37 protein-coding genes and 1 pseudogene are annotated in these 40959 nt (G+C 68.5%); 6 read left to right on the top strand and 32 right to left on the bottom strand.

Annotated features, from left to right (window positions below; genetic code table 11):
* Positions 1-128: 128 nt before the first annotated feature.
* On the bottom strand, positions 129-995 hold the full coding sequence (locus ACFYP3_RS32580) for an alpha/beta fold hydrolase (protein ID WP_388840544.1): 867 nt from the start codon (positions 993-995) through the stop codon (positions 129-131).
* Positions 996-1079: 84 nt separating this feature from the next.
* Between ACFYP3_RS32580 and ACFYP3_RS32575 the strand changes: the two genes are divergently transcribed.
* Positions 1080-1691: a TetR/AcrR family transcriptional regulator gene (locus ACFYP3_RS32575; RefSeq protein WP_388840541.1), complete on the top strand. Its 612-nt coding sequence runs from the start codon at positions 1080-1082 to the stop codon at positions 1689-1691.
* A gap of 439 nt (positions 1692-2130) precedes the next feature.
* Here the strand turns inward: ACFYP3_RS32575 and ACFYP3_RS32570 are convergent, their stop codons facing one another.
* The 6 genes from ACFYP3_RS32570 to ACFYP3_RS32545 form a co-directional block, all read right to left on the bottom strand.
* Complete coding sequence (locus ACFYP3_RS32570; protein WP_388840538.1) at positions 2131-2403, bottom strand: hypothetical protein; 273 nt, start codon at positions 2401-2403, stop codon at positions 2131-2133.
* Positions 2404-2520: 117 nt separating this feature from the next.
* On the bottom strand, positions 2521-3465 hold the full coding sequence (locus tag ACFYP3_RS32565) for an endonuclease/exonuclease/phosphatase family protein (protein WP_388840535.1): 945 nt from the start codon (positions 3463-3465) through the stop codon (positions 2521-2523).
* Positions 3466-4006: 541 nt separating this feature from the next.
* On the bottom strand, positions 4007-4768 hold the full coding sequence (locus tag ACFYP3_RS32560) for a hypothetical protein (protein WP_388840532.1): 762 nt from the start codon (positions 4766-4768) through the stop codon (positions 4007-4009).
* A gap of 570 nt (positions 4769-5338) precedes the next feature.
* Complete coding sequence (locus tag ACFYP3_RS32555) at positions 5339-5887, bottom strand: 2'-5' RNA ligase family protein (RefSeq protein ID WP_388840529.1); 549 nt, start codon at positions 5885-5887, stop codon at positions 5339-5341.
* 228 nt (positions 5888-6115) lie between these two features.
* Complete coding sequence (locus ACFYP3_RS32550) at positions 6116-6547, bottom strand: GNAT family N-acetyltransferase (protein ID WP_388840526.1); 432 nt, start codon at positions 6545-6547, stop codon at positions 6116-6118.
* 490 nt (positions 6548-7037) lie between these two features.
* Positions 7038-7901, bottom strand: coding sequence for a PhzF family phenazine biosynthesis protein (locus ACFYP3_RS32545; protein ID WP_388840523.1), 864 nt, complete (start codon positions 7899-7901; stop codon positions 7038-7040).
* A 72-nt stretch (positions 7902-7973) separates the two neighbouring features.
* Here ACFYP3_RS32545 and ACFYP3_RS32540 point away from each other — a divergent pair, with 72 nt between their 5' ends.
* Positions 7974-8816 carry a LysR family transcriptional regulator gene (locus tag ACFYP3_RS32540; RefSeq protein ID WP_388840520.1) on the top strand — a complete coding sequence of 281 codons (843 nt, stop codon included), beginning with the start codon at positions 7974-7976 and terminating at the stop codon, positions 8814-8816.
* 28 nt (positions 8817-8844) lie between these two features.
* Here the strand turns inward: ACFYP3_RS32540 and ACFYP3_RS32535 are convergent, their stop codons facing one another.
* The 15 genes from ACFYP3_RS32535 to pdhA form a co-directional block, all read right to left on the bottom strand.
* Complete coding sequence (locus ACFYP3_RS32535) at positions 8845-9750, bottom strand: LysR substrate-binding domain-containing protein (protein ID WP_388840518.1); 906 nt, start codon at positions 9748-9750, stop codon at positions 8845-8847.
* A 341-nt stretch (positions 9751-10091) separates the two neighbouring features.
* A complete protein-coding gene (locus ACFYP3_RS32530) occupies positions 10092-11555 on the bottom strand; it encodes an amino acid permease (RefSeq protein WP_388840516.1) in 1464 nt (487 codons plus the stop codon).
* 294 nt (positions 11556-11849) lie between these two features.
* Positions 11850-12986: a 1,2-phenylacetyl-CoA epoxidase subunit PaaE gene (gene paaE / locus ACFYP3_RS32525; protein WP_388840513.1), complete on the bottom strand. Its 1137-nt coding sequence runs from the start codon at positions 12984-12986 to the stop codon at positions 11850-11852.
* Positions 12986-13522 carry a 1,2-phenylacetyl-CoA epoxidase subunit PaaD gene (gene paaD / locus ACFYP3_RS32520; protein ID WP_388840510.1) on the bottom strand — a complete coding sequence of 179 codons (537 nt, stop codon included), beginning with the start codon at positions 13520-13522 and terminating at the stop codon, positions 12986-12988. Before paaD ends, paaE begins: the two co-directional genes overlap by 1 nt.
* Positions 13516-14382 carry a 1,2-phenylacetyl-CoA epoxidase subunit PaaC gene (gene paaC, locus ACFYP3_RS32515; RefSeq protein ID WP_388840507.1) on the bottom strand — a complete coding sequence of 289 codons (867 nt, stop codon included), beginning with the start codon at positions 14380-14382 and terminating at the stop codon, positions 13516-13518. Before paaC ends, paaD begins: the two co-directional genes overlap by 7 nt.
* 12 nt (positions 14383-14394) lie before the next feature.
* Positions 14395-14721, bottom strand: a complete 327-nt coding sequence (paaB, locus tag ACFYP3_RS32510; RefSeq protein WP_030830736.1) for a 1,2-phenylacetyl-CoA epoxidase subunit PaaB — start codon at positions 14719-14721, stop codon at positions 14395-14397.
* Positions 14718-15692 (bottom strand): 1,2-phenylacetyl-CoA epoxidase subunit PaaA, encoded by a 975-nt coding sequence (gene paaA / locus ACFYP3_RS32505; protein WP_388840503.1) that lies wholly within the window; start codon positions 15690-15692, stop codon positions 14718-14720. The genes paaB and paaA overlap by 4 nt, the downstream gene beginning before the upstream one ends.
* 35 nt (positions 15693-15727) lie before the next feature.
* Positions 15728-16573, bottom strand: coding sequence for an enoyl-CoA hydratase/isomerase family protein (locus tag ACFYP3_RS32500; protein WP_388840500.1), 846 nt, complete (start codon positions 16571-16573; stop codon positions 15728-15730).
* Entirely contained in the window at positions 16564-17430 is an 867-nt protein-coding gene (locus ACFYP3_RS32495; RefSeq protein WP_388840497.1) for a 3-hydroxyacyl-CoA dehydrogenase family protein, read from the bottom strand. Before ACFYP3_RS32495 ends, ACFYP3_RS32500 begins: the two co-directional genes overlap by 10 nt.
* Complete coding sequence (locus ACFYP3_RS32490; RefSeq protein ID WP_388840495.1) at positions 17427-18197, bottom strand: enoyl-CoA hydratase/isomerase family protein; 771 nt, start codon at positions 18195-18197, stop codon at positions 17427-17429. The genes ACFYP3_RS32495 and ACFYP3_RS32490 overlap by 4 nt, the downstream gene beginning before the upstream one ends.
* Entirely contained in the window at positions 18194-19378 is a 1185-nt protein-coding gene (locus tag ACFYP3_RS32485; protein ID WP_388840493.1) for a thiolase family protein, read from the bottom strand. The genes ACFYP3_RS32490 and ACFYP3_RS32485 overlap by 4 nt, the downstream gene beginning before the upstream one ends.
* Positions 19371-21077 carry a phenylacetic acid degradation protein PaaN gene (gene paaN, locus ACFYP3_RS32480; protein ID WP_388840490.1) on the bottom strand — a complete coding sequence of 569 codons (1707 nt, stop codon included), beginning with the start codon at positions 21075-21077 and terminating at the stop codon, positions 19371-19373. The genes ACFYP3_RS32485 and paaN overlap by 8 nt, the downstream gene beginning before the upstream one ends.
* A 77-nt stretch (positions 21078-21154) precedes the next feature.
* Positions 21155-22564 (bottom strand): dihydrolipoamide acetyltransferase family protein, encoded by a 1410-nt coding sequence (locus ACFYP3_RS32475; protein WP_388840487.1) that lies wholly within the window; start codon positions 22562-22564, stop codon positions 21155-21157.
* Positions 22561-23580, bottom strand: a complete 1020-nt coding sequence (locus ACFYP3_RS32470; protein ID WP_388840484.1) for an alpha-ketoacid dehydrogenase subunit beta — start codon at positions 23578-23580, stop codon at positions 22561-22563. Before ACFYP3_RS32470 ends, ACFYP3_RS32475 begins: the two co-directional genes overlap by 4 nt.
* A 5-nt stretch (positions 23581-23585) precedes the next feature.
* Positions 23586-24722: a pyruvate dehydrogenase (acetyl-transferring) E1 component subunit alpha gene (gene pdhA, locus ACFYP3_RS32465; RefSeq protein ID WP_388840481.1), complete on the bottom strand. Its 1137-nt coding sequence runs from the start codon at positions 24720-24722 to the stop codon at positions 23586-23588.
* A 150-nt stretch (positions 24723-24872) separates the two neighbouring features.
* Here pdhA and ACFYP3_RS32460 point away from each other — a divergent pair, with 150 nt between their 5' ends.
* Complete coding sequence (locus ACFYP3_RS32460; protein WP_030302939.1) at positions 24873-25343, top strand: Lrp/AsnC family transcriptional regulator; 471 nt, start codon at positions 24873-24875, stop codon at positions 25341-25343.
* Between the two features lie 12 nt (positions 25344-25355).
* Here the strand turns inward: ACFYP3_RS32460 and ACFYP3_RS32455 are convergent, their stop codons facing one another.
* From ACFYP3_RS32455 to ACFYP3_RS32430, 6 genes are all read right to left on the bottom strand, one after another.
* Positions 25356-27137, bottom strand: a complete 1782-nt coding sequence (locus ACFYP3_RS32455) for an aldehyde dehydrogenase family protein (RefSeq protein ID WP_388840550.1) — start codon at positions 27135-27137, stop codon at positions 25356-25358.
* Positions 27125-28171 (bottom strand): histidinol-phosphate transaminase, encoded by a 1047-nt coding sequence (locus ACFYP3_RS32450; RefSeq protein WP_388840478.1) that lies wholly within the window; start codon positions 28169-28171, stop codon positions 27125-27127. Before ACFYP3_RS32450 ends, ACFYP3_RS32455 begins: the two co-directional genes overlap by 13 nt.
* A 1036-nt stretch (positions 28172-29207) precedes the next feature.
* Complete coding sequence (locus ACFYP3_RS32445) at positions 29208-29585, bottom strand: hypothetical protein (protein ID WP_388840475.1); 378 nt, start codon at positions 29583-29585, stop codon at positions 29208-29210.
* A gap of 381 nt (positions 29586-29966) precedes the next feature.
* Positions 29967-30377 (bottom strand): acyl-CoA thioesterase, encoded by a 411-nt coding sequence (locus ACFYP3_RS32440; protein WP_388840472.1) that lies wholly within the window; start codon positions 30375-30377, stop codon positions 29967-29969.
* 859 nt (positions 30378-31236) lie between these two features.
* The gene (locus tag ACFYP3_RS32435) at positions 31237-31791 is read right to left on the bottom strand and encodes a hypothetical protein (protein ID WP_388840470.1); all 555 of its coding nucleotides are present in this window, start codon (positions 31789-31791) and stop codon (positions 31237-31239) included.
* Positions 31792-32076: 285 nt separating this feature from the next.
* Positions 32077-32979 carry a LysR family transcriptional regulator gene (locus tag ACFYP3_RS32430; protein WP_388840547.1) on the bottom strand — a complete coding sequence of 301 codons (903 nt, stop codon included), beginning with the start codon at positions 32977-32979 and terminating at the stop codon, positions 32077-32079.
* A gap of 278 nt (positions 32980-33257) precedes the next feature.
* Here ACFYP3_RS32430 and ACFYP3_RS32425 point away from each other — a divergent pair, with 278 nt between their 5' ends.
* Positions 33258-33989, top strand: a complete 732-nt coding sequence (locus ACFYP3_RS32425) for a gamma-glutamyl-gamma-aminobutyrate hydrolase family protein (RefSeq protein ID WP_388840468.1) — start codon at positions 33258-33260, stop codon at positions 33987-33989.
* 92 nt (positions 33990-34081) lie between these two features.
* On the opposite strand, the gene ACFYP3_RS32420 is transcribed toward ACFYP3_RS32425, so the two are convergent.
* Positions 34082-35062 carry an IS630 family transposase gene (locus ACFYP3_RS32420; protein ID WP_388840466.1) on the bottom strand — a complete coding sequence of 327 codons (981 nt, stop codon included), beginning with the start codon at positions 35060-35062 and terminating at the stop codon, positions 34082-34084.
* Between the two features lie 155 nt (positions 35063-35217).
* Between ACFYP3_RS32420 and ACFYP3_RS32415 the strand changes: the two genes are divergently transcribed.
* Positions 35218-35550, top strand: coding sequence for a hypothetical protein (locus ACFYP3_RS32415; RefSeq protein WP_388840463.1), 333 nt, complete (start codon positions 35218-35220; stop codon positions 35548-35550).
* A 1229-nt stretch (positions 35551-36779) separates the two neighbouring features.
* Here ACFYP3_RS32415 and ACFYP3_RS32410 read toward each other — a convergent pair.
* Both ACFYP3_RS32410 and ACFYP3_RS32405 read right to left on the bottom strand, forming a co-directional pair.
* A pseudogene (locus ACFYP3_RS32410) lies at positions 36780-36963 on the bottom strand (hypothetical protein); the annotation flags it as partial.
* Between the two features lie 37 nt (positions 36964-37000).
* Positions 37001-38350, bottom strand: coding sequence for a DUF2254 domain-containing protein (locus ACFYP3_RS32405; protein ID WP_388840461.1), 1350 nt, complete (start codon positions 38348-38350; stop codon positions 37001-37003).
* Positions 38351-38454: 104 nt separating this feature from the next.
* On the opposite strand from ACFYP3_RS32405, the gene ACFYP3_RS32400 reads away from it, so the two are divergent.
* Entirely contained in the window at positions 38455-40314 is a 1860-nt protein-coding gene (locus ACFYP3_RS32400) for a glycoside hydrolase family 15 protein (RefSeq protein WP_388840458.1), read from the top strand.
* Positions 40315-40375: 61 nt separating this feature from the next.
* Here ACFYP3_RS32400 and ACFYP3_RS32395 read toward each other — a convergent pair whose 3' ends face one another.
* Positions 40376-40741, bottom strand: coding sequence for a peptidase inhibitor family I36 protein (locus tag ACFYP3_RS32395; RefSeq protein ID WP_388840455.1), 366 nt, complete (start codon positions 40739-40741; stop codon positions 40376-40378).
* Positions 40742-40959 lie beyond the last annotated feature (218 nt).

Raw genomic sequence — 40959 nt, 5'->3', positions numbered from 1 at the left:
CCGAACCCGCACCGCCGCCAGCTCCCCAGCCCTCATACAGCCAGCGAACTACCGAACACCCGACGTGACAAGACCGGCTAACAAAGCACTACTAGGGCGCGTCACGGTAACTGGGTCCTGGACCGGGATCAGGCGGGAGTGGCGTCCGCCGGCGTGGCGCCGGTGGGGGTGTTGCGGATGAACTCACTGATGAGCAGGGCTGTCAGGTCGGGTTGGTCGCGCATCACCCAGGTGCGGCTGTCGGGAATGGTCTCCAGCTGGGCGCCGGGCACGATCGCGGCCAGTCGCTCGCCGTGCGCGTAGGGGAAGAGCCGGTCCTCGCGGGCGAAGGCGAGCAGGGTGGGCCGGTCGAAGGAGGCGAGCCGCCTTGCCGGTTCGACCAGGGCTGTGGGGACGATCCCACGGGTGACCTTGACGCAGTCGCGCCGGACGCCGGGGTCGGCGAAGAAGGCCCGCAGCCAGTCGTCGATCAGATCGTGGGGCAGTGCGCCCCTGGTCAGCAGGCCGAACCCAAAGGGCATGCGACGAACGGCACGCAGCCGAAGGGCCTGGAAAACCAGGGTGAGCAGACCGGGCACCCGGGAGGCGGGGCCAAGTGATCTGAACCAGGGTGACGGGCAGTTGTCGAAGCACTCGCCGTTGGTGAGGACGAGACGCCCGATCCGCTCGGGATGACGGACGGCGACGAGCTGGGCGACGGCGGTGCCGAGATCGTTGGCGACCAGGGTCACCCGGGGCAAATCAAGGGCGACGATCAGATCCGCGACCAGCCGGGCGATCCCCGGGAGGCTGAGGTCCGTGCCGGGGTTCATCGGGGTGCGGTGGGCACCGAGGGGCAGGTCGGGGGTGATGCACCGGAAGTCCGGGGCGAGCCGGGCGACGACCGGTTCCCAGAGCCTGCTGTCCATGAGGTACCCGTGCAGAAGCAGCACAGGCTCGCCTTCTCCGGTGTCCCGGTAGTGGACGGTTCCCTGGTCGAGCGTGAGCTGTGGCATGGCGGGAACCCTTCGCGGCAAATTACATACAGACTGTATGCATGTAGAGTGCCATACAGGCTGTACGGAACTCAAGGGGGCAGGATGGAATTGACCGGCACCAAGCACACCCAGCGTTCCCGGGCGACCCGGGCGGCTCTCATCGCCGCCGCCCGGTCGCTGTTCGCCGAGCGCGGCTACGCGGGGGTGGGGACCGAGGAGATCGTCCGGGCCGCCGGCGTGACCCGGGGGGCGCTCTACCACCAGTTCCGGGACAAGAACGATCTGTTCGACGCCACGGTGCAGACGGTCGAGGCGGAGCTGACCGAGCGGATCGCCGGGCAGGTCATGACAACCGCCACGGATCCGGTGCAGGCGCTGAAGGTGGGGGCGCGCGCATTTCTCGACGCCTTCGCCGAGCCGGACGTGGAACGCGTTCTGCTGCTGGACGCCCCAGGGGTGCTGGGCTGGCGGCGGTGGCGGGAGATCGGCCAGGAGCACGGCCTCGGAGTGATCACGGCGGCCCTGGAGGCGGCGATGGCGGCCGGAGCGCTGGCCCCTCGGCCCGTACCGCCGCTGGCCCACATCCTTCTCGGCGCGCTGGACGAGGCGGCGCTGATGGTCGCGCACGCGGACGATCCCGGGGCCACCCGCACGGAGATGGCGGAGGCGCTGGAGCACCTGGTGGACGGGCTGCTGGTGCGGAACGGGAACTGAGCGGGTGCCGTCCGCCGATCCTGTGCGCGGTTGCCCGATCCACCAGGTACCAGGCGACCTCGCGCTTCTCCGGCGGGCCGTACACCTTCGCCGTCGCACTGAAGGACAAGGGCGTCCCCGTCCCGGACATCGCGAAGAAGCTCACCATTAAGACTGGGAAGAACGCAGGCAAGTCCCCATCCGTCGCCTCCCTCTACCGAGCACTCGCAGAAGCGGAACAGGCCGCCGCAGACCACGGCCTGCCGCTTCGGCCCAAGCCCGTCCGCATCCGCCGCCCCGGGGAGCCGCTTACCCCCGAAGAGATCGACCTCCGCGGTCGGCTCCAGGCCCAGCCCCACCCAAACGCCGGAGCCACTCCTCTTGGATGACCTGGCGACCGGCGACCCCGGCGAACGCCTTCCCGCCGGGGTCCTGCTCTCGCAAGATCAAGTGCTTAGCGTTAAGGGCTGTTCTGATGGTCCCCTTGGCCGATCTCCGTCTCCAGCGCCCGCCACATCGCGCCCGCATCCAGATCCGCGCCGCTCTCGGCAACCAGGTCCTGCTGCTCGCTCCACAGCCGGAACACCCCATCGAGCATCCGTGACGCCTTCGCCACTCGGCCCCGGGCCGCCGCCCAGTCCCGGTCCGGCGTGCGGCGCGCGGCGCTGATCAGCCTTACCTGCATCAGCAGCACGAACAGATCCAGCGCGTCGTCGGTCGCCGCGGTCTCCAATGGCCAGCTTTGGGGCTTACGTCGGCGATACCCGTGGACGTGATCTTGCGGGCATGGTGCCGAGCGCGGCCGGCCCACGGCAGGCGCCGGTCCCGGTTTGGTCGTAAGGTGGGCGCTTCAGTCGTCGATCGTTTCGGATGCTACAGCTGGCGCGGCTTGCCTCCGGGGCCGGTAGGTGAGGTCGTCGGTCAGGCGGTCGGCGTCAAGGGTCAGACGGACGATGTGGTGGTCTGATATACCCGGTTCGACCTCGATCACGTCGACATCCCTCACCGCTCCGAGCAGGGCGGGGGTGGCGTAGATCCTGTCGATCCGCGTGTCCGGGCCGTGCGTCGGACTGGCGTTCATCGTGCGGGACGCGGCTGCCTTGTCGCCATCGCGGGTGTTCGCCCGATAGCGGGCCACGTCCTCCAGGCCGGCGGTGCGCAGAGCCTCGTCAGGGCAGGTGTCCAACAGACGCTGCCCATCGGGGCCGATGTGGGAGCGGTGGAGCCGGTGCGGCCGGTCGGCGATCTGTTCCAAATCCGAGAGGGGGAGGTCCCCTTCCAGACCGGGCACCGGGTAGGAGTTGTTGTCACCGCCCATGAGGGCGGGCATCAGCGTCCGCTCGCCGTCCGGCATCGTCCACTTGCGGTCGGCCCACTTCGTCAGCCGCTCCACCTCGGCCTGGCGGGTTGTGGCCGAGGCGTGGTTCAGGTGATAAGAAGCCACAACAAAGGGCAGGGACTGGCTGCCGCCTGGTGTGAAGCGGAAGACCGCAACCGTCGGTGGATGAACCCAAACAGGGCCGACGTCCTCACACTCCCTCAGCGGCTGGAACAGCGTCGGGTTCGCGAAGACGGCCGTGCAGGCTCGGGGGCCGAGCCAGCCACGCAAGCCAAGGACAGCCTCAACCTCGTACATGATCCGGTTGCCGTCCGCCGCAGCACCATCCATCTCTTGGCGGAGGACGAGGTGAGGGTCGAGGGATGCCGGCAGCTCGTGGGCACGCCGCCGCTTGGTGGTGTCACCAGCACCGTTGCGTTTGAGGTTCCAGCACAGGACTGTCACATGCTGGCTCATGCGTTCACCTTTGAAGAGAGAAGAGAGTCGTCTTCGCGTCGCCCGTAGCCTCATCCCCGAATTGGACGATTTGGGTACCGTCAACAACAGTGTTCCACAAGCAGCTCGCCGTCCAAGGCCAGGCGCCAGAGCCCCGCCCGAGCTTTGTGTGCTTGCCTACCCATCAGATGTCGTTCTTCCCAGGTCGGCCCTGCGGTCCCTGTACGACCTGCTGGTCGTGCGACAACGCCAGCGGGGGACGCTCTGGCGCCGACTTCCAACGAGCCGACAAGTTGATCGACTCGGAGCTACTGTGCCGATCGGCCAGCACTTTTTCTAGCGCAAGTTTCCGATCATTCATCGTCGAGAGAATCGAACGTTAGCCTCAAGTCAGGTTCAGGCGCTGACGGTTCCCGTGAGCGGCCCGTCGCGACCGTCACGTTACTCACGTTGATCCACGGCTTCGAAGAGTTCCACGGATGCCACGGAGGTGGGCGCGACGCGGGTTGTCACCCGGTGACGCCACCGATCGTGAGGAGTGGGTCCGCCACCTTGTCGCCCTTCAACCAGCTCGGCCGCGCCCGGCCTCCAGCACCATGCGGCAGCACGCCGTGCCCACCCGCCCGCTGTGGGAAGGACAGCCCTTACGTGGTGGCCCCCAACCTGTGAAAGGGAAGCTCCCGATCGTGGCGAGGCTTGATCTGCAGCGCGAACGCGGCCGGCCCGGCGTTCCTGGCGCTTCAGCCGTGACCACCTCCAGCCCCTTGACAACACGACGGGGCACCCCGCGGGGAAGCAGCCGATGCCCGAGCCCGCGCCGGATCGTCAATGCACGCTGCCACGGTGAGAGCCAGCTTCGGCCCCGGCCTGCGGGCTGGTGTATCCCATTGATGCGGCTGCCGTGATACCTCGGTGGTGGGCGGTGCCAGGCCCAGGCAAGTGTGTCGACGCGCGCCGGGTCGTTGATCGGAGGCCCGAAATACAGCGTGCCGTTGATTTGCGTGACGGCGACGAAGGTGAGCGCGGCCATGGCGAGATGGCCGTAGGTGGCGAGTCGCAGGCAAGTCTGGTTCGCGGGCGACAGCCCGCCCCGCTTCAGCCAGAGAAAGGCCAACGAGCCCAGTACCGGGACAGCCACGATGGCACAGTAGAAGACCGGGTTGGTGACCGAATGGTACAGGTCCCACAAAGACTGGGCTTCCGCAGCATGTGCGCCCATCATCATGTTCGGGACATCGACGATCTCCTCATAGAGGAAACCGAAGAAGAACCACGCGTGGCACAGAACCGCTGTGCCTACAGTGGGGCCTATACGGGCATGCAAGAGGTACGTGGAAGAATAGAGCCGACCCTCATCAACTAGTCAAACTCTTTACATATCAACTTGCTTGACGACTCGCGCGTAGGGAGGGGGGTCGACCTCCCTCGCCTGCTGACGGGGGGGGAACTGACCGACCTCAGCAAGGCGATCGACTTGATGGGCAGTGCTGCGGCAAGCCGGATCAGTATCAGCCAGATACATACACCTAATTTACTTGGAACGCTGGGGCCATCAGGTGGCCTCCCCGATGGAGGCTCGGGGGTATGCGCGTCGCGAAATGGATGCAACGACAGACGCAGGGTGCTGCTGCCCGGCGTCTCGGTGCTGGCCAGGCAGGTGTCGGAGGCCCGCACGGGGGCCGAGTGGCGTCTGTACGAGGCGGTGGCCCGCCGCGCGCCGGGCCGATGATGCGCTCGCGCCGGCGCCCGCCCTGCGGCCGCACCTTTGACGGTGGGATCAGCGGCTCCGCGAGCTCCCACAGCCCGTCAGGAGCAATCCAACTCCAAGTACCCCTTCTGGCGGATTGCGACCTTCGGTACGGCAACCCCACCAGCCGCGACGACCTCATCGACATCATTCACCTCGGCCGCGCAGGGGAAAGGCCGCCTGTTCATGCCAGGACGCGCCGTCGCAAACCAAAAGCTGAACCGCCGAAACGCGAGCGGTGACCGGCAGACGGCCGGTGAGGGCGGCCTCGGCCTCGTCGAATACGCTCCACTCCTGACCATGGGCCACCGTCAGGTGCGGGACGACCTCGACGAACCGGCCCCCATAGGGCGGGATCTCCGGCCATCGTTCGCAGACGGCTTGAGTAAGAGCCCGCAGCGGACCCTCCGGCGTCGGCACCAGGAAAAGCACATCGGGGAATCGCCCAAGGCCTTCGAACCGAACGTCGAAGGGGCAGTGCGCACCAACGACCAACTCGAGCGCGCCGAGCACGTCGGCATCGATGCGGCCATGGTCCAGAAATGGATAGAGTACCGTCACATGCGCCGGAAGCCTGGCTCCGGCCGAGGAGTCGAACCGCTGGCGCCATTGGCCGACGAGCGGCTCGGCTTCGGGCACCTTGACCAACAGCACCGTTTCGCCTGCCTGATACAGGCCTGACTGGTCTTCCGGCATGCCTCTCCCTGATCCCGTCCGTTCTGAAAAGACCACACGTCGAAGAGCGTCGCAGCGTGTTGGGACGAGTCGACGGAGCGGTGTTCCGAATCCGTCGAACCGCAACCACGGCGAGGCGCGCGGCTTCCCCGCGCACCGCATTGCGGCAGCTCGTACCGCCTGCCTTGGTCCGGTCTCGCGTTCCCCGTATCGCGGCTGGAGGCCCGTTTCGCCGAGGTGCTCGGGGGCTCACTGCTCCCCTAGAGTCATCCACTTCTCCGGTTTCTCCAGTGATGCGAAGCCCACCTTGGCGTAGACCGCGTGGGCGTCCGCCGTGGCCAGCAGGATTCGACGCAGGCCGTAAGGAGAAAGATGGTCCCGGATCGCAGTGGCCAGAGCGGTTCCCAGGCCCTTGCCACGTGCGTCGCGTGCGATGTAGACGTCACACAACCAGGCGAAGGTGGCCGAGTCAGTGACGACACGGGCATAACCGACCTGGGCGCCTGAGACGCTGTCGTAGACGCCGAAGTTGAGGGAACAGCCGATCGCCATGTCCTGCTTTTCCCTGGATCGACCAACGGCCCAGTAGGAGTCCTGTGACAGCCACTGGTGGATCAGCGCAGGATCGAGGCGGGCGGGGTCTGCGGATATCTCATATCCGGTGGGAAGTTCAGCGTTCATGAGTGTATTGATCCATTCTGTGCAACTGACCAACCGGCGCGAAATTCGGAATCCGAGTCCGACCCATCTTGTCCTGATCTTACGGACGTCGAATCGGCTTCGGCGGCTAGGAAACTGAGCATGGGACTTCCCCCGACAAGAGCGGCTTACGTTTGCTGTGCCAGTGCCACTGGCTGGGGGAACTCTCGGCGCGACCGCCTCCTATGGTGGCAGGCCGGCTTGAGCGCTTGGCTGCCGAGGGTGTCGGCCGAGACGCCGAGGGAAACCGTAGCGCTGGGCGGGCAACCCGGCTCTGCCTCAGCCGCGAAGCGACAGTCGTCTTCCGAACCTTGGCAGGCGTGATGACGTCGTGGCCGCGGGCGACATCAGGAGATGCAGTGACGGGGCATCCTTTACGTGACATCGCCGAATCTCTACCGGCCGAGCCGTCAGAGACGGACGACAGCGACCAGACGGCGACTGTCGGACCGGAAGTATTCCAGCAAGCCGCTCATGCTGGCAGCTCCTCCAAACGTCCGTTCGCCACGAACGAGACTTCGCCGCCGACCTGTACCGAGCGGACGTCCCCTCTTGGGCCCTGCGCGCTGATCGTCATCTGGCTGGGACGGCCAATGAACCGGCCCTGTCTGAGGACCACCTTTTCCCCGTCGCGGATGCGGCCGTGGCGGCGCAGATAGGCGGCGGCACATCCTGCTCCGCTTCCGGTCGCCACGTCCTCGCCGATGCCGTCGTTGTTCCAGTGCCGTGACTCCAAGGTGTCGGCATCGAGGAGATAGGCGAACTGTGCGCCGAGACTGGAAAGCGGCGTCTCGAGATCGAAAGCGATCCGGGCCCGTTCGAGTGCGCCGCTGCGTACCGGCAGCACCAGGTAGCGCAGACCGGTGGAGACCACCTCGGGCGGGAGATCCACATCCAGGTCTTCTTCATTCAGCGAAAACCAAGACGCCAGGTCCTTGCGGTCCGGCTGGCCGAGGAAGGAGGGAGCACCCTGATCCAGCACGCTCGCGTACCGCCCAGGACCACGCCGATGTGTGGTGATCTCCACCATGCGGGATTTCAATTTCATCTTCCACGTCTCACTGTCGCCACTGCCGTGCAGCGCGTGCAGGACACAGGCGGCTCCGATGACAGGGTGGCCGGCGAAGTCGAGTTCCTCGACGAGGTCGAAGACGCGCGCCCGCCAAGCTCCGTCTCCCGCGTCCTCACCTGTCAGGAAGATCGATTCGAAGTGGCGCATTTCCCGCGTGATGGCCACCATCTGGCCGCTGCTGAGCTGGGCGGCATAGGGGAAAACAGTAAGGCTGTTGCCGCTGAAGGGCCGAGAGCTGAACACATCGACGTGGAAGTAGTGCATGGGACTGACGCTAATGATTCGCTCCTTCAGATGGAACTACCCAATGAACAGGGGGCCGTATAACGTGCGGTTATGGCCTTCGACCGCGATCTAGAGACGTCGTTACTGCGGATGTTCGTCAGCTGCGCCCGCCTCGGCAGTATCAGTCGCGCCGCAGCCGCGCTCGGGTACAGCCAGCCGGCCCTCAGCCAGCAGCTGCGGAAGCTCGAACGCTCCGTCGGACAGCCACTGCTGCACCGTACGGCCACCGGAGTGAGCCCGACCAAGGCTGGCGAGGCATTGCTGCCCTATGCCGAGCGGATCTTGGCCCTGTCTGCCCAGGCTCTCACCGAAACCAGGCGAACGGTGACGGGGCACTGCGGGGTGGGACTGATCGAAGACCTCGCCGCTGCACCGTTCCCCCAGGCCCTTGCCGATTTTGCCCGCCTTAATCCCGAAGCGACGCTGGAAGTGATCAGCGCTCCTGGGCCGTACATGAGGGAGGCTTTTTCCTCCGGACGCATCCATATCGCCCTGTGTGATCCGTCCTACCTGCCCGGCCTACCGCGCTGGACGACCCGGTTGCCGCTGAGGTGGGCCGTCGGGCCCGGACTGGATCCAGACGCTGCCCCCCTCCCTCTCGTGCTGTTCTCCCTGCCGTGTCGCTGGCGCACGCCGGTGCTGGATGCGTTGGAAGCCAACGGACGTACATGGCGTGTTGTTTTCGAAAGCACCAGCCTGGCCGCCGTGCAAGCCGCCGTCCGGGCCGGCCTCGGCGCTGCAGCTCTACTGCCCGCCTGCGTGGAACCCGGCACCGCCGCGTATGGCGTCCTGCCAGAACTCCCTGACGTCGAACTGGGTCTCATAAGGAGGACAGGCACGGAAGGCGATCCGCTCATCGACGCGGTCGAAGACGTGCTCAGGCGTCTGGCCTGACAAGAGCAGGGCCCCGCGGCTCATGCGGTCACAGAACCAACTGCTCAGCAGCCCCGAGCAGTGCCTGCCGGGCGGCTTTGATGGTCGGGTGCTGGCCGCCTCCGCGACGCACGGCGGTGAGCAGTCTGCGCCTGTGATGAGCCCGTGGCAGTGGCTGTATGGGGACGGTCGGGGGACGGCCGTGCCACGCCAAACCCGGAAGCAGCGCGGCCGCATGACCCTGTTCGGCGAGCCGCAGATGCAGGAAGTGATCGGTGGACTCGTACCGGATGTCCGGTTCGAAGCCTGCTTCGCGGCACAGTGCCATCGACCAGCGGCGAGCGACAGTTCCCTCGGGCTCCATGATCCACGGCTGTCCTGCCAGACTGAGGAGCGCCTCCATGGGGTCGGCCACGCCCCCAATGGCCAAATGAGCCAGATGCAGGGTGTCCTCACACAACTCCTCCTGCTCCACCTCCGCGGGCCGAGGACCGGGAATACCGGGGTACTCCACGTCGATGATCAGATCGAAGTCACGCGCTAGCAGAGCAGAAACGGCACTTTCCCGCTCCATCTGAGTGAGATGGACACGCAGCAGCGGATGAGCGGCATGCAACAAGGTCAGCGCGGTGGGGACCAGGGCAAGCGCCGCACTCTGAAAGGAAGCGATACGGAGTGTTCCGGTCAAATCGGTCAAGGATGTCGCGATGTCGGTCTCTGCGCGTTCCAGCCGCTCCAGGACAGCCTCGGTGTGGGCAACGAGGATCTCCGCCTGTTGGGTGAGGCGTACCCGCCGACCAACGTGTTCCAGTAGCCGGACGCCGACCTCGGATTCCAGCAGCGACAACTGCTGAGAAATGGTCGATGGACTGTAGGACAAGGCCGCGGCAACGGCGGCCAGCGTGCCGCGGTGCTTGAGCTCCCTGAGAAGTCTGAGCCGGTGAAGATCGAACATGACAGCGCCTGAAACAGCTGGCTTTCTCGTGGGAGAGCTTGTTCCGGACGCGCAGAGTGTGAATGCCACGCTACGCCTCACGGTTGACTCGGGGTGAGGACGGCGATCTCAAGGATCAGCGCCGCCGGTTTTAGGGCTGGGTGCCGTAGGGGCGAGGGATGCGCGGCGGCCAGGACTTTCTGGGGCGCGGTCGGATCGTAAGGCGACCACCCGGCCGTTGAAAAGCGCTACAAGGTCACACTTGAATGCGGCCCGGGCAGAGTGGCGGCACGGCCCGCATCAGGCAGGTGATGTCCCGGGCCACTGATGCCTTGGCGGGCCGTCCCCGATCGCCGTGGAGGTCATGGCCTGGCTTGGGCGTCCTCGGCTGCCCTGCGCATGCCGGCCACCCGGCCCCGCACGCCGAACCACCCGGCGACGAGAGCCCCGACGATCAGCGGAAGACACAGCACGGTGGTGCGTGCGGCCCCGCCATCGGCATACATCAGCACCAGGACGGAGGCCAGGAAGCCGAGGGTCACGATCTCGGTCCACGGCGAGCCGGGCAGCCGGTAGCCAGGACGCGTCAGCTCGCCCTGCTGCGTCTTCCGCCAGAAGAGCAGGTGGCAGATCATGATCAGGCCCCACGTGGCCAGGATGCCGATCGCCGCGAAGTTCAGGACGATCTCGAACGCCTTCGCCGGTACGACGAAGTTGAGGCCGACGCCGAGCACACAGATACCGGTCGTGAGCAGGATGCCACCGTAGGGAACCTGGCTGCGGCTCATCGCACTCGTGAACCTGGGCGCCGAGCCGGACATCGCCATGGAGCGCAGGATGCGGCCGGTCGAGTAGAGGCCGAAGTTGAGCGAGGACATGGCCGCGGTGAGGACGACGAGGTTCATCACGCCGCCCGCGGCGGGGACACCGATGTGGGACAGCACCGTCACAAAGGGGCTCTCGCCAGCGACGTACTTGTTCCACGGAAGCAGCATCGAGAGCAGGATGACCGAGCCGACGTAGAACAGCGCCACGCGCCACATGATCGAGTTGATCGCCTTGGGCATGATCTTCTCGGGGTTCTCGGTCTCACCCGCCGTAACGCCGACCAGCTCGACTGCGGCGTAGGCGAAGATGACGCCCTGGGTGATCAGGAGCATGGGCAGCAGACCGTTGGGGAAGACGCCTCCGTTGTCGCTGATCACGGACAGACCGGGGTTGTGACCGTCGACGGGGTGTTGGGTCACCAGCAGGAAGATGCCGATACACATGAAGACGACGAGGGCGCCGACCTTGACGATTGCGAACCAGAACTCCAGCTCGCCGAAGATCCGCACCGAGATCAGGTTGACCGCGAGGACGACCGCCAGGGCGATCAGCGCGATCACCCATTGGGGTGTGTCGGAGAACATGCCCCAGTAGTGGGTGTAGGTGGCCACCGCGGTGATGTCGGCGATACCGGTCGTGGCCCAGTTCAGGAAGTACATCCAGCCTGCGGTGTAGGCACCCTTCTCGCCGAGGAACTCCCGGGCGTACGACACGAAGGCGCCGGACGAGGGCCGGTACAGGACGAGTTCGCCGAGCGCGCGGACGACGAGGAAGGCGAAGACGCCGCAGACCGCGTACGCGACGAACAACGACGGGCCGGCCTCGGCGAGGCGGCCGCCGGCACCGAGGAAGAGGCCGGTTCCGATGGCACCGCCGATGGCGATCATGCTGACGTGCCGGGACTTCAACGACTTGCTGTAACCGGCGTCTCCAGCGTCGACATTGGGCCGGGCCGGTCCGGATGGCGCTGCGGGCTTTACGAGCGGCTGCTCACTCACGCCTTGCTCTCACTTTCCATACGTTGGTGCAGTGCGGTCCGTTACTGCCGGTCCGCTCAAGATTTCGATAGGCGCACGCCGTCGGTCAACGAACGTTGCGGGCGCCCCGAGTTTGCGCGGTCTACCGCGGCGGGGACCAAGGCGGCAAGCACGACTTTCACCCTGCCGTACCGAACGCCCGTTCGAGCGATTGATTGACCCGGGCTTACTGTGCCGAACGGCATGCGCCTTTTCCAGCGCAGGTTTCCGATCGTTCATCGTCGAGAAAACCGAACGTTGTCGACATGTTCGCGCTCACATGTCGAAGTCCACGGTGAGCTCGTCCGATGCGGGGCGGGTCTGGCAGGTCAAGACGTATCCCGCGGCCACCTCCGCGGGCTCCAGGGCGTAGTTGCGGCGCATGTCCCCCCGGCCCTGGGTCACCAGGGCGCGGCACGTCCCGCAGACGCCGCCTCTGCAGGCGAACGGCAGGTCGGGGCGGAGCTGTTGGGCAGCGTCGAGGACGGTGCGGTCCCGGGGGGCCGGGAACGTGGTGACCCTGCCATCCAGGACGACGGTGACTTCGCTCGTGGCGAGACCGACCGCCGAGACCTCGTGGCGGGCAGCGGGCGGTTCTTCATCGGCGTGGAACAGTTCCTGGTGGATTCGGTCGGCCGGGACGCCGAGCCCGGCCAGGATGGCGCTGGAGTCACGGACCATGCCGTGCGGACCGCACAGCCACCATTGGTCGACGCCGTCGGTGTCGACCAGGGCATCGAGCAGGGCGGTGAGCCGCGCCGCATCGAGGCGGCCGGAGAGCATTTCGGCCTGGCGCGGCTCGCGGGACAACACGTGAACGAGCTGGAAGCGGGCCGGGTACTGGTCTTTCAGATCTGCCAGTTCGTCCGCGAACATGACCGTATCGGTTCGCCGGTTGCCGTAGAGGAGGGTGATGCGGGATGAGTCGTCGGCGCCGAGTACTGAGGCGGCGATCGACAGCATCGGTGTGATGCCGGATCCGGCAGCGATGAGCACGAAGTGGCCGAGGCCACCGGGTTGATCGGAATCACCGGGTTGTCCGGCTCCGGTGAGGTCGGGCGTGAAAGCACCGACCGGCCCCATCACCTCAAGGGTGTCTCCCGGGCGCACACCGTGGACGAGCCAGGAAGAGAACAGGCCGCCGGGTACGACGCGGATGCCGATGCGCAGAGGTTCCCCGACGGGGGAGCAGATGGAGTAGGAGCGGCGCTCGTCGCGGCCGTCGATCTCCCGGCGCACGGTGAGGCACTGGCCGGGGAGAAACGCGAATTCCTCGGCCAGACGGTCCGGTATCGCGAGGGTGAGCGCGGCGGCGTCGGAGCACAGCCCCTCAACCGCTGCGACGCGCAGGGCGTGGAAGGTGGGACGCAGACGGGTCCGCGCCGTGACGGGGGGACGGGAGGGGGTCGTCATCAAAGGTCCTTGAGGTGCTCGAAGGGCTCCAGGCAGGTGCCGCAGCGGCGGAGCGCCAAGCAGGCGGTTGCGGCGAACCGTGAGATCTCCTCGGTATCGACCGAGGCGCAGCGCGGGCAGGGCACATCCGACGGGGCCGGCCCGAGGGACAGCCACACCGGCCCGGATTCGCTGAGGCGCCGAGGCCCCGGTGGTGCGATGCCGTGTTCGGCGAGCTTGAGGCGGCCCTGGGATGTGATCCAGTCGGTAGTCCAGGGCGGGTCGAGCACGGTGACGACCCGCACGGCGGGAAAGCCGGCCGCCTGCAGCCGGGTGGCGGCTTCAGCCCGCATCTCGGCCACGGCGGGACAGCCTGAGTAGGTCGGCGTGAGCCGCACGACGACCGTACCGTCCTGCTCCACCTCGACACCGCGGAGCACTCCGAGGTCGGCGAGGGTCAGCATGGGCAGTTCCGGATCGGGGATCTCGCAGGCGGTACGCCAGGCGCGGTGCGCCGCATCTCGGCGGTGCTTGCCGGCATCTGCGAGCGTCACCATTGCGCCTGCGGGTGTGCGCGGGCGATGCTTTGGAGTTCGGTGAGGAGCGGTGCCAGGTGTTCGGTACGGTCACCGTCGCGGCCGGAGCCGGGTATGGCAGCGGCGGAAGCCGGGCCGAGAGGCAGGACCTCGGAGGGGTCGAATCCCGCTCGCACCAGGACGTCGGCGAGATGCCGCAGCGTCCGGTCGGCGACCACTGCGGACTCGGCGCCCAGACCGGCTGCGGTCCGGTCGGTCAGTGGTTCTCCCAGCCAGGGCGCGACGTCGGACAGCGCCGTTCTGAGACGGTCACGGGACTCGGGAGTCCCGTCGCCCAAGCGCACGGTCCACACCGCGGCGTAGTGGCAATGGTAGGAGAGCTCCTTCACGCTCTTGGCGGCGATGGCGGCGAGCACCGGATCAGGAGCGCTGGTGAGCTCCTCGAAGACGGCCAGCCGCCAGACGGACAACACGAGCAGCCGTGTGATCGTGAAGGCGAAGTCGCCGCCGGGCAGTTCGGCCAGCCGTAGGTTGCGGAAGCCGTCTGGATCACGGAAGTAGGCGTACGCGTCCTCGCCGCGGCCCGTACCGTCGGCCCGTCCCGTCCTGGCATACAGCAGCCGGGCCTGGCCGAGCAGGTCGAGGCCGATGTTGGCCAGGGCGAGTTCCTCCTCCAGTTCCGGGGCGCGTGTGCACCACTCGGCGAGCCGCTGGGCGGACACCAGTGCGTCGTCGCCCAGGGCCAGACAGCAGGCGGCCAGGTCTCCGGCGTCGATGCCGTCCGGCACCCTCTGGTCGACGCCGTGCAGGGGGTCGGTGAAACCGGTGCCGAACGCCCACTGCGCGTTGTCGTGGTCGACGTACAGATCCTCGTGACTCATTGGCGGCCGCTCCTAGATGTGGGGTACGTCGTCGGGGATGTCGTAGAAGGTCGGGTGCCGGTAGACCTTGTCGCCGCTGGGCGCGAAGAAGGGATCCTTCTCGGCGAGGGTGGAGGCGGCGATGGAGTCGGACCGCACGGCCCAGACACTCACGCCCTCGTTGCGCCGGGTGTACAGGTCGCGGGCGTGGACAAGGGCCATCGCGTCGTCGGGCGCCCGCAGGGAGCCCACGTGGACATGGTTCAGTCCACGCTTGCCCCGGACGAACACCTCGTACAGCGGCCACTCGTCCCGTATGCGGACGGGTCCGCCGGCGGAAGTCCGGTCGGTGCCGCTCATGCCGCCGCTCCTTCACGCACCCGGGTCGCCTGCTTGGAGGCATGGGCCGAGGCCGCCTCCCGCACCCAGGCGCCCTCCTCGTGGGCGGCCCGGCGCCGGGCAATCCGCTCGGCGTTGCACGGCCCGTCGCCGGAGACCACGCGCTTCAGCTCGTCCCAGTCGGGGGCGCCGAAGTCGTGGTGACCGCGCTCCTCGTTCCACCGCAGGACGGGGTCGGGCAGGGTGACGCCGAGCTTCTGGGCCTGCGGCACGGTCATGTCGACGAACCGCTGTCGCAGTTCGTCGTTTGAGTGCCGTTTGATCTTCCAGGCCATGGATCGCGCGGAGTTGGGCGAGTCGGCGTCCGGCGGGCCGAACATCATCAGCGACGGCCACCACCAGCGGTTCACCGCGTCCTGCACCATCTCCCGCTGCTCGTCGGTGCCGCGCATCATCGTCAGCAGGAGTTCGTACCCCTGCCGCTGGTGGAAGGACTCCTCCTTGCACACGCGGACCATGGCGCGCCCGTACGGGCCGTACGACGTACGGCACAGGGGCACCTGGTTGCAAATCGCCGCGCCGTCAACGAACCAGCCGATCACGCCGACGTCGGCGAAGGTCTGGGTCGGGTAGTTGAAGATGGACGAGTACTTCTGGCGGCCGTCGATCAGACGCGCCGTCATGTCCGTGCGGTCCGCCCCGAGGGTCTCAGCCGCGGAGTAGAGGTACAGCCCGTGCCCGGCCTCGTCCTGCACCTTGGCGAAGAGGATGGCCTTGCGGCGCAGCGAGGGTGCCCGGGTGATCCACTCGCCCTCCGGCTGCATACCGATGATCTCGGAGTGGGCATGCTGGGCGATCTGCCTGATCAGCGTGGTGCGGTAGCCGTCGGGCATCCAGTCCCGGGGCTCGATGCGCTGGTCGCGGGCGATGGTGTCCTCGAAGGTGGCCTCGGCGCCCTGGGGCCCGGATGGTGTGACGGTGGGGGTGTTCATGGGGTATGCGTGTCCCGTCGTACTCGATGAGTGGGTCAATGGCCGCGGAACGCCGGGCTGCGGCGTTCGAGGAACGCCGTGACGGCTTCGCGGTGGTCCTCGGTGGCGCCGAGCCGGCGCTGGATCACGGCTTCGCGCTCCAGCGCGGCCGGCAGCGTGGCGGTGGCCGCGGACCGCAGCAGTGCCTTGATCTCTCGGTGGGCGGCGGTGGGTCCGCCTGCGAGGGAGCGGGCGACGGCGAGCCCCTCAGCCGTGGCCGAGCCGTCCGCCACGACGCGGTGGACCAGCCCCCAGCGTTCGGCGTCCTGTGCGGAGAAGCGGTCTCCGAGGAGCATGAGTCCTGCGGTCCGCGAAGGGCCGAGCTGGCGGGCGAGGCCGCGGGCGACCCCCGAGTCGGAGGCCAGGCCGATGCCGGTGAAGGCAGTCGCGAAATGGGCTCCTTCGGCGGCGACGCGCAGATCCGCGCAGAGCGCGATGCCGAGCCCAGCCCCGACACACGCGCCCTCGACGGCCACGACGAGCGGGACCGGCAGCCCATGCAGCTCCTTCAGCAGCGGGTTGTAGTCGTTGGGAAGGTTCTCGAAGGCCGCCTCGGGCGCGGTGTTCAGCTGCCGGGCGTGCTCCCTGAGGTCCTGGCCGACGCAGAAATGCCTTCCGCGGGCAGTGATCAGGGCAGCCCGTACACCGCGTGCGGTGTCCGTGGTCAGGCGGCGTGCCGCCATGAGGAGGGCGCTGCGCATATGAGTGTCGAGCGCGTTGCCGCTCCCGGGACCGCGCAGCTCGATGACGGCCACGGCATCGGTGACGTCGTAGGCGACCCCGTGACGGGCGCGACGGCCCGGCTCCTGAGCCTCGGTGGGCGCACCATCGGTCACGGCCATGAGTAGAACCCCTTCCCCGTCTTGCGGCCCAGCTCGCCGCGGGCGACTTTCTCCCGCAGCAATGCCGGCGGGGCGAACCGCTCCCCGAGCGTCCTGTGCAGGTGGTCGGCAATGGCCAGCCGTACGTCGAGACCTACTACGTCGGTGAGGCGCAGCGGCCCCATCGGGTGCCGGTATCCCAGGCGCATGGCCGTGTCGATGGCCTCCGGCTCGGCGACCCCCTCCTCGACCATGCGGACGGCCTCCAGACCGAGGGCCAGGCCGAGACGGCTGCTGGCGAATCCCGGCGAGTCCTGGACGACGACCTCCTGCTTGCCCAGGGCGTGTGTCCAGCCGACCGCCGCTGTCAGGGTCTCCCCGGTGGTGTCGGGAGTGAGGACCAGTTCGACGAGCGCGGAGACGGGCACCGGGTTGAAGAAGTGCATGCCTAGAAGGCGTCCCGGCCGCTTCAGGGCCGCCGCGAGTTCGGTGACCGGCAGCGAACTGGTGTTGGTGGCGAGTACGCACCGCTCCCCCACGGCCCGCTCAGCGGCGGCGAGCAGCCGGGCCTTGAGCGCGGCGTCTTCGGGTACCGCCTCGACGACGAGATCGGCGTCGGCGGGAAGTTCGGCGATCGAGGTCACGGCGGTGACCCGATCCAGTGCCTCACCGGTAGCGGATCCGCCGGGCCCCTCGCGCTCGGCGGCCTGCCTCAGGCCTGCGGCGATGCGATTCAGCGCGACGGTCGCGGCCGCTTCGTCGTGTTCCACGACGACCACGGACGACCCTGCGGCCGCGAAGGACTGGGCGATACCGGTCCCCATCCGGCCGCCCCCGATCACCCCCACGACGGCGGGCGGTGCTGATGCCGAGGTCATGCCCGGCCTCCGTTCTTCTCGTTCTTCTCCAGGAATCGCGTCATGCGCTCCTCCTTGTCGCGACCCTCGAACAGCACGGCCTGGGCGAGGTCGTCAGCCACCGGATGGGCACCCGGGGCGTCGGTGACGAGCTTGGTCAGCCGCAGGGCGAGCGCCGAGGAACGGGCCATGCGGTCCAGCAGGGCGTGTGCCTCGGCGTTCAGCCGCTCGGCCGGTACGACGTCCGTGACCAGCCCACAGGCGAGCGCGGCAGGTGCGTCGAGGTTCCGCCCGGCGAGCAGGACCTGTTTGGCCACCGACTCGCCAAGCAGCTCCCGCAGCCGCCAGCAGGCCCCGGCGGCGGCGAGGATGCCCAGGCCAGGTTCGGGGTTGCCGAAGACGGCGTTTGGCCCGGCGATCCGGATGTCGCAGGCGTACGCAAGCTCGGCACCGCCCCCCAGTGCCCAGCCGTCCACCGCGGCCACGGTGGGCAGGGGCAGCTTGCGTACCCGCTCGAACAGACGGCTGTTGATTCCCTGCAGCGCCTCCTCCCGGCCACGCCGCCGTAGTTCAGCGATGTCGGCGCCGCCGGCGAAGACCCCGCCGTGCCCGGTGAGCAGCAGCAGCCTCGGCGCGCGCTCCAGGCCCTCGCACACGCGATGCAGTTCGGCGATCATGCCGCTGCTGATGGCGTTGCGAGCCTCCGGCCGGTGCAGGGTCACGACGACCCGGTCCGTGCCGGCCTCGACCCGCAGGGTCTCGTACGCCGTGTCCTCCCGCGTGCTCATACGCGCTCCACCAGCATCGCCACGCCCTGCCCGACCCCCACACACATGGTCGCCAGTCCCCGTCGAGCGTTCTCGCGTTCCATACGTCCGAGCAGGGTGAGCAGGATGCGGGCGCCGGAGCAACCGAGCGGGTGTCCGAGGGCGATGGCGCCGCCGTCGGCATTGACGCGGTCCTCGTCGAGCTGCAGGCGGCGGACGACTGCCAGCACTTGGGCGGCGAAGGCCTCGTTCACCTCGACAGCGTCCAGGTCGTCGGGCCGCCAGCCCGCCCGGCCGAGCGCCCTCAAGGTGGCCGGCACGGGCCCGAGCCCCATCAGGCGGGGCTCGACCCCGGCCGAGGCGGCGGTGACGACGCGGGCCCGGGGGGTGAGCCGGTATCGTTCGACCGCCGCCAAACTCGCCACCACGATGGCAGCGGCCCCGTCGGACAGCGGCGAGGAGTTGCCCGCGGTGATGATGCCGCCGCTGCGGAAGGACGTGCGCAGTCCGCCGAGCTTCTCCAGCGATGTGGACGGCCGAGGCCCCTCGTCCTGGGTTACCTCGCCGTCCGCCACCGGCACCGGGACGATCTCCTCCTTGAAGCGGCCCGCCCTCTGGGCGGCCTCCGCCCTGCGGTGACTCCTCAGCGCGAAGGTGTCCGCCTCAAGGCGGGTGATGCCGTCCAGGGCGGCGACCTCCTCGGCGGTCTCGCCCATGGACAGTGTGCTCGCGGCCGGGAAGCGCGGATTGGTGAAGCGCCAGCCCAGGGAGGTGTCGTGGACTTCACCGGGCCGGGCCCAGGGCGTGCCGGGCTTGGCCATCACCCAGGGGGCACGGGTCATTGACTCCACTCCGCCCGCAACGACCAGGTCTGCCTCCCCCGCACGGATCGCCTGGGCGGCCGAGGCGACGGCCGTCAGCCCGGACGCGCACAGCCGATTGACGGTATATCCGGGCACGGTGTCCGGCAGTCCGGCCAGCAGGACGGCCATCCGGGCCACGTCCCGGTTATCCTCGCCCGCCTGGTTCGCGGCGCCGAGGATCACCTCGTCCACGGTGTCGGCCGGGATGCCCGAGCGACGTACCGCCTCGCCGACCACGAGGGCGGCCAAGTCGTCCGGGCGTACGGAGGCCAGGGCGCCTCGGTGGCGGCCAAGCGGAGTGCGGGCCCCATCGATCAGGTAGACCTCTTCATCACGCATCGGCGTGCTCCTCTGTGGGTGCATGGCGCCGGGACTGGACGACCGAGAAGCGTCCGGTGACGAACGCCGGGTCGGTGAGGGCGGCATTGGCCGCGGGGTTGGCCGCAGTGCCGTGAAAGTCGCTGAAGGCGGCGGACTGGTTGGCGAAGACCGCACCGGTCAGGTTCTCCGACAGGTTCACGCCCGCCTCCAACGCGGTGGCTCGTGCCGCCTCCAGCACACCCTCGTCGGTGGCGTACACGGAGGCGGTCAGCGCGCCGTGGCGCCGTACGGTGTCGTGCAGGAGACGCAGGCCGTGTGCGGTGGAGTCGATACCGATGACGAAGGAGACCGGCCCGAACCACTCGCTCGTGTACGTCTCTTCGTCGGTCTCGGCCTCTAGCCGGACCAACAGCGGGGAACGGACGGCCGCGTCCGGGAAGTCCGGGTGGGTGATTTGCCTCGACGGATGGGCGACACGGTCGAGTTCCGCCGCCTCCGCCACGCGCTTCAGGACACCGTCGTTCACGATCGCGCCGAGGGTGGCGGCCGCACGGGCCGGGTCGCCGAGCAGCCTGTGCAGGGCGGCGCCGAGGTCGGCGGCGAACTCGTCTGCCGTACGTCGCCCCTGGTCGGTGGGGAAGCCGTTGCGGGGAACGAGGATGTTCTGCGGGGTGGTGCACATCTGGCCGCTGTAGAGCGACAGGGAGAAGGCGAGGTTGCGCAGCAGACCGGCGTAATCGTCCGTGGAGTCCACGACGACGGTGTTGAGTCCGGACTTCTCGGTGTGGACCGCGGCCTGGCGGGCGTTGGTCTCCAACCAGTCGCCGAACTCGCTGGAGCCGGTGTAGTCCACGATGCGCACATCGGGGTGGGTGGCCAGGGCGGGGGCGGTGCGCTCGTCGGGTTTCGCGGCGGCGAGCAGCACCACGTCCGGATCGAAGCCGGCCTCCGCCAGCACCTCACGGGCGATCCGCACGGTGATTGCCAGTGGCAGCACGGCACGTCGATGAGGCTTGACGACCACCGGGTTGCCGGTGACCAGACTCGCGAACAGTCCCGGATAGCCGTTCCAGGTGGGGAAGGTGTTGCAGGCGATCAGCACTGCCACACCGCGTCCCACGGTGGTGAAGGTCTTGTCCATGACGAGTGGGCCGCCCTTGCGCTGCGGCTTGCTCCAGCGGGCCGCGACCGGATGGCGTGTCTGCTCGTTCCACGCGTGGGCGACCGCTTCGAGGCCTCGGTCCTGGGCGTGCGGACCGCCGGCCTGGAACGCCATCGTGAAGGGCTGGCCGGTGGTGTGCTGGACGGCGTACGCGATCTCGAAGGCCGCCTCGTTCAGCCGGGCAAGGATCTCGGCGGCGACGCCGGCCCGGGTGTCCGGGCTCGCGGCGCGCCATGCCGATGCGGCTGACTTGGCCGTCGCGACGGCCACCTCGGGCGGCAGGTACGGGTAACTGATGCCCAGCGGGAAGCCGTAGGGCGAGACTTCGGTGGCGGGGACGGTGCCGGTGCTCGGATGTCCTTCGATGCGGAAGGGGCGGCCGAGGAGGCCTTGGAAGGCGGCCTCGCCCAGCCGCGATGCCTCTGGTCCGTACACAGAGGTGCTGGGGGTTTCCGGGTACGGCGTCCAGTAGGTGCGGTCGGCGGCACACTCCACCGCCTGGTCGAGCAGAGCCGCGTGGCGGACGAAGAAGTCGGGATTCTGGTCGGTGGGCACTGAGAGCTCCTGGCCGAACGTTCGGTAGGTTGATGGGTGTGAGGCGTCCAGGCGGACGCAGGGGAAGCGGGGTTGGATCAGACGTCGGCGAGCAGGATCGCCGGGCGTTCCACGCAGTCGGCAACGAAACGCAGGAACCCGCCGGCCACACCGCCGTCACAGACCCGGTGGTCGAAGCTGAGGGAGAGCTGCATGACCTTGCGGACGGCCAGCTCGCCGTCCACCACCCACGGTTTGTCCACAATGCGGCCCGCGCCGAGCAGAGCGGCTTCAGGGTGGTTAATGATGGGCGTGGATCCGTCGACACCGAACACGCCGTAGTTATTGAGGGTGAAGGTCCCGCCGGTCAGACGGTCGGGCGGCAGGGCCCCGTCGCGGGCCAGCCCGGTCAACCGGGCGAGCTCGGAAGCCAGTTGTGCGGTCGTCATGCGCTGTGCGTCGCGGACGACGGGGACCACCAGGCCGCGTTCGGTCTGGGCGGCGAAACCCAGGTGCACCTCGCTGAAGCGGACGATCTCCCGCCGCTCGGTGTCGACGGTGGAGTTCAGCTCCGGGAAGCGGTGAAGTCCGGCGATGCAGAATCGGGCGAGCAGGGCCAGCAGCCCGATGGGGCGGCCGGGGTCTGCGGCCTGCATGGCCTTCCGGGCTTGGAGCAGGCTGGTCGCGTCCACGTCGACCCAGGTGGTGGCGTCGGGGATCTCGGTGCGGCTGCGGGAGAGCTTGTCCGCGACCGCGCGGCGGACTCCGCGCAGCGGGATGCGTTCAGGGCCGGCCGGCGCCGGCCGAGCGTGCGGTGCGCAGTCCGCCGACTGCTGCCGGTCCGGGGTGACCGGTGCGGTATCGGGGTCCGTCGCCAGCTGGCCGGCCCGCCCAACGGCCTGCTCGACATCTCGTCTGAGCACGACCCCTGCGGGACCCGATGGCGCCAACGCGGCGAGGTCGATCCCGTGTTCCCGCGCCATCCTGCGTACGAGGGGGGATATGACCCGGGGAGCGTGCAGCTCTCCGGGCGGCGCCGCCTCGGCAGCAGTGCCGCCTCCCGTCGCGGCGCCCCCGCGTCGGCGGCGGCGACGCGGTGCCGGGGCGTGGCCGGTGCCGTAGCCGATCAGGACGTTGCCGGACCCGGCCTGTTCCTCCTCCTGGTATCGCTCAGCCGCAGGGTCGGCCGACGTCGAATCGACGGGAGGCTGGGCGCCCGGGCCCTCCCCCGCGCCGTCGGGCCGGCCGGAAGTCGGCGTACCCACCGTGATCAGCGGCTTCCCCACCTCCAGCGCCGTACCCGCCTCCGCGTGCAGTTGCAGCACGGTGCCCGCGTAGGGGACCGGCACCTCAACTGCGGCCTTGGCGGTCTCGACCTCGATGACGATCTGGTCGATCGTGACCGTGTCACCGACCGCGACCTTCCACTCGATGATCTCGGCCTCGGTCAGCCCTTCGCCGAGATCGGGCAGCCGGAACAGCTGCTCCTGAAGCGCTGCGGTGCTCATGCGGCCGTTCCCTTCAGCAGATGCCGGGTGTCCGGCGCGTCGCCGAACTGGAGACGGTCGACGGCGTCGAGGATCCGGTCGACGCTGGGCAGATGCGCGTGCTCCAGCTTCGGCGGCGGATACGGGATGTCGAAGCCGGCCACCCTCAGGACCGGCGCGGCCAGCGAGTGGAAACAGCGTTCCTGCACCCGTGCGGCGATCTCCGCCCCCACGCCGGCGAAGCCCTGGGCCTCCTGGACGACCAGGCAGCGCCCGGTCCGGTGTACCGATGCCGTGACCGTCTCGTCGTCGAAGGGCACCAGCGTGCGCAGGTCCACGACCTCCAGCTCGATGCCATCGGCCGCCGCCGCTTCGGCCGCGGCCAGGGCCACCGGCACCGACGGCCCGTACGCGACGACCGTGGCGTCGCGGCCCTTCCGCCGGATCGCCGCCTGCCCGAACGGCAGCGCTCCGCGCCGCTCGAGGTTGACGTCCTCCTTCGACCAGTACAGCTTCTTCGGCTCCAGGAAGACCACCGGGTCGGGGTCGGCTATGGCGTCGCGCAGCAGCCAGTAAGCGTCCTCGGCCGTCGCCGGGGTGACGACTTTCAGGCCCGGGGTGTGCGCGTAGTACGCCTCGCTGGAGTCGCAGTGGTGCTCGACTCCCCCGATGCCGCCCGCATAGGGGATTCGGATCACGATCGGCAGCGCGAGCCGCCCCCGGGTCCGGTTGCGGAGCTTGGCGACGTGTGAGGCGATCTGTTCGAAGGCCGGATAGGCGAAGGCGTCGAACTGCATCTCCACCACGGGCTGGAAGCCGCCCATCGCCATGCCGACGGCCAGTCCTACGATGCCGGCCTCGGCCAGCGGGGTGTCGAAGCAGCGCTGTTCGCCGAAGTCGCGGGTCAGCCCGTCGGTGATCCGAAAGACGCCGCCGAGCGGACCGACGTCTTCGCCGAAAACGAGCACGCGCTCGTCCTCGCGCAGTGCGTCGCGCAGTGCGGTGTTCAGCGCCTGCGCCATCGTGATCTTGGCCATGGCCGTCAGTTCTCCTGGGTGTCGAGTGCGGGGGAAGCGGCGTCTTCGGCCAGCTCGGCCGCGAGCAGGGCGCGCTGTTCGCGCAGCTGCGGAGTCGGCTCGGCGTAGACGTGGTCGAAGAGCTCCAGCAGGTCGGGCACGGTCTCCTCGTTCATGCCCGCGCGAAGCTCTGTCGCCAGGGTCTCGGCCTCCTCCCGCACCGCCGCGACGTCCTCGTCGGTGAGGGTGCCGCGGGCCCGCAGGTACGTTTCAAGGCGGCTGACCGGGTCGGCAGCGCTCCATCGTTCGACCTCCGCCGCGTCCCGGTAGCGGGTCGCGTCGTCGGCGTTGGTGTGCGCGTCCATGCGGTAGGTGTGCGCCTCGACCAGGACCGGTCCGTGCCCGGTACGGGCATGCTCGACCGCCGCGGTCAGTACAGCCAGCACGGCGACCAGATCATTGCCGTCGACCTGTTCGGAACGCACCCCGTGTCCGATGCCCTTGTACGCGAGGGCGGGGGCCGCGGACTGCCGGGCCACCGGCACGGAGATCGCATACTTGTTGTTCTGGATGAAGAAGACGACCGGCGCGCGGAAGACGGCAGCGAAGTTCAGCGCCTCGTGGAAGTCCCCCTCACTGGTGGCACCGTCACCTACGAGGGCCATCGCCACACCGTCTCCGCCCGTGCGCCGCAACGACTCCGCCATGCCGGTCGCGTGCAGCACCTGAGTGGCCAGCGGGGTGCACTGGGGGGCGACGCGGGTGGCGGCCGGGTCGTATCCGCAGTGCCAGTCGCCGCGCAGCAGCGTCAGCACCTCAAGGGGGTCGATGCCCCGGGCGACCAGGGCGACGGAGTCGCGGTAGGTCGGAAACAGCCAGTCGTCCGGGCGCAGCGCGAGCACGGCGCCGATCTGGCAGGCCTCCTGGCCGCGGCTGGACGGGTAGACCGCGAGCCTCCCCTGCTTGGTCAGCGCGGTGGCCTGGGTGTCGAACCGGCGTCCCACGACCATCCGCCGGTAGGCCTCGCGCAGCGCCTCCGGCGCAGGCTCGGTGTAGCCGGGCGCGGGCTTGGCCACTGGCGTGCCGTCCTCGGCCACGAACCGCACCGGCGTGAGGGACGGCAGGAGGCCCTGGACCGTCTGGCGAAGGTTCTTCACGGGCATGGGGGCCACTCGCTTTCTCTGGACACTTGACGCGAGTATCGTCGCCAGTGCGGACTATCTGTTCAAGGTTTCAGGGGAACCAGTGACGGACTGCCGAACGACGCGCTCTAGGAGGGCAAAGTGTCCGAGCAAAACACACCTGCGGAGTCCATGACCGGACGAACTGCCGTCCGGCTCGACGACACCGACAGGCACATCCTGGCCGGGCTCCTCGACGACGGCCGGGTGTCGATCAAGGCGCTCGCGGACAAGCTGCATATCTCGCGCGCCAACGCGTACACGCGTATCAACAGGCTGATGGCCGAGGAGGTCATCACGGGCTTCAGCACGCAGCTGAATCCGCAGCGGGCCGGCCTCGGCACGAGCGCGTACGTGACGTTGACGATCGATCAGAATGCGTGGCGGGACACCTCCCGGGAACTGCGCGAGATCCCCTACGTCGAGCATGTCACCCTCGTTGCGGGCGACTTCGACGTCTTGGTGCTGGTCCGCACTCCGGACAACTCGGTGCTGCGCCGGGTCGTGCTGGAGCGCATCCAGGCGGTACCGGGAGTGCGTTCGACCCGCACCTGGCTGGTCTTCGACGAGGTGCGGGGACGCGGGACGCACTGGACTGCCTGACTGCTAGGTCACTCAGACGTCGACCAGCGCGGCAGAACCCGCGTCCGGCGCCGGAGCCCGAGGCGACTCCGCAGCCCCGATGGGGGTCGGTCTCGGGGCCGCCTCCACGACAGGAGTCGGGGCGGTCCCGGCCGCATGCTGCCGAGACCGCACCACCCGGAACCGCCCGGTGACGAAGTGGGCGCCCTCGGGGTGCAGGTCCGCGCCTGCCGAGGAGGGGTCCGCGGGGAAGTCGTCTGCGAGGTTCTGCACCAGATGCACCCCGGCGTCCAGTGCTGCCGTCTCGGCGACTGCCAGTACCAGCGGGTCGGTCGAGTGCACCGTGGCGTACGACGCCCCGTGGCGGCCCACCGTGCGGCGGAAGAGAGCCAGACTGTGCGACGTCGAGTCGGTACCGACAAGGAACGAGACGGGCCCCGGCCATTCCCTGGCGTAGATCCGTTCGTCCTGCGCCGCCAGCCGGACGAGCAGGGGGCTGCGCACATCGGCGCCCGGATGGTTCGGATGGCGCAGCGCTCCGGAGGCATGGAGCACGGTGCCGTACCGCGTGGCCTCAGCCAGCCCCGCCCGCACGGTATCGCTGGCGATCGCGCCCAGCAGCCTGGCCACACGTGCGGGATGCCCGAGCAGCCGGTCCACGGCCTCGCCCAGGTCGGCGCCGAAGTCCCCCAGACTCTTGCGCCCCTGGTCGGTCGCGATGCCCGTCGTCGGCACCAGGATGTTCTGCGGCGTGGTGCGGACCGTGCCGCTGCACCGGCACAGGGAGTGGGCGAGGCCGCGCACGAGATCCCGGTAGTCGCCGGTGGAGTCGACGATCACCGTGTTCAGGCCGGTCCGGTCGACGAACGTGGCGGCTTGGCGGGCGTGTTCCTTCAGCCAGCCGGCGAACTGCGCCGAGCCCGTGAAGTCGACGATGCGCACCGCCGGGTCCGTGGCCAGCCGCTCGTGTAGCCGTTCCGCTGGTTCCGCCACCGCCAGGGTCACGATGTCCGGTGGGTGACCGGCCTCCACCAGCACCTGCCGGGCGACGCGCACGGTGATGGCCAGCGGCAGCACGGAACGCGGATGCGGGGCGACGATCACCGGATTGCCGGTCACCAGGCTGGCGAACAGACCCGGGTAGCCGTTCCAGAGCGGATAGTCGGGGCAACCGATGAGCAGCGACACTCCGCGGGGCACCAGTGTGCTGGTGCCCCGCATCGGCGACGGTTGCCCGCTCCCCTGGGTCCCTTGACCGCTCTCCCAACTCAGGTCCGCCGGAACGCGCTCCGATTCCGCGAAGGCAAGGGCCACGGCCTCCAGCGCACGGTCCTGGGCGCGCGGCCCCGCGGACCGGAACGCCGCCTGCGGCGACTGCCCCGTGGTGTGCTGCGCCGCAAGGGCCAGCTCATGACTGCGGGTGTTCAGCCGGCGCAGTATCTCCACGGCCAGCCCGGCGCGTCGGTGGGGGCCGGCGGCGCGCCACCCGGCCGTCGCCTGGGCGGCAGCCGCCACCAGAGCTGCGGGGTCGCATCGCGGATAGCGGATGCCCATGCCGATACCGTATGGCGAGGACTCGGTGCACACCCGGCCCAGCTCGCCGGGCTGGTCGAGCTCGAAGGGCCGTCCCAGCAGGGAGTCGAAGACCTTCACAGCTGTTCGGACCGATCTCATACCCGCGTCGGCAGCATCCTGTCCGGTCGCCTCCGTGAAGGGCCGCCGGCATTCACCGGCGGCGAGGGCCCGCACGGCTTGCTGAAGCAGTTCGCGATGCCGCTCATAAGGACTGGGGCGCACGGCCTTCAGCCTCTCCAGGTCGCGGCGAGATGGAGGAAAGCCTCGTTCTCCTCCGGCAGTCCGATCGTCACCCGGACACCTTCCCCGAGGAACGGGCGGACCACGACGTGCCCCCCAAGGCAGTGGACGGCGAAGTCAGCGCTCTCGTCGGCGAGCGGTAGCCACACGAAGTTGGCCTCAGAGTCGGCGACTTCGAAGTCGAGCGCACGCAACATCAGGGTCACGCGCTCCCGTTCGACGACCGTGAGGGCGGCCCGCCGGGCGACTTCCGCGCGCTCGCCGAGGGCGACGACGGCGGCCTCCTGGGCGAGGGCGCTGACGCTGAACGGTACCTGCGTCTTGCGCACATGAGCGGCGATCCACGGCGGCGCCACGCAGTAGCCGACGCGCAGTCCCGCCAGTCCGTAGGCCTTGGAGAACGTCCTCAGCACCACGACGTTCGGCCGGTCGCCGAGCAGGGCCAGGGCGTCTGGGACCAGTTCCGGATCAGCGTACTCCCGGTAGGCCTCGTCGACGACGATCAGCACGTCTTGTGGGACACGGTCCGCGAAGTCGAGGAGCGCCCGCTCTCCGACTGCGGTGGAGGTGGGGTTGTTGGGGTTGCAGACGAAGACCAGCCGGGTCCGGTCGGTGATCGCCGCGGCCATGGCGTCGAGGTCCAACGCATGGTCGCGCAGCGGGACCCGTACCGCCGTACCGCCTGCCACCGCCGTGAGGATCGGATAGGCCTCGAAGGACCGCCATCCGAAGACGACCTCGTCGCCGAAGCCGACGACCGAGTGCAGCAGCTGTCCGCATACCTCCGAGGATCCGGCGCCCACCGCGATCCGCTCCGGCTCGACCTCGTGGTGCCCGGCTATCGCCTGCACGAGTGCGGTGGCGCTCAGGTCGGGGTAGCGCGACATACCGCCGGCCAGCTCCGTAAGCGTTGCGGCTACACCGGGCAACAGCCCGTACGGGGATTCGTTGCTGGCCAGCACTACCGCGCCGGGCACTTTGCGGCCCGGGACATAGGCGGGCAACTGTGCCAACGATGAACGGACACGCACCATGCTCGACTCGCTTCTGAATCGGTGGAGCCCGAGGACCGTGCCTCCGGGCACTTGACAGGTAAAGCGTGAACAGCAGAGGCCAAACGCTCAACTGTTTGGAGAATTCGGCGACAGATCGCATCAATCCGGCAACCGGCACGGCAAGCCGTCTCCTCGCCTGCTGGTTCGGCCCCTCGTCACGAGACAGACTGGGAGCGGCCCACCAGGCGTCGATGACTACTCTCGGCTACAGGCAGGACTCACTGCTTGCCCGACGCCTGCCGCCGACACGGTCCGGCAGAACTGGTCCCCACGCACTCACGAGGTGCCTGCACCCGTCCGCTCCGATGAAGAGGACCCAGCCCAAGTCACCACTCCCCCAAGGTAGTTGCCGTCACCCATGGCGACTCCCGCGGCTGACGGCCGACAGTGCGGGAACGGCCGAGTGGTGAGGCTGCGGCAGGTGGCACGTGCGACTCACGCTCCCTGCCCGCGGCAGAATCCTGCAATCGCACAGAAGTAAGCGCAAGTAAAGACACCTTTGTGTTGGATAAGCCATGCTTACTATGCGCGCGGTAGACCCCCGTCTCTCGCCTGTCCGGCGGGCCCGGAACCGCGCTGCAGCCGACGCCCAGAGCGGAGCCGGCCTGACAGAACAGGCTCCACCAACTCGGCACCGCCGCAGGCGACATCAACGGGCAGCGGCCCATACCCCAGCCTGCCGCACCAGCGGGGTGTGAGCCGACCGCGTCGACCGGGCCCGCCCGCGGATCGGCCACCCAGGCCATGGAGTCGATGAGGTGCCTGATCAACGCGCAGCCCACAGCACGGGCCGCCTCCCCTCACCGCCGCATCGTGACCTCCGGACGCTGCCTGCCGTGATCCCCTCGTCGCCGCCGACGGTCCGGGCGCCCCGAGCCGCCCCGGGCGGACTGATCGCAGACGCCCGAAGCACCGGGCACCCGCCAGGCGCAACCACCGACCAGCGCGTAGGACGTCCCCGCCCCAGACCGAGGCCAATGGCGCCTCGCCACGTGGACACGGTCTTTGGGTCAGGCTAGTCGAGGACGCGCCACGGCTTCGGGAACCACACCCAGCGCCCATTGACGTGTGCCATTCCGTCGTACGCCTTACCGAGTACTTCGCCTGGCTCCAAATATTTCCACCGGTAGATCGTCGTTCCCGGTTTGAGGTGAGGGGCCACCCTCTCGTATCCACCGGGGAATTCTTCGCTAACCTCATTCGGCCAATCTCTGATGGCGTCCGTGGTAGCCTTCGCCACCTTGATTTCGGTCTTTTCAGGGTCGACGCCAAGCGTGGTGGGGGGCTTGGACCAGATCCACTCTTCGTACATCTTCTGGGCTTTGGCCGCGAACTCCGGCTCGAAGACCGCTGCGTAGTCAGCAGGCGTTCGGCTCCAGTGAAGCCACCACATCCTTGTCAAAACGTGCAGCTATGATCAGCTTCCGGAAGCCTGCATCCGTGTTCGGGTATTGCGCCGCCTGAGTTGTGCGGAAGCGATTCTTCTTGTTTCTTTCTTGTGCGAGTGAGGCGGGTCAGACTTCCCGCCTCATCGGAGGTTGTGACCTACTCGTCCCGCGGCACGATCGATGAGTCTCGGGGCGGAGACGGATTGAGAACGGCGAGGTCGCGCCTCCAAGCCGAGCAGCCGGGTGTCATTTGAGTCATTTCATTACGTCGTTATTCCCTGCCCGGCATCACGGGATGACGATGGCGCTTGTTCAGCGGGGCCATTCGGGCGTGGTCGGCGGTCGTCGCCCATGCGGGTGTGACGCCGGCCGGCTCGGTCAAGCGGTCATTGCTGCGGCAGAAAACCTGTGAGGTAGGCGCGTTCAGCCTCGGTGAGGCGCCGCGGGCGCTTGCCCTCCAGGTCGTAGGGAACCATCGTGGAGGCTGCCCTCGCGTACAGAGTCCCCTCGTCCTTCACCTCGTAGGCGAGGTTGAAGGACACCGCCCTGACGCCGGTAACCCAGACCTCGACGGTGACCGGCGTTTCGCGCCACTCCAAGGGCGCCTTGTACTCGATCTCGTGCTTCGCGCTCACGCAGCCCGCTGTGAAGGTGTCTACACCGGCTATGGCGGCCTGGCCACCGAGTATGTCGCTGCGCGCTTCCTCCAGATAGGTGAGGAAGACGGCGTTGTTGACGTGCCCGTAGACGTCCATGTCGGACCAACGGACTGAGCAGCGGTATTGATGGCGATTCATTCCACTCATTTCATTTCGTCGTTATCACCCGCCCGGAATCGGGGCAGAGCGACGGGCATTGCCTCAGGTCTACTCGGGCATGGTCGGGGGTCGTGCCGCTTGCTGGTTTCCGTCATGGATAAAGCCCCACGGAGCCTACTTCGTCCCAGTCCACAGCAGTGCGGTGGAGTGAGGCGCGCACGGCTCTCACCACCCGCTGCAGCTCCGTCAAGGGCGATCCCCTGGTGCCGACCCGCAGCCCACAGCCGCTAAATCCCGGCAAACATAACACGGCCTTAAGCCGTCATTTTTTTCCAACGGTATCACTCGGAAATTCCCACTTGATCACCACATGAGTCGGTCGGCACAGTATTCGCGGACTGGCCGTGGGCGCCGGCAGGGCGATTGGCATCCCCGCCGTGGGGTGCCGACATCGCCCTCGCCGAAAGGACTATCACGCCACGAGGCAGCTGCCGCCCGATGCAGCTCAGGCCAAATCATCGGTCGCACGCGAAGTGCGGGATCTCGCCCCCGTGAGTGACGGAAATTCCAGGAGCTGCCCCAGCGCAACAGCCGCCGAACGGGTTCGTGAGTGCATTCAGAATATGAATGCACTAGGTTGTGAGCCACGCCTCGTGCCTCATTCGCAGCGTTCCACTGTTCGCTGTCGGGCTCCCTGGATGTGATGGGTGACTGCCGGTCACCGCTGGTCCTGCGCGACACCTCTCTAGGCATTGACACTTTTGAGGAGCTGGTCCGCGACCTTGGCGTGTCCGGCGCACTGCTGAAGAATCGGCTCGACAGACTCGTGGACGGCGATGTGCTGGAACGGTCGAGTCCTAGAGGTGTCCGTCACGTGTCGTAGCTGCAGTGGAGCGGTTCATCCGGAGGGCGTCTCGGTCCAGCTGGGCCCGGGCGGGCGCGCAGCGCCCGGCACTCTCGTCATTGCCGAGCGCCTTGCGGGGATGGCATGACTGATCACGTCGCAGCTTGGCGAATGGCCGGCGAGGCGGGGAATGCGAGAGCGGCAGTAGCCGCTCTGTCCGAGGACGTTGAGCTCGTTTCGCCACTGACCGACCGGTTCACGTTTCGGGGGCACGGTGAACTCGAGGAACTCCTGACGAGCGTGTTCGAAGTGTTCGCCGGCATCCACTACGAGGCACAGTTCCAGGACGGACAGCACGCGGTTCTGCGCGCCGCGGGTCATGTCGGTCGCCTGCGGTTGGAGGAGACCCAGTATCTCGATCTCGACGATGAGGGCCGTATCCGACGCCCCACCCTCATGATGCGCCCGCTCACAGCCGCCACCCGTTTCTTGCGCGTGCTTGTTGCCTCGGGATGCGAGCCGGCATGGACGGCCGGGCACGGCGGGAATACTCATCGTGGCGGGCGCATGGCTCGACTCGGTCGTGGCCGGCGGAGATCGGGTCTTCATGCCCAGGGCCAGTCCTGATCGGTCACGTCGACCAGTCCAGGTCGACCGCCCACCGGCGTGATCGGCTGTCGGCGGTGTTCCTCCACCGCGGAGGCGTCCATGTCGGGGGGCGACGTTCATGCCCACGAGGTTTCCGCGTCCCGTCGCTGCACGACAGCGGTCAGCTCCCCAGGAGCCTCCCGAGGGCGATTGTTTGGCAGCACCCGACCTGGGTGACGGGCGCCACGATCCATGCATTCGCAAATGGTCGAATGTGCGAGTGCACCGCCGAACGGCTTCGGGGGCTCAGGCAATGACTGCCCGGACCTGTGCTGTCAGCATTCGCTCGAGCGCCAGCAGCGCTTCGGGGGCGTGGCGGGTGTCGAGGCGTACGGTGTAGATGAACCGTGTCAGCTCCGGGTTGGCCAGCGGTCTCGCGACAACATCGGCCACACCGCGGGGCAGGGCCAAGCGGGGCAGTACCGCAACACACAGGCCCGCGGCAACGAAGCCCAGGATGGTGTTGAAGTCGTCTCCCTCGTACTCCAGTCGGGCCTCGAAGCCTGATGTCTTGGCCATCTGGGCAAGCAGCTCCAGCCGCAGCGCGGCCTCGGGCGCTGCGACCCACGTCTCGCCGGCCAGGCTCGCCAGGTCGATGACCTCACGGCTGGCCAGCTCGTGGCCGGCGGGAAGCACCGCCACGACGGGGTCCCGTGCGACCAGGGTCCGGCGCAGTGTGCGCGGCGGCGGCTGGGGAATGAAGTCGTAGTCATAAGTCAGGGCAAGGTCGGCGTCTCCCCGTTTGATCCGGCCGTAGCCGGCCTCGGGCTCCAGCTGCGAGAGGCTGACCCGGACGTCGGGGTACGACGTTTGCAACTGCGCGAGAGCCTTCGGGACGATACTCGTAGCGGCCGAGGCGAAAGCGCCGAGCCGGATCCGGCCGGAGGTGCCGGCGCGGAGGGCGTCGAGTTCCAGGGCAGCTGCGGCCAGCGCGGAGCGTACCCCTTGTTCGGCATCGAGGAGGACCTGGCCGGCCGGCGTGGGACGCACGGGACGGCGCTCCAAGACTCTTAGTCCTGCGCGGCGTTCGAGTTCGGCGATCTGCTGCGAGACGGCGGGGGCGCTGTAGCCGAGTTCGCCGGCGGCGGCGGCGAACGAGCCGTGGCGCACCACGGACTCCAAGGTAGCGAGCAAGCGGGGGTCTGGCATCTGCATGGGTTAAGCCTGGCTTACCCAACGGGAAGATGTCATTTCTTGTGCTTAAGGAGGAACGCCAGCAGGATTCTGCCACCGGGCAAAGTGTGATCCGTCTCGCTCCCTGCCGTGGCCGTCCCCTTTCCCCCGAGGTGCACCCGTGCACCCGTCGTGCCGTGCCGTGCAACGGAGCCCTGCCGCCCCACCGGGCAGCGCTGCCCGCAGCTGTCGCCGGCTCCGGAGTTAAGGCGGACGGTCAGTGATCTGACTGCTGCAAGTGAAAGGGGCGCTGCGTGCGCAAGCCACTTATTGGAATCACCACTTACCTCGCCGACGCGCGGTGGGGAGAGTGGGAGCTGCCCGCCGCACTGCTCCCCGCGGCGTACGCCACATGCGTTCAGGCTGCCGGAGGCCGGGCCGTCCTTCTGCCGCCCGATGCGCCGGGCGCGGCGGCGGACGTCATCGCGCGATTGGACGGCGTCATCCTCGCCGGAGGTGAGGACCTGGATCCCGCCCTGTACGGGGCCGAGCCCCACCCACTAGCGGGCACTCCGGTCCCCGCCCGCGACCGTTGGGAGCGCGCTGTCCTCAAGAACAGTCTGGACCGTGACATTCCCGTCCTCGGAATCTGCAGGGGCATGCAGCTGATGAACGTTCACGCGGGCGGCACGTTGATCCAGCACCTGCCCGAGAAGGTGGGTCACGACGCCCACAACGGGTATCTCGGACTCTTCGCGCCACATGCCATCACCACCGTGCCGGGCACCCGTCTGGCCGCACTCCTGCCGGGGACCAGGCAGGTGGCCACGCACCACCACCAGGCAGCCGACCTCCTCGGCGCAGGCCTGGCGGTCGCGGCCTACGCCGAAGACAGCACAGTCGAGGCCCTCGAAAGCACCCGGCACCAATTCGCCCTGGGCGTGCAGTGGCACCCCGAGATGAGTGCCGACCAAGCAGTGATACAAGCTCTGGTGTCGGCAGCCCGGCAGCGTACAACGGCACCGGTCGGTGGCGTTCCCCTTTAACGTCTTGTGCCGCCTCGCGCCGCTGTCAGCTCGGCCACCACATCCGGCCTAGTGCTGCCCCGCGCAAGTTCGTGGAGGGGTCTCGGGTCTGATCAGGCGGTCTTGAGTGGGCTGCCGTCATAGCTCCATCTGTACGCCTTCGCGGTCTCGTTGCGGCCGATGACGTAACTCTCCAGCTTGTCGATGAGGTCATCGCGGCTGGAGAAGTCACCGTGTCGCAACACTCGGCGGGTCAGGACGGAGAAGAACAGCTCGATCTGGTGGAGCCAGGAGGCGTGCGGCGGGGTCCGGTGCACGTGCCAGCGCGAGTGGTCGGCCAGCCACGCCTTGGTGTGCTTGGCGGTGTGGGAGGAGCCGTTGTCCAGCACGACATGGATGTCCTGGTCTGGGGCGATGGCCGTGTCGAGCTGGTCGAGGAAGGCAGTGAACGTCGCTGCGTTGTTGCGGGCAATGATCTCGGTGAGGACCTCGCCGGTGCGCACGTCCAGGGCGGCGACCAGCGCGGCGGTGCCGTGGCGGCGGTACTCGAACTCCTCGCGAGCGGGCTCGCCCGGCCTGGCGTGACGAGTGGGGTGGCGCCTGGCGCGGGCGGCGATCGCGGTCTTCTCGTCGAGGGACAGCACCACCGCCCCCTTCAGGCGGGTCTCCGTACAGGTCGCACACGTCCGCGACAGGTCCCAGAAGTCAGAGGTGTCCCGGCGAGTGAGCCAACCGCGGACCCGGTGCGGCTTGAGGTCCAAGTCGGCCAAGATCCGGCCGACTTGGGAGGCAGAGATGGTGACGAAGACAGTGCCGGCGACCGGGGCGGCGATCGTGCGGTGCGAGCATGTCGCTTCCGGGTGCGGGAGCGCCCTGGTGGCGGCGGCCACGATCGCCAACGCCACCTGGGGCCCGTATACCTTGGGCCGGCCAGAGCGGGCGGCGTCCTTCAGCCCCTCCCGGCCCAGAGCGGGGAACCGTCCGCGCCACTTACGGACCGTGTTCACGCTGACCGCCAAGTCCCACGCGATGGCCCCATTGCTCAGGCCCTCGGCCGCCGCCAGCACGATCCGCGCCCAAAGCAGCGCCCGCACCTGCGCTTTCAGGGAAACCGCTGGTCGGATCAGACGCTCGCGCCCCCTCTCGTCCAACTCCACTACGACCGCCTCAACCATCCCGGCCACACCTCGCCGCCCCGACCAAAGTGATGATCATGGTGTATGCGGGGGTGACCCAGCAGGATGGACCCGTGCCGAAGAATGCGCCCGAGTCCATGCAGGAACACCTGCGCCACCGTCTGAACGTCCGCGCCAAGGAAGGCTGGCCCCAGCTCGCCCGCGTCCAGGTGCGCTTCCGCTCAGGATTCGCCTACGTGGCGGGGGAACTGCCGGGCGAGGAGGAACCGCTGCCGCTATGCCGCCTGCGCTTCACCGGCGTCCTGCACACCTGGGGCTTCGCCCTCTACCGCGCCAGCCGAGGCAAGTACGAGGACAACCTCCTGCCCACCGGCCTACCTATCGGCGGCCCCGAAGACTGCATGGACTGTGCCTGCTACCTCTACCTCGGTGACCAGCCGGCCTGACCACCACCACTCCACGAACTAACGCGAAGGAGGACTACCGCGCATCGAAGGCAACCCATGTGTTCCCCGGCAGCTCGGGCTTCCCAGGCACCGGTCGCCGCTCCTCGGTAAGGGCAAGCGCCAAGTCTCAGGTGCAGGGTGGGAGGCCACCGACATTCGGTCAGCAACGGCGGGACATGATCGGGACCGATGCTGACCACCTGCTGACCTGCACCCTGACAGCAGGCCGGTAGCGGCATGACCACAATCATCGTGCTGGCAGTACGCCTGTCCCGGCGGCAACGCTTCGCCTTCCCCAAGAGCGCGCCACTGCCCTTCGTCGACGGGTGCAGTTGTCCGGAGTCAAGAGCTCGGTGGTGCACGCGCGATCCAGGTACTCGCGCAGAACATCCGTGCGCCGCTTCGCCCGGCCCGGAGGTCGGCGCACTACACCCGACGGTCGCACACCTACGCCTCCGGCGGGTCGGCCACATTCGATTCCTCTCGCCCAGCGAAACACTGCTGCCGCCGCTAGGAACATTGAGATCGGACTGCGACGTAATTCGCGCTTGTTTCCCCTGAGCGAACGAGGGGAAGTTGCCTCCGCATTGTCGACACCCTCACTATCCGGTGGATTGCGGACATCACGCACGTGACGAGGTCGGTGGCCGAGATGGGTGAGCGCCGCCGGCTTTTAAGGATCCAGTCGGGCCACCTCCTGCGCAGCTGGCACGAACTGCACCCTCTGTCGCTGACAGGTAACCGGGCGCGGCGCCGAGGACGTCGGGCTGCCCGCGGCAGAGCCGTCACGGCGCGCCGACAAGCAGCCCCTGCGCCAGCAGTACGCGCGACCGCCCGGCTGCTGTGCCTCCGTGAGCGACCCAAGGGGCTGATGCTGACCGTTTGCTGACCAGAGCCCCGCCGCCACGCCGCTGACCTGCGGAAACACTCAGATGTCACATGTAGGACTTGAACATGGCACGAAGCATGTGGAAACTCCCGGAATGTCTGCTCCCTGCCCGCTTTCCGCAGGTCAAGGGCGGTCATCGGAGCCAACATCGATTCGCACGGTCGGTCAGCTGCCACGCAGGCCTCAGAGTAGCGACCACTTCTCGATCGTCGCGGGAACGGGTCCTGGGGCGTTACCGCACCCGACCCCTTGACTCTGCTGGAGCGGGTCGGACCTCCGGCCCGTGTTGCGCTCCTCACGCGTGGGACGGCCACGGTCGAAGAGCGTGCAGAAGTCCTGGCCCGCCTGTGGAACGGGGACCGCTGCTGTGGCGAACGCGACCGCCCCAGGTCGGGTCTGACTCGTCGCACGGCTTGAGGCCGAGCGGGTCGTAGCCCGCGTGGGGGTTGGCCACGTAGGTGGCCGGGGTTGGGAGCCGGCTCCAGACGCAGCGGATCGAGGGTGGGGTAGCGAGCGGTCTGAGGAGCTTCGGGGCTCGCCGTCCTTGCTGGCCGACGGCGGTCACGGCCACCGTCGGTCGGGCTCCTCCCCCGGCCGCGACCCGCCGCCGAGGCCTTGGCGGTCGGGCGTGTGCGCGGTGGCGCGGCGGGCGGGGTCGGTGAACGTCCGCCGGACGGACGCGTCGAGGAGGGCGAGCTCCGCCCGTACTGCCGGCAGGCGCTCGGCCGGCAGGGTTGCGAGGAGGTCGTCCAGCAGGGCGCGCAGCCGCCTGCACACCTGGAGGGAGGTGGCCCCGTACTCGCGGATCTCGGTGACGCCGAGCTCCAGGTAGTCCTCCCAGCCGCGGCCCTCCACCACCAGCCGGGGCCGGCCCTCGCGGTCGGCGAGCACGTAGCGGCCGCGGAGCCGGGCCCGGCCGACCACGTGCAGGAACGTGTCGATGTGGTTGAGGACCTGTACGGCGGTCGTGGGGTCGTTCACGGCGGGCGAGAGGGCGCGGACGGCGATGTCGACGAGGACGCGCAGGGCGAAGGCGGGATCCTGCTCGATGGTGCGCTCGGTGCCGAGGGCGACGAGCCCGGTCACCCGCCGCGGGTCCGGCGCCCGCCCGCAGCCGTGGGCCTCGACGAGGAGGGCGCCGGGCGGCACGAAGTCGCCGACCTGGTGGGCCAGTACGAGGACGCAGTCGTGGCGGACGGCGGTGGCGATCAGCCCCGGCAGGTCGAACGCCTGGATGACTCCGCCCCGTTCGGACCGGACGGGGGTCACCGGACCGCGCACGGCGGGCGGCGGGGCGGATCCGTCGGGTACCGAGGAGTGGTGGATGCGTTGCGTGGCACGGAGGAGCACCTTCTGCCCCAGGCGCCCCACCAGGTCGGCGATGGCCACGGGCCGGAGGTTGTGCGTGAACCGGTTGAGGTAGATCAGCAGGAGCACGAGGCTGAGGGAGACGGCCACGCCGGACAGGGTCACACCCAGGTCGGGGACGGTGTCCGACTCGATTCTGCGCAGGAGGGAGAAGGCGTACGCGAACGTCCCGGCGAAGGTGGCCAGTACGGCCTTCTGGAGGCGGTCGCGGTACCACAGGCGCATGTAGCGCGGGGACAGCGTCCCGGTGGCCTGCTGGACGACGAGCACGCCGATCGTCACGACGAACCCGAGCAGCGCGACCATGGCTCCGACGACGGAGCTGAGCACACTGCTCGCCGTCGTCGCGGAGTACCGCCAGCTGTCCGGCCACCAGCCCGCCCCGTCCACGCCGGCGGCCCACTCGGCGAGCAGGGCCCCCAGCAGGAGGCCGATGAGAGGGATGATCCACAGGCTCGCCTTGACGTACTGCAGCAACCGGAAGCGTGCCGCCCAGGAGATCATCGTCCGCTCCCGCCTGAACGTCCGGCTCGTGCTCTTCATGCTAGAGCCATTCCCCGGCGGGTGCAGCGGCGGCCCGTCCGCCCGGCGGGCCCCCCGGGAACGCCGCGCCTAAGCTGAGGGAGTGGCGTCGGAAGGGTCCTCCCATGGCTGACTACCCGCTGATCGAGAACCACGGCCTGATCGGTGATCTCCAGACCGCGGCGCTGGTGACCACCGAGGGAACCATCGACTGGTTCTGCTGCCCGCGCTTCGATTCGCCCAGTGTGTTCGGAGCTCTTCTCGACTGGGACAAGGGCGGCCGTTTCACGGTCAGACCGACGGACGAGACCTACACCACGAAGCAGTTGTACCTGCCGGACACCGCGATCCTCGTGACGCGGTTCATGACGGAGGCCGGAGCCGGCGAGGTCGTCGACTTCATGCCGGTGACCGGCACGACCGCCACCGACCGCCACCGCCTGGTCCGCATGCTCCGGTGCGTCCGCGGCAGCATGACGTTCCGGATCGACATCGCCCCGCGGTTCGACTACGGCCGCAAGCCCCACACCCTGCGCCTCACCGAGAACGGGGCGGTGTTCGCCTCCGACGACCTGGAGCTCACGCTCAGTGTGGTGCGCGAGCCGGAGGACGAACGGGTGGTGCACACCCTCACCGGCGATCACGACCTGCGCGTCACGCTTCCGCTGGAGGCCGGGCAACAGCGCGGGTTGGTCATGGAGTCGGCCGCGGAGGGGCCGCCGCGCGAGATCCGCGTCGCCGAGTTCCAGGAACTCTTCGCCGGAACGCGGCAGTTCTGGCGCTCGTGGCTGCACCAGTCCCGGTACGCGGGCCGCTGGCGGGAGATGGTCGAGCGCTCCGCCATCACGCTGAAGCTGATGACGTACGCACCCAGCGGGGCCCTGGTGGCGGCCCCCACGGCGGGTCTGCCGGAGCAGTTGGGAGGCGAGCGCAACTGGGACTACCGGTTCACCTGGATCCGGGACGCGTCCTTCTCCGTGTACGCCCTGCTGGGACTGGGGTTCACGGAGGAGGCGCGGGCGTTCATCGCCTGGCTGGGCGACCGGGTGAAGGAGAAGGCCGGCAGCGACGGCGACTCGGGGCCGCTGAACATCATGTACCGGGTGGACGGCTCCTCCGACCTCTACGAGGAGACCCTCGACCACTGGGAGGGGTACCAGCGGTCCGCTCCAGTGCGCATAGGCAACGGCGCGGCGACCCAGTTGCAGCTGGACATCTACGGCGAGGCGCTCGACAGCATCTCCTTCGCCCACCAGCACGGCATCCACCTGGACATCCACGGCTGGACCTCGCTGCGCACCCTGCTGGACTGGCTCGTGGACCACTGGGACCAGGCCGGTGAGGGGCTGTGGGAGACCCGCGGCGGGCGCAAGCACTTCACGTACGGCCGGGTGATGTCCTGGGTGGCGTTCGACCGCGCGCTGCGGCTGGCGGTCGCCCACGGGCGGCCGGCCGAGAGCGGCCGCTGGGCCGCCGAGCGCGACCACATCTACGAGCAGATCCTGGCGAAGGGCTGGGACCCCGACCGCCGGGCCTTCGTGCAGCACTACGGCAGCGACGTGCTCGACTCCTCGCTGCTGCGGATGCCGACCGTGGGGTTCATCACGCCCGACGACCCGATGTGGACGTCCACTTTGGAAGCGATGGACCGCGAGCTGGTCACGGACAGCCTGGTCTACCGCTACAACCCCGAGGCGTCGCCCGACGGCCTGCGCGGCGACGAGGGGACCTTCTCCCTGTGCACCTTCATGTACGTCGACGCCCTGGCCCGCGCCGGGCGGGCCGATCAGGCCAGGCTGGTGCTCGAGAAGATGATGACGTACGCCAACCACCTGGGCCTGTACTCGGAGGAGATCGCCCTGACGGGCCGCCAGCTCGGCAACTTCCCGCAGGCGTTCACCCATCTGGCGCTCATCGACGCGGCCATCACGCTGGACGAGACCCTGAACCGCCCGGGGCTGGGGCCTCCCGGCGTCGCTCTGTGAGGATTCGCGTCCCCGAGCACCCGGGAGGCCCCGTCAGGCGCAGCCCTCGCGCGCGCGTCGGTCAGCGGCAGTTGACCCAGTTGTTGGACTTGAAGTAGTAGCTCTGGCTGCCGGAGCCCTTGGCCCCCTTGGGGACGATGGTGCTGTCGCCGGAGTAGTTGGTTCCGGAGTACGCCTTGAAGTCGCAGGAAGCGCCGTGGTTGTACCAGGACTTGAAGTTCTGGAAGACCGCGTACTGGGTCAGGCTGGCGTTGGTCCCGGCGACCTGCTGCCGCTGGCCGGTGTAGTTCGATCCGGACCAGACGCAGAAGTAGCCCGAGGGGCAGTCCGACGCCGCCGCGCTCGCGGTGCCCGCGCCCCCGACCAGCAAGCCGCCGGTCAGCGCGATACCGCCGGCGATTCCAGCAAGGTTCCTCGTCATACGCATGCCCTTGTCCCCTTTGACGTGGAGGTGTGCCTCCCGGCTCGAGCGGCCGGGTCGGCGGAACTCGGCATGAGTCTGGGGGCGTGGCCCGGGGCGGGTCTTGTAGAAAACGGAGAGAACGGCACTCGGCCTAGTGTGCTGAGTCAGTGGTTGGCTTACAGTTCCTGTATGACTCGTCCTGGTCCGAAGCTTGCGCCGCTGAACCTGACTGATGCTGAACG

The organism is Streptomyces sp. NPDC005533, from assembly GCF_042871845.1.
Classification (GTDB): domain Bacteria; phylum Actinomycetota; class Actinomycetes; order Streptomycetales; family Streptomycetaceae; genus Streptomyces.
This window is presented reverse-complemented; position numbering and strand designations above follow the sequence as displayed.

Excerpts from the sequence above, each read along its gene's own strand:
- ACFYP3_RS32435 (WP_388840470.1), bottom strand. The coding sequence starts at position 31,791 with ATGAAGACCCGATCTCCGCCGGCCACGACCGAGTCGAGCCATGCGCCC.
- ACFYP3_RS32540 (WP_388840520.1), top strand. The coding sequence starts at position 7,974 with ATGGCCTTCGACCGCGATCTAGAGACGTCGTTACTGCGGATGTTCGTC.
- ACFYP3_RS32400 (WP_388840458.1), top strand. The coding sequence starts at position 38,455 with ATGGCTGACTACCCGCTGATCGAGAACCACGGCCTGATCGGTGATCTC.
- paaD (WP_388840510.1), bottom strand. The coding sequence starts at position 13,522 with ATGGTGACGCTCGCAGATGCCGGCAAGCACCGCCGAGATGCGGCGCAC.
- paaB (WP_030830736.1), bottom strand. The coding sequence starts at position 14,721 with ATGAGCGGCACCGACCGGACTTCCGCCGGCGGACCCGTCCGCATACGG.
- ACFYP3_RS32555 (WP_388840529.1), bottom strand. The coding sequence starts at position 5,887 with ATGCCGGAAGACCAGTCAGGCCTGTATCAGGCAGGCGAAACGGTGCTG.
- ACFYP3_RS32430 (WP_388840547.1), bottom strand. The coding sequence starts at position 32,979 with ATGCCAGACCCCCGCTTGCTCGCTACCTTGGAGTCCGTGGTGCGCCAC.
- ACFYP3_RS32395 (WP_388840455.1), bottom strand. The coding sequence starts at position 40,741 with ATGCGTATGACGAGGAACCTTGCTGGAATCGCCGGCGGTATCGCGCTG.
- ACFYP3_RS32450 (WP_388840478.1), bottom strand. The coding sequence starts at position 28,171 with ATGGTGCGTGTCCGTTCATCGTTGGCACAGTTGCCCGCCTATGTCCCG.
- ACFYP3_RS32500 (WP_388840500.1), bottom strand. The coding sequence starts at position 16,573 with ATGGCCGTGACCGATGGTGCGCCCACCGAGGCTCAGGAGCCGGGCCGT.
- ACFYP3_RS32550 (WP_388840526.1), bottom strand. The coding sequence starts at position 6,547 with ATGAACGCTGAACTTCCCACCGGATATGAGATATCCGCAGACCCCGCC.
- ACFYP3_RS32485 (WP_388840493.1), bottom strand. The coding sequence starts at position 19,378 with ATGCGTGATGAAGAGGTCTACCTGATCGATGGGGCCCGCACTCCGCTT.
- ACFYP3_RS32445 (WP_388840475.1), bottom strand. The coding sequence starts at position 29,585 with ATGTGGTGGCTTCACTGGAGCCGAACGCCTGCTGACTACGCAGCGGTC.
- ACFYP3_RS32535 (WP_388840518.1), bottom strand. The coding sequence starts at position 9,750 with ATGTTCGATCTTCACCGGCTCAGACTTCTCAGGGAGCTCAAGCACCGC.
- ACFYP3_RS32545 (WP_388840523.1), bottom strand. The coding sequence starts at position 7,901 with ATGCACTACTTCCACGTCGATGTGTTCAGCTCTCGGCCCTTCAGCGGC.
- ACFYP3_RS32460 (WP_030302939.1), top strand. The coding sequence starts at position 24,873 with ATGACCGGACGAACTGCCGTCCGGCTCGACGACACCGACAGGCACATC.
- ACFYP3_RS32475 (WP_388840487.1), bottom strand. The coding sequence starts at position 22,564 with ATGAGCACCGCAGCGCTTCAGGAGCAGCTGTTCCGGCTGCCCGATCTC.
- ACFYP3_RS32490 (WP_388840495.1), bottom strand. The coding sequence starts at position 18,197 with ATGAGCACGCGGGAGGACACGGCGTACGAGACCCTGCGGGTCGAGGCC.
- ACFYP3_RS32495 (WP_388840497.1), bottom strand. The coding sequence starts at position 17,430 with ATGACCTCGGCATCAGCACCGCCCGCCGTCGTGGGGGTGATCGGGGGC.
- ACFYP3_RS32580 (WP_388840544.1), bottom strand. The coding sequence starts at position 995 with ATGCCACAGCTCACGCTCGACCAGGGAACCGTCCACTACCGGGACACC.
- ACFYP3_RS32575 (WP_388840541.1), top strand. The coding sequence starts at position 1,080 with ATGGAATTGACCGGCACCAAGCACACCCAGCGTTCCCGGGCGACCCGG.
- paaA (WP_388840503.1), bottom strand. The coding sequence starts at position 15,692 with ATGAACACCCCCACCGTCACACCATCCGGGCCCCAGGGCGCCGAGGCC.
- paaC (WP_388840507.1), bottom strand. The coding sequence starts at position 14,382 with ATGAGTCACGAGGATCTGTACGTCGACCACGACAACGCGCAGTGGGCG.
- ACFYP3_RS32470 (WP_388840484.1), bottom strand. The coding sequence starts at position 23,580 with ATGGCCAAGATCACGATGGCGCAGGCGCTGAACACCGCACTGCGCGAC.
- ACFYP3_RS32405 (WP_388840461.1), bottom strand. The coding sequence starts at position 38,350 with ATGAAGAGCACGAGCCGGACGTTCAGGCGGGAGCGGACGATGATCTCC.
- pdhA (WP_388840481.1), bottom strand. The coding sequence starts at position 24,722 with ATGCCCGTGAAGAACCTTCGCCAGACGGTCCAGGGCCTCCTGCCGTCC.
- ACFYP3_RS32440 (WP_388840472.1), bottom strand. The coding sequence starts at position 30,377 with ATGAATCGCCATCAATACCGCTGCTCAGTCCGTTGGTCCGACATGGAC.
- paaE (WP_388840513.1), bottom strand. The coding sequence starts at position 12,986 with ATGACGACCCCCTCCCGTCCCCCCGTCACGGCGCGGACCCGTCTGCGT.
- ACFYP3_RS32565 (WP_388840535.1), bottom strand. The coding sequence starts at position 3,465 with ATGAGCCAGCATGTGACAGTCCTGTGCTGGAACCTCAAACGCAACGGT.